The 55,956-nt window shown below is 44.9% G+C and carries 60 protein-coding genes and 1 riboswitch; of the genes, 24 read left to right on the forward strand and 36 right to left on the reverse strand.

All coding sequences use genetic code 11. The features are described from left to right. Window positions 1-109: 109 nt before the first annotated feature. Together BCT49_RS21680 and BCT49_RS21685 are read right to left on the reverse strand one after the other, a co-directional pair. Window positions 110-604, reverse strand: coding sequence for a DUF2780 domain-containing protein (locus BCT49_RS21680; protein ID WP_102438099.1), 495 nt, complete (start codon window positions 602-604; stop codon window positions 110-112). A gap of 134 nt (window positions 605-738) precedes the next feature. Further along, a complete protein-coding gene (locus BCT49_RS21685; RefSeq protein WP_017107729.1) occupies window positions 739-1,359 on the reverse strand; it encodes an FKBP-type peptidyl-prolyl cis-trans isomerase in 621 nt (206 codons plus the stop codon). 213 nt (window positions 1,360-1,572) lie between these two features. Between BCT49_RS21685 and BCT49_RS21690 the strand changes: the two genes are divergently transcribed. Then, window positions 1,573-2,157 (forward strand): LysM-like peptidoglycan-binding domain-containing protein, encoded by a 585-nt coding sequence (locus BCT49_RS21690; protein ID WP_102438102.1) that lies wholly within the window; start codon window positions 1,573-1,575, stop codon window positions 2,155-2,157. A gap of 60 nt (window positions 2,158-2,217) precedes the next feature. Here the strand turns inward: BCT49_RS21690 and BCT49_RS21695 are convergent, their stop codons facing one another. From BCT49_RS21695 to BCT49_RS21745, 11 genes are all read right to left on the reverse strand, one after another. After that, the gene (locus tag BCT49_RS21695) at window positions 2,218-3,066 is read right to left on the reverse strand and encodes a DMT family transporter (protein WP_102438104.1); all 849 of its coding nucleotides are present in this window, start codon (window positions 3,064-3,066) and stop codon (window positions 2,218-2,220) included. Next, on the reverse strand, window positions 3,066-3,518 hold the full coding sequence (locus tag BCT49_RS21700) for a GNAT family N-acetyltransferase (RefSeq protein ID WP_102438106.1): 453 nt from the start codon (window positions 3,516-3,518) through the stop codon (window positions 3,066-3,068). Before BCT49_RS21700 ends, BCT49_RS21695 begins: the two co-directional genes overlap by 1 nt. A 57-nt stretch (window positions 3,519-3,575) precedes the next feature. After that, window positions 3,576-4,142, reverse strand: a complete 567-nt coding sequence (locus BCT49_RS21705) for a Crp/Fnr family transcriptional regulator (protein WP_009847775.1) — start codon at window positions 4,140-4,142, stop codon at window positions 3,576-3,578. 71 nt (window positions 4,143-4,213) lie between these two features. Continuing rightward, window positions 4,214-5,968 (reverse strand): lysophospholipid acyltransferase family protein, encoded by a 1,755-nt coding sequence (locus BCT49_RS21710; RefSeq protein WP_102438109.1) that lies wholly within the window; start codon window positions 5,966-5,968, stop codon window positions 4,214-4,216. 12 nt (window positions 5,969-5,980) lie between these two features. Then, on the reverse strand, window positions 5,981-6,424 hold the full coding sequence (locus tag BCT49_RS21715; protein WP_102438111.1) for a hypothetical protein: 444 nt from the start codon (window positions 6,422-6,424) through the stop codon (window positions 5,981-5,983). Window positions 6,425-6,434: 10 nt separating this feature from the next. Then, on the reverse strand, window positions 6,435-6,872 hold the full coding sequence (locus BCT49_RS21720) for a YHS domain-containing (seleno)protein (RefSeq protein WP_102438113.1): 438 nt from the start codon (window positions 6,870-6,872) through the stop codon (window positions 6,435-6,437). Between the two features lie 12 nt (window positions 6,873-6,884). After that, entirely contained in the window at window positions 6,885-7,634 is a 750-nt protein-coding gene (locus BCT49_RS21725) for an NRDE family protein (protein WP_102340810.1), read from the reverse strand. 2 nt (window positions 7,635-7,636) lie between these two features. Further along, complete coding sequence (locus tag BCT49_RS21730; RefSeq protein WP_017078811.1) at window positions 7,637-8,179, reverse strand: DinB family protein; 543 nt, start codon at window positions 8,177-8,179, stop codon at window positions 7,637-7,639. Between the two features lie 19 nt (window positions 8,180-8,198). Further along, window positions 8,199-9,332, reverse strand: coding sequence for an ATP-grasp domain-containing protein (locus BCT49_RS21735; protein ID WP_102438115.1), 1,134 nt, complete (start codon window positions 9,330-9,332; stop codon window positions 8,199-8,201). Continuing rightward, window positions 9,329-9,916 (reverse strand): DedA family protein, encoded by a 588-nt coding sequence (locus tag BCT49_RS21740; protein ID WP_102438117.1) that lies wholly within the window; start codon window positions 9,914-9,916, stop codon window positions 9,329-9,331. Before BCT49_RS21740 ends, BCT49_RS21735 begins: the two co-directional genes overlap by 4 nt. A 284-nt stretch (window positions 9,917-10,200) precedes the next feature. Next, window positions 10,201-12,177 carry a bifunctional 2',3'-cyclic-nucleotide 2'-phosphodiesterase/3'-nucleotidase gene (locus BCT49_RS21745; RefSeq protein WP_102280927.1) on the reverse strand — a complete coding sequence of 659 codons (1,977 nt, stop codon included), beginning with the start codon at window positions 12,175-12,177 and terminating at the stop codon, window positions 10,201-10,203. Window positions 12,178-12,591: 414 nt separating this feature from the next. Here BCT49_RS21745 and cysD point away from each other — a divergent pair, with 414 nt between their 5' ends. From cysD to cysC, 4 genes are all read left to right on the forward strand, one after another. Then, window positions 12,592-13,536 carry a sulfate adenylyltransferase subunit CysD gene (gene cysD / locus BCT49_RS21750; protein ID WP_226974827.1) on the forward strand — a complete coding sequence of 315 codons (945 nt, stop codon included), beginning with the start codon at window positions 12,592-12,594 and terminating at the stop codon, window positions 13,534-13,536. Window positions 13,537-13,554: 18 nt separating this feature from the next. Further along, a complete protein-coding gene (gene cysN, locus BCT49_RS21755) occupies window positions 13,555-14,985 on the forward strand; it encodes a sulfate adenylyltransferase subunit CysN (RefSeq protein ID WP_004735272.1) in 1,431 nt (476 codons plus the stop codon). Between the two features lie 65 nt (window positions 14,986-15,050). Further along, window positions 15,051-16,775, forward strand: coding sequence for an SLC13 family permease (locus BCT49_RS21760; protein WP_009847766.1), 1,725 nt, complete (start codon window positions 15,051-15,053; stop codon window positions 16,773-16,775). 24 nt (window positions 16,776-16,799) lie between these two features. Next, window positions 16,800-17,420 carry an adenylyl-sulfate kinase gene (gene cysC / locus BCT49_RS21765; protein ID WP_017107743.1) on the forward strand — a complete coding sequence of 207 codons (621 nt, stop codon included), beginning with the start codon at window positions 16,800-16,802 and terminating at the stop codon, window positions 17,418-17,420. Between the two features lie 148 nt (window positions 17,421-17,568). On the opposite strand, the gene BCT49_RS21770 is transcribed toward cysC, so the two are convergent. The 7 genes from BCT49_RS21770 to BCT49_RS21800 all read right to left on the reverse strand — a co-directional run bounded on the left by BCT49_RS21770 (window position 17,569) and on the right by BCT49_RS21800 (window position 23,384). Further along, a complete protein-coding gene (locus BCT49_RS21770; RefSeq protein WP_102361401.1) occupies window positions 17,569-18,477 on the reverse strand; it encodes a TIGR03899 family protein in 909 nt (302 codons plus the stop codon). A gap of 514 nt (window positions 18,478-18,991) precedes the next feature. Beyond that, complete coding sequence (locus BCT49_RS21775; protein ID WP_065207465.1) at window positions 18,992-19,507, reverse strand: DUF3299 domain-containing protein; 516 nt, start codon at window positions 19,505-19,507, stop codon at window positions 18,992-18,994. A 14-nt stretch (window positions 19,508-19,521) separates the two neighbouring features. Next, window positions 19,522-20,781 carry an ABC transporter permease gene (locus BCT49_RS21780; RefSeq protein WP_102438119.1) on the reverse strand — a complete coding sequence of 420 codons (1,260 nt, stop codon included), beginning with the start codon at window positions 20,779-20,781 and terminating at the stop codon, window positions 19,522-19,524. Continuing rightward, a complete protein-coding gene (locus BCT49_RS21785) occupies window positions 20,778-21,494 on the reverse strand; it encodes an ABC transporter ATP-binding protein (protein WP_102438121.1) in 717 nt (238 codons plus the stop codon). The genes BCT49_RS21780 and BCT49_RS21785 overlap by 4 nt, the downstream gene beginning before the upstream one ends. Window positions 21,495-21,633: 139 nt before the next feature. Next, the gene (gene zrgA, locus BCT49_RS21790) at window positions 21,634-22,410 is read right to left on the reverse strand and encodes a zinc uptake protein ZrgA (protein WP_102438123.1); all 777 of its coding nucleotides are present in this window, start codon (window positions 22,408-22,410) and stop codon (window positions 21,634-21,636) included. A gap of 41 nt (window positions 22,411-22,451) precedes the next feature. Further along, the gene (locus BCT49_RS21795) at window positions 22,452-22,742 is read right to left on the reverse strand and encodes a DUF2607 family protein (protein ID WP_017078801.1); all 291 of its coding nucleotides are present in this window, start codon (window positions 22,740-22,742) and stop codon (window positions 22,452-22,454) included. 90 nt (window positions 22,743-22,832) lie between these two features. Next, window positions 22,833-23,384, reverse strand: coding sequence for a YtfJ family protein (locus BCT49_RS21800; protein ID WP_102438125.1), 552 nt, complete (start codon window positions 23,382-23,384; stop codon window positions 22,833-22,835). A 252-nt stretch (window positions 23,385-23,636) separates the two neighbouring features. Between BCT49_RS21800 and BCT49_RS21805 the strand changes: the two genes are divergently transcribed. Continuing rightward, window positions 23,637-23,837 (forward strand): DUF1107 family protein, encoded by a 201-nt coding sequence (locus BCT49_RS21805; RefSeq protein WP_004735283.1) that lies wholly within the window; start codon window positions 23,637-23,639, stop codon window positions 23,835-23,837. A gap of 108 nt (window positions 23,838-23,945) precedes the next feature. Here the strand turns inward: BCT49_RS21805 and msrA are convergent, their stop codons facing one another. Beyond that, window positions 23,946-24,575, reverse strand: coding sequence for a peptide-methionine (S)-S-oxide reductase MsrA (gene msrA, locus BCT49_RS21810; protein WP_102438127.1), 630 nt, complete (start codon window positions 24,573-24,575; stop codon window positions 23,946-23,948). Between the two features lie 196 nt (window positions 24,576-24,771). On the opposite strand from msrA, the gene tamA reads away from it, so the two are divergent. From tamA to BCT49_RS21830, 4 genes are all read left to right on the forward strand, one after another. After that, window positions 24,772-26,484 carry an autotransporter assembly complex protein TamA gene (gene tamA / locus BCT49_RS21815; RefSeq protein ID WP_102438129.1) on the forward strand — a complete coding sequence of 571 codons (1,713 nt, stop codon included), beginning with the start codon at window positions 24,772-24,774 and terminating at the stop codon, window positions 26,482-26,484. Next, window positions 26,481-30,239, forward strand: a complete 3,759-nt coding sequence (tamB, locus tag BCT49_RS21820; protein ID WP_102438131.1) for an autotransporter assembly complex protein TamB — start codon at window positions 26,481-26,483, stop codon at window positions 30,237-30,239. Before tamA ends, tamB begins: the two co-directional genes overlap by 4 nt. A gap of 54 nt (window positions 30,240-30,293) precedes the next feature. Beyond that, a complete protein-coding gene (locus BCT49_RS21825; protein WP_102438133.1) occupies window positions 30,294-30,650 on the forward strand; it encodes a gamma-glutamylcyclotransferase family protein in 357 nt (118 codons plus the stop codon). An 81-nt stretch (window positions 30,651-30,731) separates the two neighbouring features. Continuing rightward, window positions 30,732-31,088 carry a DUF2799 domain-containing protein gene (locus BCT49_RS21830; RefSeq protein ID WP_102438135.1) on the forward strand — a complete coding sequence of 119 codons (357 nt, stop codon included), beginning with the start codon at window positions 30,732-30,734 and terminating at the stop codon, window positions 31,086-31,088. A 90-nt stretch (window positions 31,089-31,178) separates the two neighbouring features. Here the strand turns inward: BCT49_RS21830 and fbp are convergent, their stop codons facing one another. After that, window positions 31,179-32,189: a class 1 fructose-bisphosphatase gene (gene fbp / locus BCT49_RS21835; protein WP_017107754.1), complete on the reverse strand. Its 1,011-nt coding sequence runs from the start codon at window positions 32,187-32,189 to the stop codon at window positions 31,179-31,181. A gap of 270 nt (window positions 32,190-32,459) precedes the next feature. On the opposite strand from fbp, the gene mpl reads away from it, so the two are divergent. From mpl to thiQ, 5 genes are all read left to right on the forward strand, one after another. Then, entirely contained in the window at window positions 32,460-33,818 is a 1,359-nt protein-coding gene (gene mpl, locus BCT49_RS21840) for a UDP-N-acetylmuramate:L-alanyl-gamma-D-glutamyl-meso-diaminopimelate ligase (protein WP_102438137.1), read from the forward strand. Between the two features lie 37 nt (window positions 33,819-33,855). Further along, window positions 33,856-34,479 (forward strand): flavin prenyltransferase UbiX, encoded by a 624-nt coding sequence (locus BCT49_RS21845; protein ID WP_016787846.1) that lies wholly within the window; start codon window positions 33,856-33,858, stop codon window positions 34,477-34,479. A 43-nt stretch (window positions 34,480-34,522) separates the two neighbouring features. Continuing rightward, window positions 34,523-34,642, forward strand: a riboswitch (TPP riboswitch). Window positions 34,643-34,695: 53 nt separating this feature from the next. Beyond that, window positions 34,696-35,688 (forward strand): thiamine ABC transporter substrate binding subunit, encoded by a 993-nt coding sequence (thiB, locus tag BCT49_RS21850; protein ID WP_102438139.1) that lies wholly within the window; start codon window positions 34,696-34,698, stop codon window positions 35,686-35,688. 112 nt (window positions 35,689-35,800) lie between these two features. Continuing rightward, window positions 35,801-37,414, forward strand: coding sequence for a thiamine/thiamine pyrophosphate ABC transporter permease ThiP (gene thiP / locus BCT49_RS21855; protein ID WP_198595891.1), 1,614 nt, complete (start codon window positions 35,801-35,803; stop codon window positions 37,412-37,414). After that, entirely contained in the window at window positions 37,414-38,118 is a 705-nt protein-coding gene (gene thiQ / locus BCT49_RS21860; RefSeq protein WP_102438141.1) for a thiamine ABC transporter ATP-binding protein, read from the forward strand. Before thiP ends, thiQ begins: the two co-directional genes overlap by 1 nt. A gap of 109 nt (window positions 38,119-38,227) precedes the next feature. Here the strand turns inward: thiQ and yjgA are convergent, their stop codons facing one another. Next, a complete protein-coding gene (gene yjgA, locus BCT49_RS21865) occupies window positions 38,228-38,752 on the reverse strand; it encodes a ribosome biogenesis factor YjgA (RefSeq protein WP_017107760.1) in 525 nt (174 codons plus the stop codon). A gap of 118 nt (window positions 38,753-38,870) precedes the next feature. Here yjgA and pmbA point away from each other — a divergent pair, with 118 nt between their 5' ends. Then, the gene (gene pmbA, locus BCT49_RS21870) at window positions 38,871-40,214 is read left to right on the forward strand and encodes a metalloprotease PmbA (protein ID WP_102438143.1); all 1,344 of its coding nucleotides are present in this window, start codon (window positions 38,871-38,873) and stop codon (window positions 40,212-40,214) included. Between the two features lie 149 nt (window positions 40,215-40,363). On the opposite strand, the gene mgtE is transcribed toward pmbA, so the two are convergent. From mgtE to BCT49_RS21930, 12 genes are all read right to left on the reverse strand, one after another. Next, entirely contained in the window at window positions 40,364-41,719 is a 1,356-nt protein-coding gene (gene mgtE / locus BCT49_RS21875; protein ID WP_102438145.1) for a magnesium transporter, read from the reverse strand. A 149-nt stretch (window positions 41,720-41,868) separates the two neighbouring features. Beyond that, a complete protein-coding gene (locus BCT49_RS21880) occupies window positions 41,869-42,144 on the reverse strand; it encodes an HPr family phosphocarrier protein (RefSeq protein WP_017110571.1) in 276 nt (91 codons plus the stop codon). Window positions 42,145-42,146: 2 nt separating this feature from the next. Then, on the reverse strand, window positions 42,147-43,016 hold the full coding sequence (gene rapZ / locus BCT49_RS21885; RefSeq protein ID WP_017110570.1) for an RNase adapter RapZ: 870 nt from the start codon (window positions 43,014-43,016) through the stop codon (window positions 42,147-42,149). A gap of 1 nt (window position 43,017) precedes the next feature. Continuing rightward, window positions 43,018-43,479 (reverse strand): PTS IIA-like nitrogen regulatory protein PtsN, encoded by a 462-nt coding sequence (gene ptsN, locus BCT49_RS21890; protein ID WP_017107765.1) that lies wholly within the window; start codon window positions 43,477-43,479, stop codon window positions 43,018-43,020. Between the two features lies 1 nt (window position 43,480). Further along, on the reverse strand, window positions 43,481-43,768 hold the full coding sequence (gene hpf / locus BCT49_RS21895) for a ribosome hibernation promoting factor (RefSeq protein WP_017107766.1): 288 nt from the start codon (window positions 43,766-43,768) through the stop codon (window positions 43,481-43,483). Window positions 43,769-43,829: 61 nt separating this feature from the next. Further along, window positions 43,830-45,290: an RNA polymerase factor sigma-54 gene (locus tag BCT49_RS21900; RefSeq protein WP_102438148.1), complete on the reverse strand. Its 1,461-nt coding sequence runs from the start codon at window positions 45,288-45,290 to the stop codon at window positions 43,830-43,832. Window positions 45,291-45,344: 54 nt separating this feature from the next. Next, the gene (gene lptB, locus BCT49_RS21905; RefSeq protein ID WP_017107768.1) at window positions 45,345-46,070 is read right to left on the reverse strand and encodes an LPS export ABC transporter ATP-binding protein; all 726 of its coding nucleotides are present in this window, start codon (window positions 46,068-46,070) and stop codon (window positions 45,345-45,347) included. Between the two features lie 2 nt (window positions 46,071-46,072). Then, complete coding sequence (gene lptA, locus BCT49_RS21910) at window positions 46,073-46,567, reverse strand: lipopolysaccharide transport periplasmic protein LptA (RefSeq protein WP_017107769.1); 495 nt, start codon at window positions 46,565-46,567, stop codon at window positions 46,073-46,075. Further along, complete coding sequence (lptC, locus tag BCT49_RS21915) at window positions 46,548-47,111, reverse strand: LPS export ABC transporter periplasmic protein LptC (protein WP_017107770.1); 564 nt, start codon at window positions 47,109-47,111, stop codon at window positions 46,548-46,550. Before lptC ends, lptA begins: the two co-directional genes overlap by 20 nt. After that, entirely contained in the window at window positions 47,108-47,665 is a 558-nt protein-coding gene (gene kdsC / locus BCT49_RS21920) for a 3-deoxy-manno-octulosonate-8-phosphatase KdsC (RefSeq protein ID WP_017107771.1), read from the reverse strand. The genes lptC and kdsC overlap by 4 nt, the downstream gene beginning before the upstream one ends. Next, complete coding sequence (locus BCT49_RS21925) at window positions 47,665-48,636, reverse strand: KpsF/GutQ family sugar-phosphate isomerase (RefSeq protein ID WP_102438150.1); 972 nt, start codon at window positions 48,634-48,636, stop codon at window positions 47,665-47,667. Before BCT49_RS21925 ends, kdsC begins: the two co-directional genes overlap by 1 nt. A gap of 34 nt (window positions 48,637-48,670) precedes the next feature. After that, window positions 48,671-49,636, reverse strand: a complete 966-nt coding sequence (locus BCT49_RS21930; protein WP_102438152.1) for a calcium/sodium antiporter — start codon at window positions 49,634-49,636, stop codon at window positions 48,671-48,673. Between the two features lie 262 nt (window positions 49,637-49,898). Between BCT49_RS21930 and mlaF the strand changes: the two genes are divergently transcribed. From mlaF to BCT49_RS21970, 8 genes are all read left to right on the forward strand, one after another. Continuing rightward, window positions 49,899-50,693: a phospholipid ABC transporter ATP-binding protein MlaF gene (gene mlaF / locus BCT49_RS21935; RefSeq protein WP_102438154.1), complete on the forward strand. Its 795-nt coding sequence runs from the start codon at window positions 49,899-49,901 to the stop codon at window positions 50,691-50,693. A gap of 1 nt (window position 50,694) precedes the next feature. Then, window positions 50,695-51,474: a lipid asymmetry maintenance ABC transporter permease subunit MlaE gene (gene mlaE, locus BCT49_RS21940; protein WP_102438156.1), complete on the forward strand. Its 780-nt coding sequence runs from the start codon at window positions 50,695-50,697 to the stop codon at window positions 51,472-51,474. Window positions 51,475-51,476: 2 nt separating this feature from the next. Next, window positions 51,477-51,968, forward strand: a complete 492-nt coding sequence (gene mlaD / locus BCT49_RS21945) for an outer membrane lipid asymmetry maintenance protein MlaD (RefSeq protein ID WP_102438158.1) — start codon at window positions 51,477-51,479, stop codon at window positions 51,966-51,968. Between the two features lie 61 nt (window positions 51,969-52,029). After that, on the forward strand, window positions 52,030-52,632 hold the full coding sequence (locus BCT49_RS21950; RefSeq protein ID WP_372165985.1) for an ABC transporter substrate-binding protein: 603 nt from the start codon (window positions 52,030-52,032) through the stop codon (window positions 52,630-52,632). Then, window positions 52,632-52,940, forward strand: coding sequence for an STAS domain-containing protein (locus BCT49_RS21955; RefSeq protein WP_102438160.1), 309 nt, complete (start codon window positions 52,632-52,634; stop codon window positions 52,938-52,940). Before BCT49_RS21950 ends, BCT49_RS21955 begins: the two co-directional genes overlap by 1 nt. A 13-nt stretch (window positions 52,941-52,953) precedes the next feature. After that, entirely contained in the window at window positions 52,954-53,208 is a 255-nt protein-coding gene (gene ibaG / locus BCT49_RS21960) for a BolA family iron metabolism protein IbaG (RefSeq protein WP_010435028.1), read from the forward strand. An 8-nt stretch (window positions 53,209-53,216) separates the two neighbouring features. Then, window positions 53,217-54,482: a UDP-N-acetylglucosamine 1-carboxyvinyltransferase gene (gene murA / locus BCT49_RS21965; protein WP_102438162.1), complete on the forward strand. Its 1,266-nt coding sequence runs from the start codon at window positions 53,217-53,219 to the stop codon at window positions 54,480-54,482. Between the two features lie 152 nt (window positions 54,483-54,634). Then, on the forward strand, window positions 54,635-55,360 hold the full coding sequence (locus tag BCT49_RS21970) for a 1-acylglycerol-3-phosphate O-acyltransferase (protein WP_102438164.1): 726 nt from the start codon (window positions 54,635-54,637) through the stop codon (window positions 55,358-55,360). Window positions 55,361-55,484: 124 nt separating this feature from the next. On the opposite strand, the gene BCT49_RS21975 is transcribed toward BCT49_RS21970, so the two are convergent. Beyond that, window positions 55,485-55,874: a RidA family protein gene (locus BCT49_RS21975; protein ID WP_102438166.1), complete on the reverse strand. Its 390-nt coding sequence runs from the start codon at window positions 55,872-55,874 to the stop codon at window positions 55,485-55,487. Between the last annotated feature and the right edge of the window lie 82 nt (window positions 55,875-55,956).

Below are 55,956 nucleotides of genomic sequence, written 5' to 3' on the forward strand. Positions count from 1 at the left end.
GTATCTCGTATCTCGTATCTCAAATCCCTTTTCTTCCGCGCACAAAAAAGAGCACCGAAGTGCCCTTACAATATTCTTTTACTAATCGCTAATCGCTAATCGCTAAGGCCTACTGCCAAATAGCTGCAAGTGAATCCATCAATCCGCTGGTTGCACCTTGAGATTGAAGTGTTTGAAGAATGATTGGTGCGAATGTTGTAATCATTGACGAATCCATTCCTAAACCTGAAAAAGCGCTTTCTACCGCACCTTGTGAGCTTAGAACAGATGATAAGCCAGTAGATTCAAGTGAAGACATTCCAGGGATAAGCGACGCAAGTTCTTTATTGTCGGCAGAGCCAAGTGAGTTTTGCGCAAGCGCCAACATTGAACCAATTCCGCCGATAGCTTGATCGCTTGTTACAGACGCTTGGTCGGCAACAGTATCAGCAAGAGGTGTTGTTTCATTTTGTTGAGACCACATATTCACCGCTGCCATTAGTGCAGTTTGTGATAATTGGGAATAGTTGGTATCTGATGATGAACTGGTTTGTTCAGAATCGCTCGTGCTAGCGCAAGAGACTACAGCAAGGCTGCTGAGCATAGTGATGAGTATTTTCTTCATTATTCTTCCTTAAGTAATAAAGTAATCGACCTATTCACTATAAACGAAAAACGGCGATGTAGTCACATCGCCGTTGGATTATTTCAATTTTATTTGCCTATAGTATTTTGTTTTACTAAAGGTTTTTATAAAAATTAAAGAATAGCTAGAAGTTCTACTTCAAATACTAGAGCAGCAAATGGTGGGATTGCAGCACCTGCGCCACGCTCACCGTATGCTAGATCTTGAGGGATGTATAGCTTCCACTTAGAGCCAACAGGCATCATTTGTAGAGCTTGTACCCAACCTTGAATTACGCCAGTTACTGGGAATTCAGCAGGTTGACCACGAGATACAGAGCTGTCGAAAACAGTACCGTCAGTTAGTTCGCCGTGGTAGTGAACACGTACTTGCTTGTCTGCAGTAGGGATTTCGCCAGTACCTTCAGTTAGTACTTCGTACTGAAGACCAGACTCAAGAACTGTTACTTCTGAACGAAGAGCGTTGTCAGATAGGAAAGCTTCGCCGTCAGCAGCTGCTGCTTTAGCTAGTTCTTGACGTGCAGCTTCACCACGAGTGTGTAGCTCTTGTAGTGCGTTGTTGATTTCGTCAACTTCGATAGCTGGCATGTCACCAACTAGAGCTGTTGCGATACCAGCAGCGATTGCGTCAACGTTTAGGCCTTCAAGACCAGAACCAGCAAGTTGTTGGCCCATTTGTAGACCGATACCGTAGCTAGCTTTTTGCTCTACAGTTTCAAATTTTACTTCAGACATGAAAAGTCACTCTTTTTGTCAGTACGAAAAGGGTAAGAATACCAGTATTAGCAGCCTGAATAAACGGCTAGCCCCTGATCACTTACGCTTTACCGTGTCCAAATCACAGCTATGTCAATTTTCTTGCTTTGGTCTCTGTTGTAGCGGAAAGATCTATACTGTTGGTACTTTGGTTTTTATACTGTAGTTATTCAATGTATAGGACGCAGTGGCATGAATCGTCGTCAAAAGAAAAAACAGAAAGTAGACCACTTAGCAGAGTTCAAGGATCGACTGAATCAGGTCAAAGAGAAATTAGGTTCGATCGATATAAAGAAAATGAAAACCTCAACAACACAAACTTGGGGTTCGTTACCGAAATTACACCAACGACTATTGATGGTGATTTCGCCGATCGTATTAATCTTACTTTTTGTGCCGCTACCAGAACCTAAAGTAGACGCTGCTCCAACCACATCGCGCGTTGAGCTTGAGATAAACACCGTTGGCTTAAGCGAACAGCAAAATACTAAGAGCAGTTCATCAGAACCGAGTAACAACAACTGGCAGGAGTACCTGGTTAAGCAGGGCGATACGTTGGCACAGGTATTTCGAAACAACGATTTGCCGTTGTCTGATCTGAATGCGCTAGTACGGATTGAAGGTTCAGACAAGCCACTGAGTCAGATCAGAAAAGGTCAGCTAGTTAGATTCAAGCTCGCCGAAACTGGACAACTGGATATTCTGCAGTTAGAGAAAGGCGACACGTCAGTGATGTTTTTCCGTTTGTCTGACGGTGGTTTTGGCCGCAGCAAATAGGTCTAACGAAGAGCCTTGAGCTATACGCTTTAGTCGACAAAGAGATACGAGAGAAAAGAGCTAACTGTTAGCTCTTTTTTTTGGTCGCTTGAAAGGGGCGAGTGGAAAGATTATGAGCATAATGCCGATAAAGGTTAACGTATCTGGAATCTCATCAAACCATATCGCGCCGATTAGTGCGACGAACACTAAGCCTGAATATTCAGCCAAGGCGATTTGACTAGAATGCGCTTTCTGGTACGCGGAAACAGCAAGGCCGTTATAGCTCAATATGAGCGTTGCGCTGAGTGCGATGTATCCCAAGTGCTCCACAGATACCGGTTGCCAGTATAGGAAGCACAGTATCAATGATGCTGGTATAGAGAATAACGTTGTCCACCACAGCGTAGTGACCACCGTTTGCTCACTCGGAAGCTTTCTTACCAACACATTGAACAGTGCGAGCGTCAGTGCTGTGCCTAATGCAAACAGTGCTGCCCAATGAAATTGCGATGGCCTTAAGACAATCAGTGCACCAATGAAGCCGATAGTGGTTGCTATCACCTTACCCAGTGCGGGTTGCTCTTTGAGTATAAACATCGATAAAGGCAGCATCAACAAGGGTGCGACATAAAATACAGCGTTAGCAGTGGCCAAAGATAAATGGGTAATTGCGACGACCATGCATCCACTGCCAATTAATATCAGCTGTCCGCGTATGATGGTCACTTTGGCTTGCTGTAAGCGTCGTTGTTCCTTTTTCTGCTGTAGCCACAAAGGGGTGATGATGAGCAGAGATATCAACTGTCGGAAGAAAATATACTGAAGAGGTGGCACTTCGCCATTCAATAGTTTTACCGCTACGTCCGAAAGTGAGGCAAACAAGTTACCTGCAATCAGTAATAGAATACCGACAGTGATATTCGACATTACTTCTCTAATCTCATATCGACGTGCGGAATATCGTCTTCCAAGTACATTTCAGAGATCGTCTTGAAGCCGTGGCTCGCATAGAAGTTTTCTAAGTGTTGTTGCGCACCAATATCGATAGTCGTGCTCGGCCAAAGAGCCTCACAGCGTGTTAACGCTTCTTTTATCAATTGATGTCCTAAACCATCACCTCTTGCCGATTGCGTAGTCGCCACTCGGCCGATGCTCGTGTTGTCGTAAGACGTCCCCGGTGGTAACAAGCGTGCACACGCCACTAGCTCTGCATCAGCATAGCCAAGCAAGTGTTCAACACCTGCGATTGTATCTTTACCATCGAGCTCTGGATAAGGGCAATTTTGCTCAACGACGAACACATCTACTCGTAATTTAAGTAGTTGATAAAGCTGTTGTGTTGAAAGTTCAGAGAAGGGAATTGAGTGCCAAGTGATCATGTTTACATCCAGAGGTTATCGATGCTCTGAATGTACTATGTGCGATGATTGTTGGCATTAACTATTGTTAATTCGACCTTTAATTCTGCTCAGACTGATCGCGGTTATTCCTAGGTAAGCGGCAATCTGGTTGTCGTTCAAGCGTTGCTCAAGGTCGGGATAATGTTCGCAGAAAAGTTGATAGCGTTGCTCTGGAGTATAGAGCAGCATAAAGCGTTCTTTGTTTTCCTTATGCATCAGCTGAGTTTCTAACAGCTTTAAATATAGAGGATTGTTTGATGCACGCCACTCGATAACCGCGTTCATTGGCAGTTCTAACATAGTAATTGGTGTGAGTGTTTCTAATAGGTAAGGTGACGCTTGGTTCTTTATCAAACTCTCAAAGCCGATGATCCAATCTTGTTCCCAGTAGAACTCTTTGCTGTATTGCTTACCGTCATTAGTGAGGTAGCAAGCGTGGCACAATCCCTCAAGTACAAAGTAGATTGAGTTCGCCATTTCACCTTGATTGATCAGGATGTGTCTGGTTGGTAGCTCAAGCGGTTTCGCGACGGCTAATAGAGATTCAATCTGACTTTCAGAAAAGTCGAAGCTTTGTAGTTGTTCGATAAAAGAGGTGTGCATGGAAATAACCTAACCCAAATAAGTGTCGAAATCATCGCACTTATTTGAGTATAGGTACAGAGCGGGCTAAATCAGCGTCGAGCATGTTGTTCTAGATAGTCTTGAGCGAGTTCTCTGCCCATGTATTTACCAAGAGTTTTCAATGGTACTTTCTTTAGATTAACCACAATCAAGCCATCCAAGGCATCATTAAATGATGGGTCGACGTTAAAGCACACCAATTTACCATTCATCCCTAGATACTGGCGCAGTAGTACTGGTAGGCCTTTTCCTTGCTCCATACGTGCTAACACTTTAGAGAGCAGAGGAACACTCGCCAATGACGATAACAGGTGATTCTGCCAGAACACATGATTACTGGTATTGAGTGGTGACGAAGGAGAAACTAAATTCGCCTTTTCCTCATCGTAGTGGTGAATCGATAAGGTTGTCGCGATCAACAGGCGAGCATTGTGGCTGTAATCATTACTGATACTGACTGGACCGAATAGATGGGTGTATTGAGGATGACGATACACGAAAGCCGCGATTCCTTTCCATAATAGTAACAGTGAGTTAAGGCTCTTTTGATAAGGCTTGCTCACTACAGAACGCCCAAGTTCAATGCTGTTATCTAGGGTGTCGATGAATTCTTGATTGTAGTTAAACAGGCTACGAGAGTAGAGCTGATCAAGTCCATGTTCTGCGATTAACTTGTCGACTATACCGAGTCGATATGCACCGACTAATTCAGCCTTGGCTTTGTTCCACACAAACAGTTGGTGGTAGTAAAGGTCATACTCATCCAAATCACAGGCAAGCCCGCTGCCTTCACCGACTTCACGGAAGCTCTCTTCTCTGACTCGACCAATCTCGCGCATTAAGTTTGGAATAGATTGGCTTGGTGTACAGTAGACCTCGAAGTCACCTTGCTCGAGCAGTTTCATCTCTTCAGGGAGCGAGCTAATCTCGATGGACAATACTTCTGGTGAGATTGGTGCTATCACTTGAGTGTCAAAAGAGGGGGCATGGACTGCTGCGCTAGGGCTATCTTGTTGACTCATTAGATAGGTATTGAGTCGTAGATAGTTGACGATATCCATCTCTTGTTCGAACGATTTTATTTCCGAATACGGAATCGATGAGCCAATAGAGATAGAGATGGTAGTCGCTTGTTTATTGAGGAGTTCGCGCCCAAGTAAAGCAGTTCGTAGCAGTGGATGGACACGGCCAGCTTGATAGAAAAGCTCACTGTTTTTACCATTGATAAAGATAGGCACTGTAGTGGCTTGATGACGTTTGACGAACTTGGCAACCGATTTGCTCCATTCGATGTCTGTCAGTGTTTTTGCTCCTTTACGGTAACTCGATACTTCGCCCGCAGGGAACACAATCAACAGCCCACCGTCGGCTAAATGACGATTGGCATCTCGAATCGCTTTAGCGTTGGTGCGTTTCGATTCTTTACTATTAAAGACATCGACTCCGATGAAAAGATCATCCAGTTCAGGCAGTCGCTTGAGCAACTCATTCGCTAACACCTTCACATCTTTCCTTACCGATCCTACGAGATCGGCAAGGATCACACCTTCAATCGCGCCGAGCGGGTGGTTAGCCACAATGACTACAGGTCCTTCTTCAGGGATATTATCAGTGGCACCAGCTGAAACAGAATAGTCGATATTCAAAGCCGACAGGGTGTGATGCATGAATTCAAAGCTAGATAACTCATCAGGCCTATCTTGATAGAGCTTATCTAGCTTAGATAGCCCAGTTGCCCACTCGACAACAGACTCACCTAAACCAAAAGGCGTGTAACGTGGTAAACGAAAAGGACTATCAATCATAATGAAGCTACCTTATTGACTAAAGTTGTTTAGGAAACCGTCTTGATTCTTGTAATCTTTCACACTTAAAAATGCACCGCACAGCCACACTAGGCATGCCATACCAAACAGTAATCCACCGTCATAATCGACAATTTCACCCGCTGCATTAAACTCAGGCATTTGAATACCGAGTGGCGTAAACAGATGGAAGAAAATCGCGCCACTCATAATTCCCACACTCATGATGGCACCCAGACCATGCCAACGGGTAAACAACAAAATGGCCGCAATCAATTCAGCGAATCCAATCAAGTAGCCACCGAATGAGCCAAACCAGCTTAAGCCTGACCATGTCGCCAAGGTGCCAAAGATATGCTCAGTCTCGTATGAGCCGGTGAACTTAAAGAACAGCGACTGAATAAACACAAAAGCGATAAATGCTGCCGGAAGATGTTTAGCAGGAGTGAATGTCATGGTTATTCCCTTACTTAATCAGCTGCGGCCAAGCTTTATCGGCTTGTTGAATATGCTCTGCTCGGTCTTGCTCCCAAGTGGTTTGAATTTCTTGGTCGTAGTTCAGATAAAGTTTGTCATCAACTATGGTCCAATACTGTGGATCACCTGGTGCGAAGTCGTTTTTGGCAGAAACGGCCCATGCGCAATAGCCACCATATTGAGGTGCATATTTTTCAGGATTATTAACAAATAAAGTCAGATTCTTTTCAGAAGAGAAATACCAGTCCGCACCTTTGTACTCTGTGCTGAATTTTTTACTGCCTTCAATAGGCTTACCTGAAGTGAAATAAGCCACAGTGTCGTAGCCATCGAGCGCCTTGCTGCTAAAAAATCCGGTGTAGATTTCATCGGCGGCAAATACGTAAGGGCTAACAAGTAGCATGACCATGGTGATTAGTTTTCTCATGATGGACTCCATCTATAGATTAATTGCTGGTGATAAATCGAAGGTAAAACGCTGTTGATTTATCTGGCATGGTTTAATGGGTTCACAAGGCGAGCCGGGTGCGTAAAACATAGAGGCTTGGCCGTGTAGATTGCGTAAGTGTGTAAAGCTCACGGTGTGCGCGTCTTCACGATGCATACAGGTCGCTAAATGAGGCTGTTCGCTGTGATGGTGAGAGTGAAATTGAAGTAAGTTCTGTTGATTCTTCCCCGTTGCCATAAGCTGATCGTATTTTGCTTGTCGGTAGGCTTGCACTCGCTCTAAATCAACACCGGATGAGAAGAGTGGCGAATCGGTTTCGACTATTTTTTGTTGAATGCCATCCCACATATAGGCAATAACCAAACCATGGTGTTGAGTTAAGTTCGGCGCGAAAGCCAGTAAGGTAAACGGGGCAAAAGAGTGCAGGTCGAGCTTATGAAAAGCTTCAGAGAGCTGACTGATATTACGACTCGATGATAGGTTCTTGAGTAACAAACCACGGCTGACCAAAAGTCCATCAGGTACGATGCCTTGATAGTTATTGAGTAGGCATAACGAAAGCCCGAACTCATTGATACTGATCCAGCTACCACCACCGGTTGGGTCGAGTGGCATGATGATATCGACGCCGTTAACTCGATATTGTTTAGGTGGCATCGCCAATGCCCGTGTCTTTTGTTCATCACGATTAAAAAAGACCTGATAGCCATTGTCTTCAAGCAGCCAAGATACTGAACACATGATTATTGCTCCCTCAAATAGCTGCTGGTGGTTGGGGCATAACCAAAGGTGTTGCATGTTTCGACATCAAGAAAGGTCGTGATCACTTTGATCATCGCGTAATGATGATTGGCATGCAGCGCGGCAAAGGTGACTTCTCTTTCTAGCGTAGAAGGCAGGCTGGCGAATACTTGTGTATCCATCGAAACTTCGGTTTGGATCATGATAGGCGCTTCGAGATCTCGACGGTCTAATCGTTCAAGCCAGTTGATCACGTAATGGATCTCTTTCAATGCAATCGACCTGTCGAATTCGACGGGGTGACCACGACGACGAGTGTTGTAATCAACGGTCGCATTCTCTTTTAAAATCAGAGCATGAAAAAGATCGAGCGTGTGACGAGTATGCTCACCAATAGAACTTGTGACGTGCGGCTTTGCTCGTGTCAGATAGTCGCTGTCAGATATCGCTAACAAAAACTCTAAACCCTGATTCAATATCTCTACCGCTCCCTTGATACTAGGAGAGAAAGAAGTGAGGGCGCTCGGTTGGGCTATGGGGTTCATTCATGATCCTCGTACAAAGTTAATCGGTGGTCGGATATTGTTGAACAAGACGTCGCTCTTCTTGCCACGCGTTAAACAGGCTCTTAAAGGAAGGAGGCTGGTGGCCTCGCTGTTTTTGCTGAGCGCCAATATCAAAAAGAATGCGGTATTGCAGAAGTAGCGTAGAAAATATCTCTCGCAATGGTGTGTTGCGATCCCAGATATGCCCAGCCTCACTGCTTGCGCCATTGACCTCAAGGATAGTGAAATCCTCGCCGTTCATTAGGCTGTGCATGTCCTTGAATTTGACGTCGAGTCGACCAAAGTGGAAACCATCGAAGTCGTCGAATATCTCATCTAAGCGTTCAGTTAAAGCCTGAGTGATGTATTGGTTGCCGTCTCGGAAGATACAGCCACGGCTATGGCTACCTGCGAACGCAAGTTGGAACTCTTCGCCCTCTGCGAGCACTTGACCCAATTTATCTTGATGTCTTGGCAAATACAGGTGACTAAGCTGCCCAGCACGCGGGCTATTTTCAATTAACTGTTTGAGTGTCGAGCTGCCATCACCCACTACCATTGGCGCATACTTGAGTGTGATCGAGATGATCTCGCCTTGCTTTTTGTTTGGGTAACGAACATAGAAAACCCCCGCTTCAGCTTGATAAGGCGCCTTTTCTTGCAATAGAAAGCGAGCACCATTTGGGAAAGATTCAACATACTGTTCAAGTTGATCTTGTGTGTTGATCAGCTTAACGCCAACACCTCGACAGCCAAGATCCGGTTTAGCCACAATCGGGAAATCGAGATCCGATTGTATGAGTGCACTGCGTGCATCTTCAGCTTGTTTCTTACTGCTGAGATCCGTTTTGGTTAGGGTGATAAACGGAGAGATCCAGCGCTGACTCGATGATCCGGCAAGGCTCAGTATTTCGTGTTTTGATTCGCCTACCATGCCGCTTAGCTTGATGCTCGGGTTGGCGATGAGCGGCAGCGCCCAGTCAAAGTGCCGTAACCCTTGCATCAGGCTTTGAATCACCACTGGCGTGTAGAAGAACCACGTTGGAAGAAACTCATAAGGAGAGACACTGCGCACGGTATCTTTTTCAAGCAAGGGCATGCCTGCATTGATTTGATGTGCTGGAATGATGCGAATATCTTGCGGTGAACTCATGATAATCCTCTAGAGTAGGTTTTATTCATTAATCGATTGCCGATAAACAACAAAGCGATGGCACACGGGATGATGATCCATTGATATTCAGAGGCTTGCAGCCACGCTGATGTCCCTAAATAGTAGATGGCAGAGAAGACAATGCCAGTCCAGATCGCGGTGGCACTAATAACGGCAAACAAGAAAGTAGGCAGTGGGATGGCGAAAAAGCCACTTAAGGTAAAACCAACGGTACGAAGCCCAGGAATAAAGCGGATGACAAAAAGACTGCTGAAAGCGTTTTGACGTAATTTAGTGCGAAGCGCACGAAAGTATCGGTTGGTGAGGGCTTTGTAACGAACGCCTCGGAAATAACGTCCTGATTTACCTAGGTAATAGAGGCCGAGATCACCTGTGGCAATGCCGATAAAAATAGCAAGCAGCGCATATTGAGGAAGTATGAGACCTTGAGTCGCTAAACCTGCCGCTGTAACAATCGCCAGATCTTCAAGCAGATAAGAAAGCGCAATAATGCCAAGCATCAGCCATAGCAGCGATTCTTCTCCTGTATTTAACCATGCTTGAATGCTCTCGACGGTGCTCATTAAATGTCCTTATCTATCCTATAAATGAATGGCTTATTGGCCATTCATTGAGTGTAGTAAATTAAATAGACAGGAGGAGCAGAGAAAAACTTACAGCGGATTAGCGTTTTTTTGTAGGGGCTTAAATCGATTGACGGTTTGAGTCGTGCTGTTTGGATGCTGAATCAGCGGGCGTTTACGGTGACAAAAGTAGGTCGGTGGAGGCGATTTCTAAATAACAAAAGAAAAAGGCTGAGTCGTTAAACTCAGCCTTTCAGAACGTTAACTATGGATTACTGGGTAATCTATTTAGTTAGGTCAATCTGGTAAACAGCAAAACCAACATCGTCAGTCGCAACACGTTTCATCGGGTATTGACCCTTTTCTTTGATGAACTCTGCCGCTTTGTCGCTTGGAGATGTTTCAAAGCGGATATCTAGTTTGTTATCCGTTTTGATTGGCGCAAATGACCAGTTGTTATCAGCTGTTGGGCTAACTTGACCTTGCTCTTTGCTTACGCGAGAGATGTAGTTTGCAAGAACAGTACGGTTCTCATCTGGAGCATCAAATGCGATGAAGTCTTCACCCGTGCCTGGGAACTTAGCACTGTACGCACGGTAGTTGTTGGTTGCGATCAGGAAGTCTTGCTTCATGTCGATTGGCTTACCTTGGTAAGTTAGGCCAACAATACGTTGTGAGTCAGGGTTAACGACTTTACAGTTTGCATCGTATTTCGCAGGTTGAGTTACGTCGATTTGGTAATCAACACCGTCGATAACATCGAAGTTGTAAGTACGGAAATTATCCCACTCGATCAACTGTTGTGGTGCTGTTGAGTTAACATCAACTTGGTTGAACTGACCAGCAGAACACTCAAGCCACTCTTTTACTTCGTGGCCTGTTACCTTCATCGCGACTAGCGTGTTCGGGTAAAGGTACAAGTCAGCTGCGTTACGGAATGTCAGTTGACCAGATTCAACTTCAGTGAAGTTCGCTGGGTCATTCTTACGACCACCGGCTTTAAATGGTGCAGCTGCAGAAAGTACTGGCGTACCATCTAGGTCTGGGTCGCCTTGGATGAACTGTTCAACGTAATCTTTCTGTGCAAGGTTAACGATTTGTACTGTTGGATCGTCTTGCACTAGAGATAGGAAGCTGTACATCACGTCGTCTGCTTTACCAATCGGTTGGTTAACAAATTCACGAGTACCTGCGTGGTCTTTTTCTAGTGCTGTTACGATGCCTTCATCAGCTGCAGCAAGCGACTTCTTCTCGATCTTGTCGTAGATAGGGCGAGCTTCTGATTGGCCTTTAACGACTTCCCACTTACCGTCTTTTTGCGCAAGTGTTAGATCCATAACACCAACGTGGCTACCCCAACGACCTGGCATTACTGCCGCAACGCCGTTCATTGTGCCAGTTTCGTTATCGATGCCTTGGATGTCATCAAAACCTTTACCTGGGAACACTGCGTGAGAGTGGCCGAATGCGATTGCATCAATGCCATCTACTTCAGATAGGTAGAACGTTGAGTTCTCTTCGCCATTTTTGTATGGGTCAGTTGATACGCCTGAGTGAGGGATAGCAACGATAACTTCAGCGCCTTCCGCTTTCATTTGAGGTACTAACTCGTTAGCTGTCTCAATGATGTCACGAGCGATCACTTTGCCTTCTAGGTTCTTCTTATCCCACGTCATGATTTGTGGTGGAACAAAACCGATGTAACCCACTTTTACTTCATGCTCTACGCCTGCTGTATCTTCAAACGTGTGCGTCTTGATGATGTAAGGCGTGAAGTAGTGTTCTTTGGTTTCTGCGTCGTAAACGTTAGCACTGATGTATGGGAAATCAGCGTCATTGATCGACTCTTCTAGGAACTCAAGACCGTAGTTGAATTCGTGGTTACCTAGGTTTGCAGCGTCGTAGCTTAGTTGATTCATTGCTTTATATGCAGGGTGAACTTCGCCCGCTTCGATGCCTTTATCTGCCATGTAGTCACCCATTGGGCTACCTTGCAGCAAGTCACCGTTATCAACTAATACGCTGTTGGTTACTTCGCTTTGAGCTTCTTTTACTAGAGTTGCAGTACGTGCTAAGCCAATTTTTTTCGATGGCTTGTCTTTGTAGTAGTCGTAATCCATTAGGTTGGTATGGATATCCGTCGTTTCTACGACACGTAATTTAATCACTTCATCGGTATCTGGTGTTGTTGTGCAGCCTGCTAGAGTCAAACCAAGACCCGCAAGTACAGCCAATGATAAAGGTTTCATTGCAACTTTCATTTTGTAGCTCCAAAGTGGATAGTAGAAAATTCGTTGCGTAATGTAACAAAACCGAATGAAACAATGATTACAACGAATGTTAATTCGTGACTTAGATCGATTACTTTATGGTGTTCTGCAAGACGCCTCCCAAACCTGCTCAATCAATGTACAAATCACATCGATAGTATTAGTCCATTCATTTCACCTATTTATCGATGAATCTCATCCCTTATCAGCTTTTCGAATAAAAAATGAAATTTTAGAATTTCCAGTAATATGAGAGGCTCGTCATAATGCCTATATCAAGGACGTATCAGGCAGATGAATAGCAAGGATAGCTCAAAACGAAGCTTCTGTTTTCTTCTAGTGCCAATACTCCCATTCACTCAAGTGGATGAGTTAAATCCCTTGCTTGGCAAGACCAAGTAATGAATTGCTCGTACTGCGAGCCTTAAAGGAAGCACTGAAATGGACCAAGAACGTTTAACCCACCTAAAACAGCTTGAAGCGGAAAGTATTCATATTATCCGTGAAGTTGCTGCTGAGTTTGATAACCCAGTGATGATGTACTCCATCGGTAAAGATTCTTCTGTGATGCTTCATTTAGCTCGCAAAGCGTTTTATCCAGGCAAGATTCCATTCCCACTATTACACGTTGATACGGATTGGAAATTCCGCGAGATGATTGAGTTTCGTGATCGTACGGCTAAAAAGTACGGCTTCGACCTTTTAGTACATAAGAACCCAGAAGGTATTGAGATGGGATGTAGCCCATTCGTACATGGTTCTTCCAAGCACACTGACATCATGAAAACTCAAGGCCTTAAGCAGGCGTTAAACAAGTACGGGTTCGATGCCGCTTTTGGTGGTGCGCGTCGTGATGAAGAAAAATCTCGAGCGAAAGAGCGTGTTTATTCTTTCCGCGACAAGAACCACACATGGGATCCAAAAAACCAGCGCCCTGAACTTTGGCATACCTATAACGGCCAGGTTAATAAAGGCGAAAGCATTCGTGTATTCCCGCTATCTAACTGGACTGAGCTCGATATCTGGCAATACATCTACCTAGAGAGCATCGATATTGTTCCACTTTACCTTTCAGACAAACGTCCTGTGGTTGAGCGTGATGGCATGTTGATCATGGTTGATGATGACCGTATGGAGCTGCAAGAAGGTGAAGTGATTGAAGAGAAAAGCGTTCGCTTCCGTACTTTGGGTTGTTACCCACTGACCGGAGCCGTTGAATCTGAGGCGAACACGCTAACAGGCATTATTGAAGAGATGCTGGTGGCAACATCCAGTGAGCGTCAAGGTCGAGCGATTGACCATGATCAGTCGGGCTCAATGGAGCTGAAAAAGCGCCAAGGTTATTTCTAAGAATCTAAGGAAAGAAAAATGAATAGTGCAGTAGAAGCCGAATTGGCTGAACTAGGGATTGAAGGTTATCTAAGTCAGCATCAGCATAAATCTATGCTTAGATTTTTAACTTGTGGCTCGGTAGACGATGGTAAAAGTACGTTAATCGGTCGCTTGCTCCATGATACAAAACAGATTTATGAAGATCAGCTAGCAGCGGTTCACTCAGATAGCCAACGAGTGGGTACTACGGGTGAGAAACCTGATTTGGCACTGCTTGTTGATGGCTTGCAGGCTGAGCGTGAGCAAGGCATCACGATCGACGTGGCTTACCGCTACTTCTCGACGCAAAAGCGTAAATTCATTATTGCTGATACCCCAGGGCATGAGCAGTACACACGTAACATGGCAACAGGCGCTTCAACGTGTGATCTGGCTGTGATCCTGATTGATGCTCGCAAGGGTGTACTGGATCAAACACGTCGTCACTCGTTTATTTCTAACCTACTTGGTTTGAAGCATTTCATCGTCGCAGTCAACAAAATGGATCTCGTCGAGTACTCGCAAGATCGTTTTGAGGAGATTCGCGATCAGTATCTAGAGTTTGCAGAAAACTTAGAGGGTGAGACCAACATTCAGATCTTGCCCGTTTCGGCACTTGAAGGCATTAACGTTGCTGCACCAAGTAAAGAGCTTGCATGGTTCGAAGGCCCATCTCTATTGGAGGTACTAGAGAACGTCGACATTGACCAAAAACGCTCTGCGGGTGAATTCCGATTCCCAGTGCAGTACGTCAATCGTCCTAACCTAGATTTCCGAGGCTTTGCCGGCACAGTGGCTTCAGGTCGTGTCAGCGTGGGTGATGAAATCAAGGCGTTGCCTTCAGGTAAAACCTCTAAGGTGGCAAGCATTGTGACCTTTGATGGTGAACTTGAATCAGCACAAGCGGGCTTGGCGGTAACGCTGACTCTTGAAGATGAGATCGATATCAGTCGTGGCGATTTGATTGTGTTGGAAAATGCGCAAATTGAATCCACCAACCATGTATTGGCAGATATCGTGTGGATGACAGAACAACCACTGCAACCGGGTAAAGCTTACGACATCAAAATCGCAGGCAAGAAAACCGTCGGTCAGGTTGAAACGGTTCGTCACCAATATGACATCAACAACCTGTCGACCCACGCTGTCGATGAGTTACCACTGAATGGTATTGGCTTGTGTGAGTGGTCTTTGAACGAGACTGTCGCATTGGATAAATACCGTGAGAGTGCGGATACCGGTGGTTTCATCGTTATCGACCGTCTAACCAACGTGACGGTTGGTGCGGGTTTGATTCGAGACCGTTTGGACTCTGTTGAACAGCAAGTCGGTAACTTCTCTGCATTTGAACTTGAGTTCAATGCTCTGGTTCGTAAGCATTTTCCTCATTGGGATGCCAAAGATTTAAGCCAACTACTGAAGTCATAAACGACCAAGCAACAGCTTATTGAATCAGGCGGAAACTCATTGTTTCCGCCATAAAGGACGGGTATATGTGGCAACAAGGATTTGTATTAGCGATTTTGCTCGGCATCATTACTTGCCTGCTCGTTACCCGTATTAAGCCAAGCTTTATCTTTGCTGGCGCGGCGTTTATTGCTTTTATGGCTGGTATGATCGACTTGTCGAGCTTAGCCAATAACTTCACTAACTCCTCGTTACTGACTTTAATTCTTTTGATCCTCGCCTCAAGTGCGTTGGAGAAAACTCGCTTAATCAGCTGGGTTAGCCGCAATATCTCTGAAGGTAGGCTAGGTACCGTGGTTGCGAAGTTGGGTATTTCCACAGCGTTACTTTCTTCTTTTACCAATAATACGGCGGTGGTTGTCTCTTTGATCGGAGCGATCAAACGTAATCAGCAACATGCGCCATCTAAACTGCTTATCCCTCTGTCATACGCTGCCATCTTAGGTGGAACGCTGACATTGATCGGCACTTCAACTAATTTGATCATCAATAGCTTTGTTGAAGATGCAGGATTGCCGAGTTTAAACTTTTTCACACCAACCTTGATCGGTTTAGCGGTCTTGGTCGGTGGTGTGTTGATCCTTATCCCTCTGAGTTACTTCTTACCAAGCTACGATGATGGTTCCCAAGATGATCTGCCTTACTTTCTAGAAGCTAGAGTTGAGCCCGGCTCACCGTTAGTTGGCCGCAGTGTAAGCGAAAATAATCTTAGAGCTCTGAGAAAATTGTTCTTAGCGGAAGTGATTCGAGACGGTAAAACAACAGCGTCTATAGACCCTGACTTCATACTGCAAGCTCGTGACCGACTGTTGTTTTGTGGCGACGTTGAAAGCGTAGCGACACTGCAAGAAATTCAAGGATTAACTCTGTTTGGTCAGCATCACCTTAACGGCCAGAGTTTTGTTGAGGTCGTGGTGAGTTCGTCGGCAAGCTTCTGTAATAAAACCCTGAAAACCAGCCAGTTCAGAGATCGTTTTGATGCGGTTGTGGTTGCTATTCGTCGCGGTCATGAACGCCTAGAAGGTGGCCTTGGAAACATCACACTAACCGCTGGGGATACCTTGATTTTGGTTCCCGGTAAGCGTTTTGAAGAGCAGCGTCAACAACACAACAAAGAGTTTGTGTTGATGAATGACTTGGACTCGAGTGCCAAGCTTGATGCGGATAAATCGACGTTTGTATTGCTCGGTTTTGCCAGTGTGATTGGTTTAGCCCTTGCTGAAGTCGTACCGATTATCAAAGGGCTGGCTGGTTTCTTACTGTTGCTGGTGGCCTTTGGCGTGGTGCAACTTGGTGAGCTTCGTCGCCGTTTTCCGGTTGATATTGTGGTGATCGTTGGCTCTGCACTTTCTATTGCTCAACTGATGATTTCATCGGGTTTGTCTGAGCGTATGGGGCTGATGTTTATGGAAGCCTTTAATGGCTGGGGCGTGTTCGGTGCGTTAGTTGCGACCTATTTCATGACCTTGGTTCTGACTGAGTTAGTGACCAATAATGCGGCTGCAGCACTCTCGTTCCCAATTGGCTACAGCATGGCTATCGGCTATGGCGTTGACCCTATGCCATTCATTATGGCGGTTCTGTTTGGTGCCAGCGCCAGCTTTATTTCGCCATACGGCTACCAAACCAATTTACTTGTTTATAGCGTAGGTAATTATCATCTCACCGATTATCTACGTATCGGCATCCCAATCTCGATTGTCTATTCGGGCTTGGTGCTGACCCTAATTCCTTACTTTTTCCCATTTTAATGCTGTTTATTTAAAGGACTAATTATGACCGCAGTACTCAAACCAAAAGATGAGAATGTTGTGTGGCATCAACACTCGATTGATAAAGCATTCCGCTCTAATCTGAAATCACAAAAGCCAGCCGTGCTCTGGTTCACGGGATTATCTGGTTCTGGGAAGTCAACAGTCGCTGGAGCATTAGAAAACCGCTTGGCACAGCTTGGTTACCATACTTACTTATTGGATGGCGATAATGTTCGTCACGGATTATGTAGCGATCTTGGTTTCTCTGAGCAAGACCGTCGAGAGAATATTCGTCGTATTGGTGAACTTGCTAAATTGATGGCGGATGCGGGTTTGATCGTATTGTCTGCGTTTATTTCTCCACATCAAGCGGAGAGACAGTTGGTGCGTGATTTATTGCCTGAAGGTGAGTTTCTAGAGGTGTTTGTTAATACGCCTCTTGAGGTTTGCGAACAGCGCGATCCTAAAGGTTTGTATAAGAAAGCGCGCGCTGGAGAAATCCCGAATTTTACTGGCATTAGCTCAGTGTACGAAGCGCCTCAGAACCCTGAGATAGATCTACCTGCGGGTGAGAAGACACTCGATGAACTGGTCGAATTGTGTATTGATGCTTTAGAGAAGCGTAATATTTTAGCCAATTGAGATCGTTGGTATGACTAAGGCTACTCGCCTGCTTATCTGCTTATTCATGATGGATAAATAGAGCAGCCTTGGTTTACCGAGACAAGAAACCTATCCTCTAGATTCTCTTTACTCTTCTCAATATTCTTTACTGTGTACACCGTCATTACTAGACGGTGTAATTCACACTGCTTTTCACTTCTGTTTGTACCGTAAATTTCTGACTCAATAGAGCAATCAGTTGGTCGTAATACTGCATGTTGGGTTTGTTGCCAAGTAAGGTACACAGCTCATTGCCTGTTGGACTGAATCGGTAGTAAACCAGCTTGACCCCTTTTGATATAGGCGCCAGTGACATGCTCTTACCTTGATAAGTCAGGTGCAACGCTGGGTCGAAATCAATCTCACCAGACTCTAATTCAGTGCCTAGAATGATACCGAGCTCAATCAAATGGAGCAGGCTAGAGTAGGGCAGGTTGTGCCCACCAAGGTTGATGGTGTTGGTGGTGTCTCTTTTGCCGAAGCTGAATATTCCAGCATGAGATTTAAAACCAAGTAATAGCTTTCTGCTGCTATCACTACCAAAACTACAGCCAAGTGAAGCCGCTCTTTGTAGGGTGAGTGCTTCTTTTGGTGTCATGTCCTGCAAGATCTGCAGCGCCTTCATCGACGTTGAACCTGGGTTGGTGACCTCTCTTTTTAATACCTGAGCCCATAGTCTCTGCATCGATGTATTGTGGATCTCTTGTGCCATATCGAAAAAGCGATATAACCAGTCCTGATCAGGATCTCCAGCCGCTTCATCCTTACATGAAGAGTGCGCCAATTTCAGAATCTGTTCTAGATTCTTTTGACGCAGTTCTTTGCGTTTCTTCTCTCGTAATAGCGCCCGCTCGATAAGCGTACTCTCAGCTTTATCGCTTGGTTTTGCACTATGACTGATTAAAGAATCTAAGCCGAAGCTTTGTGCGATGTGCAGCATTCTACTTGTGCTGTCGGCAATATGAGGCTTTTTCTCATGCTTGTGCTGTGTATCGCTAGCATGTTCAATGATCACTGGCTGTTTGGTTTCTGACATAAGAGTACCGTTAGGAGACGACTCAATACCAATCGTAGTAATTAATTGCTCGCCCTAGCTTGTTAAAACGCTCGATAATTGCGTTAGCAATTTTGATTGTAGAATAACTACTTATCGAAAAGAGTCGCCTTGTTCTCACGCTTTTTTCCTACGCTACTTCTGAACACTTACTTACTGTGATTGGTATAACTGTCTAAAATGTAACTCTTTATCGTATTGGTGGCTAGATTTTGCGTGCAGAGTTGAAGACTTCAACAAAATTTTACTTTTTATAATGATAATAAAATGTTAAATTTGTTGTAATTCTCAAGGAGGAGTTATGAATCAAGTCAATGATAACAAGCTGAAGAAACAGCTTAGTATAGGGTTATTACTCGCTACTTATGTAGCCGTGCTAGCTTATTTGTCTAATTATATCGCGTAATCTAGTCAAACAATATCGTTATAAAACTGTTATTGAATAATATCTTTTGTTCAGTGACGGCAGCTCATCCTTGAGCCACCCTTCTAATGACTACATGTCGTCATATTCTTCTATTGCAGTACCTTCAATCAGGTAACCTGTCTGAGCTAAGTCGTGGCTTATTGATTCCGTTTTCAGCGTACCGACTAAATAGATCACATCCCATAACTGCTGGATCGGCGCACCTTTAGGGAACTTCACATAGATGATTTGGTTCGGTGGCGGCGGTGGCACATGGATACATGCGCCAAAGTAAGGCACCAACAGAAACTCCGTGATCATGTTCTCATCGCCTTCCAATGGAATCACAAAGCCTGGAATCTTCACAGTGCTGCCATTCAACTCCGGACGAACAGCGCCAAGTGTCGATTGTTGAGGTTTGTCCATACTGTCGTGGTTAACCATCGGCATGCCAAATGAATCTAGTTGTGCTCGTTCCGATTCAGGAATTAAGTCAATCCAATCGAGTGTTAATACCGATTCGTCAGTCTGAGTGGTGTCAGCGTGAGCTGTGCTGATAAATGGGAACATAAGTAACCCAAGTATCAGTAGGAATTTGCGTTGCATCGTAGGTTCCTATTTTAGATTCGAATAGTCATGCCATCAGACAATGACTGACGGTAAGCCCTGAAAGCGGGAATAAAGCCGATAATGATTCCGGCAACTTGCACCAACATAAGCAGTTTCCACTCATGAGGTGTGATTGCGGATATCGATATGTTGATACCATAACTTTGTTGCACAATAGGAGCAACTACTGCGATTAGAGCAAACAACACGGCAACACCCAATGTGATACCGAGGAAGGTCAGTGCACTGGCTTCACTAATTAGCAAACCAAATACATGGCGAGGCCTTGCGCCCATCGCCCGCAGAATGGCCATCTCTCGACGTCTTTCTTGCAAACTAGTGAGTAGACTACTCAGCATCCCTAACAGTCCCGCGATTACAACAAACCCTGACACAATTAATAGTGCTTGTTCTGCGACGGCCATCATTCCCCACAATTCATGCAGAGCAATGCCCGGCATAATGGCGCTCAACGGCTCTTGGCGGTAGTTATTGATTTCTCGTTGCAGTGCGAAGGTTTGAATCTTCGATTTAAGCCCCACCATCATTGCGGTAATCTGTTTAGGTTGGAAATCGTAGGTCTTGAGCGTTTCAGCATCTGGCGTGTGACCTAAGTTGGCACCTGATTCCCAGCCAACGTGAATCGCTTCAATGGCCTCTAACGAAACATGCACGGTTTTATCTACCGGTGTTCCGGTTGGCGCGAGTATGCCCACAATTGTGAAGGGTAGGTTGTCGTGGCGACTGAAGGCAACATCACTGATACCGTGCGCCAGAATGATGTGATCACCAATCTTGTAATCTAACTTCTTCGCGACATCGGCACCAATCACCACATCAAATAGCTGATTGAATTCTTTTCCTTCTTGAAAAGTAAGTGATTGCTTACTTCCATAGCGATAGTTTTCAAAGTAGCTATGGTTTGTGCCCATGACACGGAAGCCTTTATGTGAATCCCCCAGTGAGATGGGGATCGCCCACTTTACCGCGTTGTGCTGGCTAAATTCTTCATAGCTTTTCCAGTCGATGTTGTTGGTCGCATTACCGATTCGAAATACGGAATAAAGCAGCAGATTTACCTGACCAGAGCGGCCACCGACGATAAGGTCAGTACCTGAAATCGTATTGGCAAAGCTGCTCTTTGCTTCGGTTCTAACGCGTTCAACACCGAGCAAGAGAATGACGGACACTGCTACTGTGAGAATGGTCAGAATAGCGGTGGCTTTACGGTTGAGTACGCTTTTTAAGGCTAAGTGAGTAATTACTTTCATACGACAACCTTAGCTTGGTTAACGGTTTTTAAATCTATGGTTCGAGTGAACAGCTTTTCTAGTGTGGGATCATGACTAACAAAGATCAGAGTAGAACCCGCTTGGTTGGCTTGCTCTAGCAACAGTTCGATAAAAGCTTCTCGGTTGTCATGATCCAAAGCGGATGTCGGTTCATCGGCAATGATGATCTTTGGTTGGCCGATTAAGGCACGAGCTGCCGCGACACGCTGTTGTTGGCCAATACTCAACTCAGTAACGGGCTTATCCATTAGAGCTTGAGGCAGTTTTAGGCGTAACAATAAATCTTGGGCGGTGGCTTGCAGGCTGCTCTTACTTTCAGTGACTTGCTGCTTGCGAATTGTTGAGAACTGACAAGGAAGCGTCACGTTGTCGATCACAGACAGGTAAGGAAGCAGGTTAAATTGTTGGAATATATAACCAATATGATCGGCTCTGAATTTGTCTCTTTGACGAGGTGTCAGCTGAGTGAGGTCTTGGCCTAAGATAGAGACTTCACCTTGATCTGCTTGGTTAATTCCGGTCAGCAGCCCTAATAATGTCGATTTCCCGCAACCACTGGGACCTTTAATGAAAAGGTGCTCTTGGGGTTGGATGTGCAGTGAAGGGATCTCTAGAGTTGGGGATAGCTCAGGCTTCCAACGAAAGCTGATATTTTCGAGTTTGACGACAAGTGATGAACTGTCAGAAGACATATTAGCTCCAATAATTAAAGCGGTGTATCTACTGGACAGTTATTCGAATAATAAATTCCCAGAGCACACCGATTTGTACAGCCAAGTAAGTGAATACTTACTTGGCTGCTTATCTACGTTTAATTCAATCTAATACTGATTAGAATCGAAAACTAATACGATCTGCGTTAAGCACTTCTTGAATTTGAGCGCTGTCAGTTAGCAGGTTCACCGTCATTGATTTTGTGTTGCTGAACTTAGAGAACCATTGAGTGCTCACCGTATCGAGTTTCGCAATGTCTGAACATTGGTAGTGATACTCAACCGTGAATTCACCGTGGCCACCTTCTGAATGGTCATGGCCTTCGTGGTCATCATGACCGTGTTCCGAGTGGTCATGGTCTTTATGGTCATCATGATCGTGTTCAGCATGGTCATGGCCTTCGTGGTCGTCATGATCGTGTTCAGCATGGTCATGGTCTTTGTGTTCGTCATGATCGTGCTCAGCGTGGTCATGGCCTTCGTGTTCGTCATGTTCGCCTTCAGCGTGGTCATGGCCTTCGTGGTCGTCATGTTCGCCTTCAGCGTGGTCATGGCCTTCATGGTCATCATGATCGTCTTCTAGGGTGTTCGTCACTGACTTGAACTTCAGAGTACAGCTTGCATTGTTGAAACCAAATAGTTCTTCTGGCTTGTTCAGTTGCGCGATAGCTTGTTCAAACGCTTTCTTTTGCTCGGCAGTTTCTGGAGCATGCTCAAAGCCAACCACATCAGCGCCGGGAGCTGTTACTTCAACAAGCAGCTCTTGCCCATCTTGAGCGATGTTCACTTCAACTTTACCGTGCACGTGTGCTTCGTGAGAGCGGAATTCTTCGTTAGCTAGAACATTCGTTGAGACAGTCATGCCGATAACAACGGCTAAAATAGTAGGTTTCATGTTTTTTTCCTGAATAAAGGTTAATTAAAAAGTAGTGGTAATTAAGCGATATTTACAGGAGGTGAACGTGCTAAATAAGCGAAATACAGGCGCTGTAACGAAATTACTGACTCTGTAATCGTGGCTGTAAATTCGGAATGGAACTCTGGAACTTGTGGCAGTGAGTGCGCAGTAATGAACTGATTTATCGAAAACAGCTCACAGTGATGCGAAGTGTGGTGATCGGGGTCAATATCCACCATATGTGTTGCCGCTAACACGCTTAACATGAGCATCAGCCCAAGCAAGAAGCCTGTTTTGCGTTTCACATTGTTAGGTGTGTTTTGCCACATGAGGATGATTAACCACAGAATTAAAAAAGGATACTGTTATAATATAACAATATCCTTTGGTCAGGTCTCGAAAAAGACGCGATTATCTGATTAAAGGCTCGCTTTAATCAATTCAATAACTTGCGTGACTTCTGATTCGTTGAGAGCGCCTTCTTTGACAAACAATATTTTACCTTGTTTGTCTTGAACGATAATCGCTGAGCTTTCTTCTGCTAAAGCCCATGATGACGCGACGGATCCGTCTTCATCTAACACCATAGAAGACCATGGAAATTCTTCTTTACTGCTTTCGGCAGACGATTTCACAAAAGAACCGGTGCCCCAGATAGCATCATCTTGGTTGATGATGGTGGTGGTTTGGTAGATGTCTTCTGAGAATTTAGATGCTGTAATGGCTGCCATCAGTGGTGCGTTGAGCTCTTTAGAGCTGCTACGGCCAGCGATAGCTTGAACGACACGAACTTTACCTAGGAGATTGTTGGTCGCCCAAGCTTGATATCCGGTATTTCCGTCGTTTAGTACGATTTCACCATAATTGCTAACATCGACAGCAGGCAGAGTTTCACCTACAGATAGGTTGTGAGCATTGGCGAAGAGTGGAGAGGCTGCGGCTAAAAAAGCCAGTAGAGTTTTGTTTTTCATTATATTTTTGTTCCGCTTATTGGTTTGCACTGGAAGTATAATATGAAATTTGAAAAATGCCTCTTTAACTTTTTTATCGTACGATGTAGAAATAAGTTGCAGGCTTGTTATCAAAAGGTATAATGCATCAATATCGAGATGAACAATAGATTATCTTGCTGTTTGCTAAAGGATTTAGCGATTATATGTGCTTTGAACAAGGCGATGTTCAGGCAGGTAACTGTAGTACTCAAATGGAATTGAGGTTGTATTATGTTAAGAAAATTTTCTACTTACCGTCCACACCAAGTGGCGCGTTTCGTTAAAGTCCTGTTCAAAGGCCAGTTTGCTATTGAAGGTATCGGAGAGTTTCGCTTCGACCAAGGCAAAGTGCTTCTTCCTGAAGTTTCAGACAAACAAAAGCTCACCATTTTTAAAGAAGTTAACGGTACGATTGCTGCGCTGCCGGTGTAACTGACACTTATCGATTTGTCTCATGCGAAATAGATAACAATGAAAAAGGGCTTCTTAATGGAAGCCCTTTTTTAATGGATGTCGTTTTAGTTTACGGCCTAGCACCGTTTATTGTGGTGGGAAGCACACACCGGTTCCACCTAAACCACAGTAGCCATTAGGATTTTTTGCTAGATACTGCTGGTGGTACGTTTCCGCAAAAAAATACTTTCCGGCTGGCAGAACTTCCGTCGTGATCTCGTTGCCTAATGATTCAGTGACCGCTCGTTGGTATTCCTGCTTAGATTGTTCAGCAACCAATTGTTGTTGCTCACTGAAGGTGTAGATAGCGGAGCGATATTGAGTGCCTAAATCATTACCTTGGCGCATACCTTGAGTGGGATCGTGACTTTCCCAGAAGGTTTCAAGCAACGTTGCTAATGAGGTTTGCTCGCTATCAAAAACAACACGAACTACTTCAGTATGGCCTGTTTGTCCTGAGCATACTTGTTCATAGGTTGGGTTTACTGTGTATCCACCTGCGTAACCAACTGAGGTAGAGACAACGCCCTTTAATTGCCAGAACAGACGTTCAGCTCCCCAGAAACACCCCATACCGAGCAGAACTTCTTGTTGAGAACCCGTAGGCGGATCAAGTAGATCCGTTTGATTAACGAAATGGCGCTCAGTGATTTGGATTGGGTTCGCATTTCCCGGTAAAGCGGTTGTTGCGGAAACCAGTTGTTGTTTGTTTAGCATGTTATATTCCTTTTCGCATACGTTTACCGCGTTGGTCTAATTTCACTCTAGGTTCATATTAACGGTTGGTTAATATTGACTAAGTCTTTAAATTAGACCGTGTTATTACCAGATTTGTTACAGACTCAATGGCTTTTTAGCGGTATTATTTCTTTTCACTTATTAACGTATTGATAACTTCTTCAACCAATTAAACATGATAAGAAAAACTTTACCAGTTCTGATTGGCACTCTACTGTCATCGACGCTTGCTTATGCCGACGTATCCCTTGAGATTAAAGGGCTTGATGGAGCGCTTGAGGACAATGTTGATGCTTATCTAAGTGCCATTCCTGAAGAAGAGTATGCGATTTCACTAAGGTTCCAATCTCGTCTGGAATCTATGATCAAAGAAGCCCTCAATGCGTTGGGTTACTACCAACCTACAATCAAATTTTCTCACTCTGAAGATGATTCTGAGCTCATTGTTTCTGTTGAGCCGGGCGAACCGGTTCTCATTTATACATCTGATATCGTGCTTAGCGGCGAAGCAAAAGATGATCCTGACTTTTTGGCTTTGATCGCCAAGAGCAAGCTTTCTAAAGGCTCGGTTCTCAATCATGGTAGTTACGATTCTTTGAAATCGTCGATGCGTAACCTTGGATTAGCGAAAGGCTATTTTGATGGTGCGTATGAGGTCAGCAAGTTAGAGGTTGCCCCGGAATTAAAGCGTGCTTACGTTCGTCTTCATTACAACAGTGGTATTCGTTATCACTTTGGCACGACTCAGGTTACTGGCAGTCAGATCAGAGATGACAAGGTGCAATCACTCAAACCATTTGAAGATGGCGAACCTTATTCGATTACCAAAGTCGGCGAGTATAACCAAAACCTGTCTAATACGGATTGGTTCTCTTCTGTATTTGTTGAACCGGATTTAAGCGAACTGGGTGAAGGCAGAGAAATTCCGATGAAGGTTAGCCTTGCACCGCAAGCGCGCAATCAAATTGAAACCGGTATCGGTGTTTCAACCGATCTTGGTGTAAAAGGTACCCTTAAATGGAAGAAGCCTTGGGTTAACGACCGAGGGCATAGCTTCAATAGCAGCCTATCGATTTCTAAGCCCGAACAGACGATTACTGCGACTTATAAGATTCCGTTAGATGATGTGCTTAATGACTATTATCAAATTAAGTACGGCATGAAGAACTTAGATAACCGTGATACTAAGAGTTTGGAATCGAACCTAGCCTTAGAAAGGTATTGGCGTCTGGATAACGGCTGGCAACGCACAGTGTTCATTCGATACTTGATCGAAAACTATGAACAAGGCTTGCAAGATGACTTAGCGCAATTCGTGTTGCCGGGTATCTCTTTCTCGCGAACTCGAACTCGTGGTGGCTCGATGCCAATGTGGGGCGACAAGCAAACCATCATGGTTGAAGCGGGCGATGACACCTTGTTGTCTGAAACTAAGGTGGTGCGTTTTCAAGGACAAACGGCATGGATTCGCAGCATCGGTAACAATCACCGAGGCTTAACTCGACTTCAGTTCGGCGGAAACTTTGCCGATGAATTTGAGAAACTGTCTCCCTCGCTGAGGTTCTTTGCCGGTGGTGACAACAGTATCCGTGGTTATGGTTATGAATCTATATCTCCTCGTGATGAAAGTGGTGCACTAACGGGTGCAAAATTCATTGCAACCAGCTCGTTTGAATACCAATACCGCTTGGTTGGTAATTGGTGGGGTGCGGCTTTCTACGATATTGGTGATGCATTCAATGACAAGCCTGAATGGAAACATGGTACCGGTGTCGGGGTTCGTTGGGCGTCGCCTGTCGGTCCTGTGAGTTTAGATTTTGCTTGGGGTCTAGATGCGAAGAAAGGCGATGAGTTCCAACTGCACTTTAGTTTAGGGCCAGAATTATGATCAAAGTGATGGGCAAATGCATTAAATGGACGTCAATTTCGTTGACGTCTATTTTGCTGTTGTTGATAGCCCTGCTCGGTTTTGTTTTGTTCACCAATCCAGGGTTGAACACAGTGCTATGGGGCGCTGAAAAAGCATTGCCACAACTCAAAGTGGAAAGCACCAAAGGGGCTCTGTTCCCAAGTTTTACGCTTAATAATGTTCAGTTTAAAGATGACAGCCTGCATATCGACACCAAGGTTCAAAAGCTGAACTTGGCGATTAATCCTCGATGTTTACTCGACCCTAAGTTGTGTGTCGACCGCTTAGCGATTCAAGGTTTGGACTTCGCATTTACTGAATTGCCTCCTGCCTCTACAGAAGAAACAGAACCGACTCCGCCAGTGACATCGGTGAAAACACCACTACCAATCGTGATCAACCGTATTGCTTTGTCTGATATCAAACTGAATATCTTGGGTCATGAGATCGAATGGAGCTTGTTCTCAACGGCTCTGAGCATGCAGGGTGAAAAGCTGACGGTGTCGCCAACTTTGTTCAATGACCTAAAGGTTAAGCTTGCTGAGTCGACAGAAGAACCGCAAACAAAAACAGTAGAGCCAGAATCAACCGCTAAAACAGCGATCGAGCTACCTGAAGTCTGGATTCCTTTACAGGTTGTACTGGAGCGTTTTGACCTAAACCGTTTCACCTTAGAACAAGAAACCCCAATTGTAGTGAACCACCTTGGGTTAGAAGCTCGAGCAGGTAAACATACGGTAGATGTTTCCGCTCTAGAGCTCGATATGCCACAAGCAAGCGCTAACCTTGCGGCTAAGGTTGAGCTTAAAGAGGGCTACCCGTTAGATCTTTCTTTAGATGCTTTGGTGAAAGAAACCGACCTCGCTGGTCAGAAGTTATCGCTGAAAGCACAAGGCAGCGTGGCTAAGTTAAGCCTAGAGTCTCAGTTTTCTGAATTGATAGAGGCAAAACTGTCTGGGGAGATTCAACCCTTAGAGCCAACTCTGCCATTTGACCTTCTTTTGGAGGGAGGTAAAGCGCAATGGCCTCTGACAGGGAAAAGTGACTACCAAGCGGCTATCGAGAAGTTCAAAGCCGATGGTTCATTAGATGGTTTTAATGTGCAGCTTAAAGGCGAAGCGGATGGTAAGGAAATTCCGGCCTTAACAATAGATCTGCAAGGCAAAGGCACCACGGAACAGATTGAACTTGAACGCTTGAAACTGAATACCTTGGGTGGCGAACTAAATGGTGTAGTCAAAGCGAACTGGAAGAAGCTCGTTAATTGGCAAGCCGATGTGACGCTTAAAGACATTCAACCGGGTCTGCAGTGGCCAGAAGCCGAAGGTAACATTAGCGGAAGCATCGTCACTTCGGGTGAGCTGACCGAAGCGGGCGGTTGGGCGATTGAACTGCCTAAGCTGGATATCGAAGGGATCTTGCGAGAATACCCTCTGGATATCGAAGGGCAGTTGTCAGCGTCGGATCGCAGCGCGAGCGGCGAACCTAAACTGAAAACCAGTGGTTTGAGTTTAGCTCACGGTGTTAACTCGATTAAGGCTTTGGGTGAGCTTGATAAGCAATGGGACATGGGCGTTGATATCTTCTTCCCTGAGCTCGCAAAAAGTATTCCTGAGTTGAAAGGCAGAGTGATTGGTAGCATCCAACTGAGCGGTCCAACGAAAGAGCCTGAAGTCGATCTTGCTTTAAATGTTGATAAGGTCGATTGGAATAACGAGGCAACGCTTGAATCGTTATCGCTTAATGGCTCTGTAGTGCCACTGCCATTACCGGAAGCTCAAGCTGACCTTGTATTAAAAGCCAAGAACTTAACCTATCAAGAGCAAAGCGTTGAAAGCATCGACTTAACGGTAAGCGGTGGTGAGAAGAAGCATACCGTGACACTTGATGTGATATCCGACATCGTGTCTACAAGCTTAGTTATTTCCGGTGAGTTGATTCAAAAGCCTTCTCTTATTTGGGATGGGTCGTTAGACAGAGTCAAAATTACCACGCAACAGGGACCGTGGGTATTAGATCAACCTGTCGCGATTAAGGCGGATGTCGACAAGCAGTTTGCTGATGTACAAGCACACTGTTGGAATCAATCGGGTTCGAGTGTATGTCTGGATGAAGACGTTCGTGTCGGGAAGTCGGGTGAGGCGAAATTGGCGATCAACCAATTCGATTTCGAACAGATTAAAGCCTTTGTGCCTAAAGAGACGCAACTACAGGGCTTAGTGAATGCGACCGCTCATGCCAAGTGGTCGGAACAAGGTGAACCGGAGGTGACGGTTAGCGTCGATATGCCGAAAGGTCAGGTTGTTCAGCAAGTTGGAGAGCCGATTACACTCGGTTGGGAAAGCGTTGCATTGAATGCACAGCTGAAAGACAACCAACTGAACGCCGACTTTAAACTGGATGTGTCTGATAATGGTGACTTGTCTGGTACGGTATCGCTACCGGATATTCTCGCTGAAGACAAAATAGTCGATGCGGCCATTAAGCTGACAACGTTCCATCTGGATTTCTTACAGCCGATTCTTGGTGAATACAGCCTATTGAAGGCCGATCTTGAGAGTGATTTAAAAGTAAAAGGCTCTTTGATGCATCCTCAAGTCTTTGGTCAATTCTCTGTTGATGGTATTCAAGTTAAAGGCGATGTCACGCCAGTGGATATTAAAGATGGTCGTATTGACCTCGATTTTGACGGCTACAGCGCCAAGCTGGATGCCAATGTTGAAACACCGGATGGCCATCTTGATATAGAGGGTTCAGGGGACTGGCAGGATCTTCAAGCATGGCACTCTAATGTCAGAGTATTTGCCGATGAGTTGATGGTTGATATCCCACCGATGGTCAAGGTTAAGGTTGTTCCTGACATGACCATTGATGTCACGCCTGAGCTTGCAAAAATTACGGGTGATATCGCGTTGCCATGGGGACGTATTGTTGTTGAAGACTTACCACCGTCAGCGGTCGGCGTCTCTTCTGATCAAGTTATCTTGAATAAAGATCTTGAGCCAGAAAACGAAGACACGATTCCATTCAATGTGATGACTAATATTAATATCTCCATTGGCGATGACTTTAAACTTTCCGCTTTCGGCCTTGAAGGTGAGTTGGTCGGTAAGCTCAATGTGGCTCAAAAAGACCAAGGCCCATTCATTACCGGTGAAGTGAACATCGTCGATGGTACTTACCAATCATTCGGACAAGACCTTTTGATCGAAGAGGGTAAGATTCTTATGAATGGTCCTCCGGATCAGCCATACGTAGCAATCAATGCGATACGTAACCCTGACAACACTCAGGATGATGTGACCGCCGGTATTCGAGTGACTGGGCCTGCGACAGAGCCGACCATCGAGATTTATTCTGACCCTGCGATGCCTCAAGCAAATGCGCTGTCTTATATTTTGCGTGGCCAAGATATTGATGGTGAGTCGAGCGGTTCGATGACTACCACCTTAATTGGCTTGAGCTTGGCGAAGAGCGGTAAGGTTGTCGGCGAAATCGGTGAAGCGTTTGGTGTGCAAGATTTACAACTGGATACCGCAGGTTCTGGTGATGACTCGCAAGTAACGGTAAGTGGCTACATTCTGCCTGGTTTACAGGTGAAGTATGGCGTGGGTATCTTCAACTCGTTAGGTGAGTTTACCGTTCGTTATCGATTGATGCAGGATCTCTATGTTGAAGCCGTATCAGGTCTAGACAGTGCTGTGGATCTTCTCTATCAATTTGAGTTCGAGTAGATAATGTTTCAGCCATTCATCGAAGTAAAAGTATGAATGGTTTGTGGAGGGGTTATGCAGCATCTTGTGTTCGTCTACGGCACCTTGAGACAAGGCCAATCCAATCATCACTATTTGCAGCATTGTGAGTTGTTAGGGCGCTTTGATACACCAGAGACATTTGCCCTTTTTGATTTAGGTGCCTATCCGGCGATGATTTTTGGAAAGAAAAGTGTCGCTGGCGAGGTCTATATCATTAACGACGAAATTTTGGAGTCGCTCGATCGGCTAGAAGATGTTCCTGTTGAGTATCGTCGCGAGCAAATAGAGACTATATTTGGATTAGCATGGGTATATTTGTATCAGCTTGATCTAACAGCTAATAAAGAAATACTTTCGGGTGACTGGTGTAAGCGGAACAACCCGCTATAGTGAATGAACTACTGGAAGCATTCTGACGTAATAGCTAAAAGTCTCAATGTACGAGCTAGTCTTTTCCATCAGGAGGAAATTATGAAATATATATTATTGGTGCTATCAGTAATGCTATTTGGTTGTGCGCAAACCCCGCCACCAACATCAATGAATACGACCGATTGGCAGAGCTTTGGCGAGGAAATGGCGCTGAAAGGAAAAACCAAGCAGACTGAAGCAAGTTTGGCTGAAGCTGCGTCTTCACCATCAATTGATGCAAACTTGTATGCCGCTTATGGCCAAGGTTATGAAGTGGGTAAAACTCAGTATTGTTCTCAAAATCCAAGAGCGCTAGGGCGCCGTGGTGAAACTTACCTTGGAATTTGTGATGACATCGATAAATGGTTCCGTTTCAACTATGAACGAGGCGCAGAATCGAAGTTTGATATTCGATAACCTAGTGAACACTTAACTCATTGAATAGTAAAAAGCCAGCATGTGAATGCTGGCTTTTTTAATGATGTTATTTTGAGATAAACGAGAGGTTTAGTCTTGGTTTAGTTCAAGAAACTCTTCTACTTTGCGAACCATGTCTGTTGAGCCAACAAAGAAAGGTACACGTTGGTGTAACTCTGTTGGTTTGATATCCATGATACGTTGAACACCGTCTGAAGCGATACCACCAGCCTGTTCCATAAGGAAAGCAATTGGGTTGCACTCGTAAAGCAAACGCAGCTTACCTTGAGGGTGGCTTTGTGTGCTTGGGTATAAGTAGATACCGCCTTTCAGCAGGTTACGGTGGAAATCTGATACTAGAGAACCAATGTAACGAGAGGTGTAAGGGCGGTTGTCACTCGGCTCATCTTCTTGGCAGTACTTAATGTACTTTTTAACACCCGTTGGGAAGCGGAAGTAGTTACCTTCGTTGATCGAGTAAATCTTGCCTTCATCAGGGATCATCATGTTTTCATGAGATAGACAGAAGGTACCCAGTGATGGATCGTAGGTGAAGCCATTTACGCCAGCGCCTGTTGTGTAAACAAGCATGGTTGAAGAACCGTAAATTACGTAACCTGCGGCAACTTGTTTGTGTCCAGGTTGTAGGAAATCTTCTTGTGTTGGCGGAGTACCAATCGGAGATACTCGACGGTAGATAGAGAAAATTGTACCAACCGATACATTCACATCGATGTTTGAAGAACCATCAAGTGGATCCATCAGCACGACGTATTTTGCGTTTTTGTTGAGCTCTTTATTGAAGGCAACGGCTTCGTCTTCTTCTTCACTCGCAACACCACAAACTTGGTCTCGGGCTTCAAGTGCAGCTTTAAACTTGTCGTTCGCGTATAGGTCTAGTTTTTGTTGCTCTTCACCTTGAACGTTGTCTGTACCAACAGCGCCAGTAATGTCGACAAGACCTGCTTTGTTAATTTCGCGGTTAACAATTTTCGCAGCAAGACGAATTGATGACAAAAGGGATGATAGATCACCGCTTGCATGGGGGAAGTCATTTTGTTTTGCAACAATGAATTCACCAAGGGTGCGCATCTCAGACATGTTATTTCCTTAAACTTCTCTGAATATTAGGGGGGATTTGAGCACTGTAGAATTAGCCTCTTATATGGGCTTTATTCATCTAGACGCTTACCTAAATTCTAAAGGTTAGATCTTTTTAATGGTAATGAACTAAGCGACACAGATCTCACTTACTATGTCGACTAAATTTGTTTTGCATTGTGACTCGCTTTTAATCGCCATTTAATGATAATGAGTGCAAGTAGTTTGATTTAGACATGGCTCATTTAGCCAAGCGTTTGGAAGCAATATATGCATATTCATATCTTAGGAATTTGTGGCACCTTCATGGGTGGTGCTGCGGTATTAGCTCGTCAATTAGGTCACAAGGTTACTGGTAGTGACGCGAATGTTTACCCTCCAATGAGCACCTTGTTGGAGTCTCAGGGGATTGAGATTATTGAAGGGTTCGACCCGAGCCAATTAGAACCAAGACCTGACTTGGTGGTCATTGGCAATGCGATGAGCCGTGGTAACCCGTGCGTTGAGTATGTATTGGATAACAACCTTAGATACACATCAGGACCGCAGTGGTTGCAAGAGTTCTTATTGCATGACCGTTGGGTTTTGGCGGTATCGGGAACGCATGGCAAGACAACAACATCGAGCATGTTGGCATGGATTCTTGAAGATTGCGGTTACGCGCCGGGCTTCCTTGTCGGTGGTGTGTTGGGTAATTTTGGTATCTCTGCTCGCCTTGGTGAAAGCATGTTCTTCGTGGTTGAAGCCGACGAATACGACAGTGCTTTCTTTGATAAACGATCTAAGTTTGTTCATTACCACCCAAGAACGTTAGTGATGAACAACCTCGAATTCGATCATGCAGATATCTTTGATGATCTTGAAGCGATCAAGCGACAGTTCCATCATTTGGTCCGCACAGTGCCAAGCAATGGCCGTATTTTCTCACCGAAGCAAGATACCGCGATCCAAGATGTGTTATCTCGTGGCTGCTGGAGTGAAACTGAGTCGAGTGGTGAACTCGGGGATTGGGATGCCAAGAAATTAGTTAAAGATGGCTCTCAATTTGAGGTGTACTTCCAAGGTGAATGTGTTGGAACCGTAGACTGGGATTTGGTTGGCGATCATAACGTCAACAATGCTTTGATGGCGATTGCGGCGGCAAGACATGTTGGTGTGACACCTGACTTAGGGTGCGAATCACTGGCGACGTTCATTAATACCAAGCGTCGCTTAGAGTTTAAAGGCGAAGTGGCCGGTGTTTCTGTCTATGACGATTTTGCACATCACCCAACTGCGATTGAACTTACGCTGGGCGGCTTACGTAATAAGGTCGATACAAAGAAAATCATTGCCGTTTTAGAGCCTCGTTCTGCCACCATGAAGCGCGGTGTGCACAAAGAAACCTTGGCTGATTCGCTCAAGCAGGCGGATTCTACCTACTTATTCCAACCGGATAACATTGATTGGTCTGTACAAGACGTTGCCGATGCGTGCCATCAACCCGCGCACGTAAGTGATGACATGGATGCATTCGTTGCTAGAATTGTTTCAGAGGCACAAGCGGGCGACCAAATCTTGGTAATGAGTAACGGTGGCTTTGGTGGTATTCATCAAAAACTATTGGATGCATTGGCACTCAAAGGCTAACTGATCCAAGACCTTATAATTTGAAGTAATTGAGAACATGACAAAACACGATAAAGCTATAACCCTCGCTTTCACTGGCGCATCTGGTGCGCCTTACGGACTGCGTTTACTTGAATGCTTATTAGCGGCAGATTATCAGGTCTATTTACTGATATCGTCGGCAGCGCGAGTGGTGTTGGCGACAGAGCATGAACTTAAGTTACCTGCTGGGCCAGATGCTGCGAAACAAGCTTTAGTTAAGCATTTAGGTTGTGACCCAGAAAAGCTGGTGGTGTGTGGCAAAGATGATTGGTTCTCACCGGTTGCCTCTGGTTCAGCAGCACCGAAGCAGATGGTGGTGTGTCCATGTTCTGCAGGAAGTTTGGCATCCATTGCCCATGGCTTATCAGATAACCTGATCGAGCGAGCAGCGGATGTGGTTATGAAAGAGCGAGGTCAGCTGTTGTTGGTGGTTCGTGAGACGCCATTTTCTACGTTGCACTTAGAGAACATGCATAAGCTATCGACCATGGGCGTCACTATCATGCCTGCGGCTCCGGGTTTTTATCACCAACCTAAGTCGATCGAAGACTTGGTCGATTTTATGGTGGCGCGCATTCTGGATCATCTTGGTATCGAGCAAGGTTTAGTGCCACGTTGGGGTTACGATCAACGTAATTGATCCAAACTTGATAGCTTATTGTTAAAATTCGAATTACAATTCTGAACACTCATCGGGGAGCGAACCATTCAAATAATGAATGCGAGCTGAGATCAAGCAAGTGCTTGGGACCCGTAAACCTGAACCAGATAATGCTGGCGTAGGAATTGAGTTAGGAACAACTTCTACCGTTCTCCTCCCTCAAACCTGTGCCGCTCAGACCATGGAGAGCGTCCAGTGAAATTCACATTAACAACTCTTGCTGTTACTACAGCCATCTCTTTTTCTGCCGTTGCTGCAGACAATACTCTAACTGTATATACCTATGATTCTTTTGCTGCGGATTGGGGCCCTCGTCCTGCTGTTGAAAAAGCATTCGAAGAAAAGTGTGGCTGTGATGTGAATTTTGTCGCGCTAGAAGATGGCGTGTCTATTCTTAACCGCTTGCGTCTTGAAGGTGGTAACAGCAAAGCTGATATCGTGTTAGGCCTAGATAACAATCTAATGGCTGAAGCGAAAGCGACGGGCTTATTGGCTGAGCATAGTGTTGATACGTCATCAGTGACACTTCCTAACGGCTGGAACGACAGCACTTTTGTTCCTTATGATTTTGGTTACTTTGCGTTTATCTATAACAAAGAGAAATTAGCAAACCCGCCTAAGAGTTTGAAAGAATTGGTTGAGCAGCGTGACGACCTCAAGGTTATCTACCAAGACCCACGTACTTCAACGCCAGGTCAAGGCATGATGCTATGGATGAAGTCTGTTTACGGTGATGAAGCGACAGACGCGTGGAAGAAGCTCGCTCAGAAAACGGTTACTGTGACTAAAGGTTGGTCTGAAGCTTACTCTATGTTCCTAGAAGGCGAGTCGGACTTAGTCCTGTCTTACACGACTTCTCCTGCTTACCACATCATTGCAGAAAGTGATTCTAAGTACGCAGCAGCAAGCTTTGAAGAAGGTCATTACACTCAAGTCGAAGTGGCAGCTAAGGTCAAAGGCAGCAAGAACGAAAAGCTGGCTGATGAATTTATGGCATTTATCCTGAGTGACGAGTTCCAATCAGCGATGCCAACGGGTAACTGGATGTACCCCGTGACTGACATCGAACTACCAAAAGGGTTCGAGCAGTTAACGGTACCGCAGAAAGCTCTGAGCTTTACGCCTGAAGAAATCGCCGCTAAGCGCAAGCCTTGGATTCGCGAATGGCAGAGTGCACTTACTTTTTAACTTACTATTTAAGAAAATGAGCTTTCTAACGTACTTTAAAAAACTAGCTTTCTGTATTTAAAGGTTCATTCATTATGTTTGGAGTGAACCATTTACGGTAAAAAATCAATTTATGATAAAGAAAACACCTAAGGTCGGGATCTGGGTTGCGATACTCATTACCGCCTTCGTGGTTTCAGCAGTTGGGGCATTGCTTAGCAATGCCCCTTCTCTTGATATCAGCCAAGTATGGTCCGATCCTTACTATTGGCATGTAACGAAATTCAGTTTTTATCAAGCGACACTCTCAACTTTACTGAGTGTTGGCTTTGCTATACCCATTGCTCACGCTCTGTGTCGCAGGCAATTTTTTGGGCGAGCTCTGTTGTTAAGACTGTTCGCGTCGACTTTGGTTCTGCCCGTGTTGGTCGGTGTGTTTGGCTTGCTCGCGATTTATGGCAACAGTGGCTGGTTAGCTAAATTTTTGGCTAACTTCGACATTGAATTGCCATTCTCGATTTATGGTTTGAATGGCATTTTGCTCGCACATGTCTTCTTTAACTTGCCTTATGCTAGCCGTCTACTTTTACAAGCTTTGGATACCGTGCCAGCCGAGCAGCATAAGTTGTGTGCCCATTTGGGTATGAGTCATTGGAATAAATTTAAATGGGTCGAATGGCCGCGTTTAAGACAACAACTGCCACATGTTTGTGGTTTGGTCTTCATGCTGTGCTTCACCAGCTTTGCAACCGTAATGGCTCTTGGTGGTGGCCCGAAATCGACCACTATCGAGCTAGCCATCTATCAAGCGATTAAATTCGACTTTGACCTACAGGCGGGTGCGTTACTCGCAATATGGCAAATGCTGTTGTGTGGCGTATTAGCGGTGAGTATTCAGCGCTTGTCTAAGCCTATCTCCGTGACAGCCAGCCAGCTGTCGGAAGAGAAATATTTGGTTAAGGACAGCTGGTGGTCAAAAGCTTGGGATAGCTTTTGGATCATCGTAGTCTCAATGCTGGTATTGCCGCCTTTAGGCATGGTTATCTTTAGTGGCATTAACTCTCAAGCTTTGACAGTACTCAGCAGTGAACCGTTTTGGGCGGCGTTAATGACTTCGGTTCGTGTCGCTTCCTTGGCCAGCGTTATCGCCGTTTTTATTGGTATTGCGATACTGCTGACCAGCCGAGCGTGGCGCTTGCAGAACAAGAATTTTCGAGCCGATAAAATCGAGTTGATTGGCACTATTATTTTAGTGACACCGGGGCTAGTGATCAGTACTGGTCTTTTCTTATTGTTGCGTTCATTTACCGATGTGTTCAGCTTGGCTTTCTTTATTGTGATCGCCGTGAACAGCTTGATGGCGCTGCCTTACGTGATTAAAACCTTGGCTCAACCTATGCTGCATCTGTCTCAGCAATATCAGTATGTGTGTGCGAGTTTAGGGATGACTGGCTTCACCCGATTCAGACTAGTGGAATGGCGAGCATTACGTAAACCTATGGCTCACGCATTCTCAATCAGTTTTATGCTAGCGATGGGCGACTTAAGTGCGATTGCCTTATTTGGTAGCCAAGACTTTAGAACTCTGCCTTTGTATCTATTCCAATTGTTAGGCAGCTATCAAATGGAAGCCGCAGCTGTTGTTTCGGTCAGTCTGCTGCTGTTGAGTGTGGGCAGTTTTAGTCTGATTGAATTTTTATTTACTCGAACCTCAAATCTCAATGCTAAAAAGTTAAGGAACCGATGATGTTAGTGATGAAAGATGTGGACTACCACTATCACCAAGAGTTGTTTCGTTTTGATTTTCAAGCAGCGCAGGGCGACATTGTTGCATTGATGGGGCCGAGTGGTGCGGGTAAATCAACACTGTTGGCACTGGTCGCTGGTTTTATTGAGCCTACCTCAGGTGAGATCTCGGTGTCAGGGCTGTCTCTTATCGGTAAAGAGGCGCATCAACGCCCATTGGCTATGTTATTTCAAGAACATAATCTGTTTGCCCATCTTACCGTGCGTGAAAATATTGGTTTAGGGCTGCATCCAGGGTTAAAGCTTACCGCAACCCAAAAGCTCGAAGTTGAGCAAGCCGCCGCACAAGTTGGGGTTGCGGAGTATTTGGATAGGTTGCCTGAGCATTTATCGGGTGGGCAACGTCAGCGTGTTGCGCTAGCTCGATGTTTTGTACAGCCACATGCTATCTGGCTGCTTGATGAGCCCTTTTCAGCACTTGATCCTTTGCTTCGTGAAGAGATGCTGAGCTTAGTGAAGCGATTAGCAGCAGAGCGAAACATTACTGTTTTGATGGTGACACACCACTTAGGTGATGCGCGCAGTATCGCGAACAAGTTTGTATTTGTGGCACTGGGTAAGGTTTTAGTCGAAGACTCGATAGATGCGCTAACTGTCGATCACCCACAAGGCGAATTGAGTTCCTTTGTTCGAGCAGGAGAATAACGACTGAGTCCTGATATTGAATACTTCTTGATATTGAGAGCGTCGAATACAAAAAGACCTAGCATGTGCTAGGTCTTTTATTATCTTTCTGAGTAAAGGGAGGCAAAAATTAGTCGCCTAGCTTTAGTTCTTTTAAGATTTGAAAGATTTCACGAGAAGACTTAGCAGGTTTATTTGCCGCTTTCTCTTTGTTAGCTTGACGAGCTAGCTGACGAAGACGTTGACGGTCTGCTTCAGGGTACATATCCATCACGTCTGAAATGGCAGCATCGCCTTCAGCAACAACGCGGTCACGCAGTTGCTCTAGTTTGTGCAGTTCAACTGTTGCTTGAGAGTGTTTGTTGCGAATCTTATCTAAAGCCGCTTGAATCGGCTCTGGATCTACATTGCGCATTACTTTACCAATGTATTGAAGCTGACGGCGCTTTGCTTCATTTTTAAAGCGCTGTGCATCTTTAATCGCTAAAGCCAGATCTTCAGACAAAGGAAACTTATCAAGAATAGAAGGCTTTAGTTCAACAAGCTCTTCTCCCAGCTTTTGCAGGGCGTCCATGTCCGTTTTCATTTCAGTCTTACTTACCCAGATGATTTCTTCTTCTGGTTCCCATGGGGCTTTTTGGTTTTTGCGAGCCATCTTTTCTGCCTATGTCACTATCTCAAACGAATATATTGCCTATTTTAGCAAGAATCTTGGGGAGAAAGCGAAATTCTTGTTATCCTACGTAATATTGACCTAAAAAATTAGAATAGATATGGATGTAAAACAGCAAGTCGCCCAGCAAAGAGTTGAGCTAGAAGCCGCAGTAGCTAAAGCGTTGGATATGGCATCAGTGAGTGCAGACGCAGCTGAGGTCGCTATTACTAAGTCAACGGGTTTAAGTGTTTCAACACGTATGTGTGAAGTGGAAAACGTTGAATTTAATAGTGATGGTGCTCTAGGCATTACTGTTTATCGCGGCCAGAAGAAAGGCAGCGCATCTACATCTGATCTGAGCGAGAAGGCGATTGCTCAAACCGTCGCAGCCGCGCTTGATATTGCTCAATACACTTCTGAAGACTCGTTTGCAGGTCCAGCACCTAAAGAATATATGGTGAAAGAAATTCCTGATTTGGATCTTTTTCACCCAGATGAGCCGAATCCAGACTATGCCGCTGAGATTGCGATTGCTGCTGAAAGACAAGCACTCGCGTACAGCGACAAGATCAAACAAAGTGATGGTGCAAGCTACGACAGCCATTATGGCGTTAAGGTTTATGGTAATAGCCATGGTCTGCTAGCCAGTTTCGCATCAAGCCGTCATAGCACAAGCTGCTGTGTGATCGGTGAAGGTGCCAATGGCGAAATGGAGCGTGACTACAGCTACACCGTTGCACGTCACCGTGATGAGCTTTGGACGCCTGAGCGTGTTGGTCAAGAAGCCGCAGAAAAGACCGTAAGCCGTTTGGATGCGAAGAAGCTTCCAACAGGTCAATACCCAATCATGTTCGCTAACGACGTCGCTACAGGTCTAATTGGCCACCTTGTGATGGCAATTAGTGGTGGTAACCTTTACCGTAAGTCTTCGTTCTTACTGGATCACCTAGGTCAGGAAATCCTGCCAGATTGGTTCAATATCTCTGAGCGTCCACATATCTTACGTGGTTTGGCTTCAAGCCCGTTCGACAGCGAAGGTGTTTACACTCAAGATCGTGAAATTATCACGGATGGTGTGTTAGCAACTTACCTTCTTACTAGCTATGCAGCACGTAAGATGGAAATGACACCGACAGGCCATGCTGGTGGTATCCATAACTGGTTCGTTAAATCTACCGGTCAAAACTTTGAGCAAATGCTAAAAGAATTAGGCACAGGTTTCCTTGTGACTGAAGTGATGGGTCAAGGTGTGAATACCGTAACTGGTGATTACTCTCGTGGCGCAGCAGGTTTCTGGGTTGAGAATGGAGAGATCCAATACCCGGTATCGGAAGTGACGATCGCGGGCAATCTAAAAGACATGTTCACTCAGATTGTAGCGGTAGGTAACGACGTTGAAACGCGTTCGCAAATTCAAACCGGTTCTATCTTACTTGAGTCGATGAAAGTCGCGGGTGAGTGATTTGTTTAATTTGCTTTAGTTTTAATCTGAAGCTCAAGCCTGAAGCTTAAATTTGACGCATTAAAAAAGGGAGCCTTGAGCTCCCTTTTTGTATTCAGTGTCTTAACTTTAAATAGGCTATCTGTTTATTCACACTAGATAAGCATGGTTTAGATGAGTATGGTCGCTAAGCCTAAGAACACCGATAGGCCAATTACATCGGTCACCGTGGTGAGAGCCATACCGCCAGCAAGGGCTGGGTCGATATTCATCTTCTTCAGCATCACTGGAATGGTTACACCTGCAATACCTGCGACAATCAAGTTCGTCATCATCGCTGCTGAGATAATGCCTCCCAAGATCCAATTGCCTTTCCAAGCTACGACTATACCGCCAATGATAACGGCCCATAAAATGCCGTTAAGGAAGCCGATAGAGGCTTCTTTGAGTAGTAGTTCGCGTTTGTTACTGTCACCGATGTGACCAAGTGCTAAACCACGAATGACCAGAGCGACGGTTTGGTTACCAGCGACACCGCCCATGGACGGTACGATGGTCATCAAAACAGCGATTGCTGCCATCTCATTCAGTGTCGCTTCAAACATGTTAGACACAGACGCTGCGGCGAGTGCTGCTAAAACATTTGCGCCTAACCACACACTACGGCGGCGAGCGGATTTGACGACTGGAGCGAAGGTATCTTCGTCATCGTCCATACCCGCCATACTCATCATCGAGTGTTCGGCATCTTCACGAATGACATCAACCACGTCATCGATCGTGATACGACCGACAAGGTGTTGGTTACTATCGACAACGGGAGCTGAAACCCAGTTACGACGTTCGAAGAGGCTGGCGATATCAGAGGCACTGGTTTCAACCGCGATAGCTTCGTCGGCATCTTCCATCACTTCGGAAACCGCAACATCGGGTTGCGTCGTAATTAGCGTGCTGAGCGAGAGGTTACCAATGAGGCGTTCATCATCGTCGATAACATACAATGCATCGGTAGCGTCAGGTAATTCACCACGCATACGCAAATAACGCAGGACAACCTCAACATCGACATCACCACGGATCGTGATTACGTCGGTGTTCATTAACGCACCCGCTGAATCTTCAGGGTACGATAGTGCCGTTTCAACTAACGCACGATCAACGGAGTCCATTTGAGAAAGGACTTCGCGGGAAACATCGTCGGGTAGGCTTCGAAGTACGTACGCGACGTCATCGGTTTCCATACCTTCGGTTGCTTCTGCCAAGGTTTCTGGTGCCATTTTTGACACAAGAGCATCTTTGACGTCTTCGTTTAGCTCATCAAGAATTTCACCGTAGTCTTCAGGATCGGTGAGTTGCCAGAGTACATCACGACTTTTGCGAGGGGAGGCTTCTAAAAGGTGTGCAATATCTTCAGGTTCCATGTCCTGAAGTAGTCGGCGTACGTGAACAAATCGGCCGTTTTCTAGGGCTTCGCTGACTTCTTGGAGGGTTTGGTGAGCTTGGTCGAATTCTAATTGCTCTGCCATATTTTCCTCCTATCTCATTATTCTAACAATGCTTGGAATAGTAACTTAATTCTGGGGCTTATTTAAATCATTAACTTAGGTAGAACTAAGATTTAATCGTGTCCGGAAGTTGCTCCGGACCATTGGGTATTTGGCGTCGTGATCTTGAGCTACTCGCCCTCATCAAACTTGTCTTCAATTAAATGGCAGACAGCATCCAAGGCTTGTTGCGAATCAGTCCCCGCGGCTTGAATGGTGATATGTTGCCCTTGTGCTGATTCCAGCATGAGCAGCCCCATAACACTGTCGGCTGTCGCGACTTTGTCTTCTTCACTATGGATAGTGATCGTGGCATCAAAGCTTTGTGCGAGTTCAACTAACTTTACCGCCGCTCTAGCATGAAGACCCAAACGGTTTTGGATCAGTACAGTTCGAGTTAATTCCATGGTTAAACCTGCTGTTGTTTCTCTAGGGAGGCGTGTCTAATTTGAACTTGGTGTCCAAGTTGGTCGAAGTACTCACCAATTTTCTGCGTTAAATACACTGAGCGATGTTTGCCACCGGTACAACCAATCGCGACCGTTAGGTAACTGCGATTGTTCTTCTCTAACATCGGTAACCATTGCTCAACAAAGCCTTGGATCTGCTGTTTGAGTTCAAGCACTTCAGAGTGTTTTTCCAGAAAAGAGTGAATAGGCGCATCAAGCCCAGTTAATGGTCGAAGAGCTGGTTCCCAGTGAGGGTTCGGTAAGAAACGAACATCAAACACATAGTCTGCGTCACTGGGTAGACCATATTTAAAACCGAAAGATTGAAAGACAATGATTAACTCTTGCTTCTCTTTTCCTTCAACTTTAAATCGAACCTTTTCACTTAACTCGTAAAGATTGCAGTCACTGCTATCAATGACGATGCAAGCTTGCTCTGCGAGAGGTGTCAGAAGGGTTTTCTCTAAGTCGATAGCTTGTTCAAGTGATAGCTTGTCTTGGCCAATCGAAAGAGGATGTATTCGGCGCGTTTCGCTGTAGCGTTTCAGTAGCGTCTGCTTGCTTGCATCTAGGAACAACACATTGACGTCGATGTCGGTTGCAGATTCTAGCTGTTCTAGCGTATCTGTTACCAATTTCGGTTCTTTCGGCAGGTTACGGATATCAATGCTGACGGCAACGTTCTGATTGATTTCGCGTACTGATTCGACAAAGTCGCTGAGTAGATTTACTGGTAGGTTATCAACACAGTAATACCCCAAGTCTTCAAGGACTCGTAGCGCAACACTTTTACCGGCCCCAGATTGGCCACTAACAACGATTAATCGCATGCTATTGCTCGCAAGTTGGCACTTGAATCATGATGTCGTAAAGCTCTTGATCACTCTGAGCATTACGCAACTGTTTAAGGGTCTGCTTATCGTTAAGTCGTTCTGCCATACAAGAAAGGGTTTTTAGATGTTCTTTACATTGTTCACTAGGAACAAGCAGAGCAAATAATAGGTCGACAGGACGGTTATCAATCGCATCAAATTCGATGGGTTCTTGGCATTGCAGTAATACAGCAATTGCTTTATCACTGACATTCATACGAGCATGCGGAATAGCGATGCCATTACCGATACCAGTACTGCCCATCTTTTCACGGCTCAACATGCACTCAAACAGTTCTGTTGAATCTTGACCGCAGCTTTCAGCGGCGATTTGACTGATGAGCTCAAGGGCTCTTTTTTTGCTTGTGCATTGGACTGCACTTTTGGTGCAGTCCAATGAAAGTACTTCGCTTAATTGCATGTTAGTGACTACTTAGCTTTTCTTTGTGTTTGTTGAGTTGGCGGACGAGTTTATCAACCAATGAATCAATCGCAGCATACATACTTTCATCTGTTGCTGCTGCATGAATTTCGCCTTGATTTATATGAAGGGTCGCTTCTGCAATTTGATTGATTTTCTCAACTTTTAAAACAACTTGAATACTATTGATATGGTCAAAAAAGCGTTCAAGTTTGTCGAATTTGGTGTGAACATAGTCTTGCATTGAATCGGTAAGATCAACGTGATGGCCTTGAATATTGATTTGCATAGACTTTCCTTTTCAGTTTGTTGCCTGATATATAACTTAATTAGATAGTTAACTAAATAAGCTATAGCAGACGTTTACGCTGACTCGATGGGGCAATGCCCAGAGACTCACGGTATTTCGCTATCGTACGTCTAGCTACCTGAATTCCTTGGTCAGCCAGTAAAGCAGCAATCTTACTATCACTGAGAGGTTTTGCGGTATTTTCAGCCGCGACAAGCTTCTTAATGAGTGCGCGAATTGCTGTCGATGAACATTCACCGCCATTGTCAGTACTGACATGGCTAGAGAAAAAGTATTTGAGTTCAAATATGCCACGAGGGGTGTGCATGAATTTCTGAGTCGTTACACGAGAAATTGTCGATTCGTGCATGTCGACGGCTAAAGCCACATCATTAAGTACCATCGGTTTCATGGCTTCTGCGCCATGTTCGAAGAAACCGCGTTGATGTTCAACAATACATCGTGCAACTTTGAGTAGCGTCTCATTTCGGCTTTCTAGGCTCTTAATTAACCATTTCGCTTCTTGCAAATTTGAGCGGATGTATTGGTTATCGGCACTATTACCTTTGCTACCTAAGTCAGCGTACTGCTGATTTACTTTTAGTTTAGGTACGCTGTCGGGGTTAATGGTCACTAACCATTTGCCCAGGTCTTTGAATACCGATACATCGGGAACGACATACTCAGTTTCGTCTGGGGTTATCTTACTGCCAGGACGAGGGTCCAGTTGTTGAATGAGCTGCAAAACTTCACGTAGTTCTGCTTCTTTCAACTTGGTCTCTTTGATGACCAGTTTGTAATCACGATTACCGAGTTGATCGATATGGCTAGTAAGTACTAACTTAGCTTCGTTGAGCCAAGGTGTGTCTTGAGGGAAGGTGGCCAGTTGTAGTAACAAGCAATCTTGAAGGTTCACAGAACCCACACCAAGCGGATCAAACTGTTGGATTCTTTTACGTACGGCTTCTACTTCATCAAGCTCGATCTCTTCGTTGTCGAAGTTTTCAAGGATGTCTTCGCACGTTACGGTGAGGTAACCATAGTCATCAATGGCATCAATCAGTGCAAATGCTATGGTTCTGTCAGTTTCAGAGAACGGTGTGAGGTCGAGTTGCCAAAGTAGGTAGTCGTGCAGGCTTTGAGTTGTTTCACCTTGGTAGACGGGCATATCGTCGTCAATGGCAATACCAGTATTTCCGGTATTCGCGCTATAAACGTCTTCCCAAGTGGTATCGATTTCTAGTTCGTTGCCAATCTCTGACTTTTCGATTAATTCGGAGCTATCAGGTAAGTCCGGCTCTGCGGTTTCAACTGTTTCTTTCTCGTCACTGCTAGGTTTCTCTTCTGATGTAGGCGTTTCTTCATTGCCTTCTTCGACATCGAGTAGTGGGTTGGATTCTAGTGCTTCTTGAATCTCTTGTTGCAAATCTAATGTAGACAATTGCAACAAACGGATCGCTTGCTGCAATTGAGGAGTCATTGCTAACTGTTGGCCTAGCTTAAGTTGTAATGAGGGTTTCATTCAGTGGTACTTACCTAGTTATTATTCTAAGAACTCTCGATACTCTCTATATAATCATAGACGGAATTGTTCGCCTAGATAAACTTGTTTAACTTGTTCGTTATTGAGAACATCTTCAGGAGTACCCTCTGCAATCAGGTGTCCTTGGCTCACAATGTAAGCTTTTTCACACACGTCTAATGTTTCGCGCACGTTGTGGTCGGTAATCAAAACGCCTAAGCCGCGATCGCGCAGGTGAACAATGATTTTTTTGATATCAATAACCGAGATTGGGTCAACACCAGCAAACGGTTCATCCAATAGAATAAACTGAGGATTGGCTGCAAGTGCGCGGGCAATCTCAACACGGCGGCGCTCACCACCCGACAGAGCCATACCATTACTGGTTCGGATATGTTGGATATGGAACTCTTCAAGCAGGTCTTCTAGCTTATCCTGACGCTGTTCGTGAGTCAGCTCATCACGGGTTTGTAAAACGGCCATGATGTTGTTCTCAACTGACAACTTACGGAAAATCGACGCTTCTTGAGGCAGGTAACCAATTCCAAGGCGTGAACGACTGTGCATTGGCAAGATACTGATATCGAGATCATCAATGCTGATAGTGCCTTCATCACGCGCAACTAAGCCAACAATCATATAGAAAGACGTGGTTTTACCTGCGCCGTTGGGCCCAAGTAATCCTACGATCTGGCCGGACTCTACCTGTAAGCTTACGTCGGTCACGACTTTACGCTTGCTGTATGTTTTCGCTAGGTTCTTTGCTGTAAGGACTGCCATGATTACTTGTTCACTTCAGTAGGTTGTAAAACCGTTGATACACGTTTGTTCTCACCACTGTCAGCGACTAATTTTTGAGAGCCGATCTGGTAAGTGATCTTAGAACCACGAATGATGCTGCCATCTTGAGATAGCATGGCATTCTTAGTCATGATCAATCTGTCAGCAACAAGCTGGTAATGTAAGTCGTCAGCTTCGCCGTAGAGTGTCTTCCCGTCGTCAGTAAGCTGAGAGAAGGTTGCAGGTTTGCCGAAGCCTTGAATTTCTTCAATTTCACCGTTGACCGCGTTTCGAGTAACAATCACTTTATCAGCATTGATATTGATGCTGCCCTGCTTAAGAACAACATCGCCGATGAATGTGACTTTGTTGCTTTTCATATCCAGCTGCTGACTGTCGGAATCAATGTAGACAGGCTGCTCGCTATCCGAAGATAGGGCGTATACGCTTGGCGCAGCAAAGGCAAAAGCAAGTAAACTAAGGGGTAAGAGTTTCATATCTACCTTGAACAGAATTAAAGAGGGTTGCATTGTTGGTACCGAAGTTACCCTTCATTGCTTGTCCCTCAGTTTCAAAAAATGTACCGATCATATGGACCGGAGTCTCTGAATAAAAATCTCGGCTAGTGAGCTCAACAACCATTTTATCGGTTGTCATGGTATCGAAGCTCGCCTCTGGCAATAGGTTCTTGGCTACCACGTTATCATAAAAAGTAACGACTTGATTTTCATCCATGATCGCGCGATCTGCGGTCACTTGCCATTCAATCGTATGTCCTTCGCGGAAAACAGAGAGAACGGGGTTTTGAAAATGTGTATCGCCAACAACGGAGTAGTGCTCCAAGTAGGTTGATTCAACCTGATAGCTACGAATACCGCTTTCGTCATAACTGATGTTATCTAAACTTTTGCCACTAAAAGCCGGCAGCTCTAAATTTGGAGCTACTTGTATCGTTGATTGTTGCTCTTTGTCGAACAAGTAATAGGTCGACCAAGAAGCAATAAATATGAGTATTAAATAGATAATACGAGTAAAACTCATATGCTTAAACCTTTATGCATGTCGAGTTCATTTCTTGCTTGTAGGATAAGGTCGCACACTTCGCGCACTGCACCATGACCACCTTTAATGGTTGTCACGTAATTCGCTCGTCTAGCAAGCAGTGGGTGACCATCTGCCACACATACCTTCAAGCCAACTTTTTCCATCACTGGCCAATCGATCAGATCGTCACCGATGTAACCCGTATTGATTGGGTCTACAGAAAGCTTATCGCAAATATCTTGGTAGGCTTTAACTTTATCATCTTGACCTTGGTAGATAAGTTTAATACCAAGAGCCGTCATACGGTTCTCAACAATTTGAGATTTACGGCCGGTGATGATCGCGATTTCAATGCCTGCGTTCATCAGTGATTTAATGCCGTAACCATCACGAGTGTGGAAGGTTTTCAGCTCTTCGCCGTTGTTACCCATGTAGATGCGACCATCTGAGAATACACCATCGACATCGCAAATCAGTAGCTTGATATCTTTTGCCAATTCAAATACGGCTGCGTCGGCTGTGCCGTATAAGGTTTCTACTGTGTTTGTCATTACATTACTCCTGCTTTGAGTAAGTCATGCATATTTAGGGCGCCAACTAGCTTACCTTCATGGCATAACATCAAACCATTAATGCTTTTTGCTTGCATCAGATTTAAGCCTTCAACCGCGAGCATGTTTGGTTCGGCAACGGTTGGGTTTTGTGTCATTACATCGCCGATCTGCGTGCTATGAATATCCACGCGCTTATCTAGAATACGACGTAAATCACCGTCGGTAAAAATACCCGCCATTTGACCGTCATCACCAACAACCGCGGTCATACCAAGACCTTTCTGCGATATCTCTAGTAGAGCATCTCTGACTAGGGCGTTAGGTGCAACGACAGGAAGTGCATCACCAGTGTGCATGATGTCTTCAAGCTTCAATAATAGTTGTCGACCCAAAGCGCCGCCAGGGTGAGACAAAGCAAAATCTTGCGCAGTAAAGCCTCTGGCTTGTAAAAGTGCGACGGCTAATGCATCACCCATCACCAAGGTAGCCGTAGTACTGGTTGTTGGCGCAAGACCAAGTGGACACGCTTCTTCTGGTACTGATATTTGTAAATGAATATTGGATAACGTCGCCATGTTTGAAGCTGGCTTACCGGTCATGCTGATGATCTTGATGTTCAAGCGCTTCAATACCGGAAATAGGCTCAGGATTTCACCTGATTCACCCGAATTAGATATCGCTATTACAACATCGCCAGCCCCGATCATACCTAAATCACCGTGCGCGGCTTCCCCTGGATGTACGAAGAAAGCCGATGTACCTGTACTTGCTAACGTTGCTGCTATTTTGTTGCCGATGTGGCCAGATTTCCCCATGCCCATCACAACTACTTTTCCTTTGTTGTTTAGGATAAGGTCACAAGCTTTGCAAAAATCATCATTAAAATATTGGTCCAATTGAGTAAGACCTGCAACTTCGGTTTCCAAAACTTGCTTTGCAACACTGCGATAATCGAATGACTGAGACATCAAATACTCCAAGTACGGGAAGTTAAATCAATAATTAAGCTGACATGTTCATTAGTAGGTAACTTTGATACGCCACAAACGTCACAATCAATACGCCACCTTCAATACGATTCACACTACGAGATTTACCGAGTGCCATTACAACAAGCAGTAGGGATACGCCTAGCATTACCCAGAAATCACGACCCATCGCAAATTCACTCAATATTGATGGATTTAAGATGCCCGGAATACCCATAACCGCAAGTATGTTGAATACGTTTGAACCGATGATATTACCCACGGCCATGTCATCTTCACCTTTCATTACACCTGCAAGAGAGGCTGCAAGTTCAGGTAGGCTGGTGCCAACGGCAATGATAGTTAAACCGATCACAAGGTCGCTCATGCCAAAGAACTTCGCGATAACAACCGCGTTATCAACCAGCATATTGGCAGCTAGAGGCAGAATAATTAGACCAACTACAACCCACATTGCGGCTTTAGGGTTGCTTACGCCTTCAGGAACTTCAGATTCTTGCTCTTCAAGAAAGGCATCGCCATTCTTTTTCTCGCTGCGGCTGATTTGTAGCATTGCGAATAAGAATGCGGCAAAAAGAACAAACAACAACACGCCTTCGTAGAACCCTAAATGGTTGTCCCACAGCAAAGCGCCTGCAAGTAGAGTGACACCAATCATCAATGGTAGTTCACGGCGAATCACACCAGAGCTGATAGATAGTGGCTTGATAAGCGCTGTAATACCTAGAATCAGAGCGATGTTAGCGATGTTAGAACCTAAAACGTTACCAACTGCAGTATCTGTTTTTCCGTCGAGAGCAGCTGTTGCTGAAACCATCATTTCTGGCGCAGAAGATCCCATTGCAAGAATCGTCATACCGATAACTAAAGGTGAAATACCGAAGTTGCGTGCAAGAGCAGCGGCTCCATAAACCAGTTTATCTGCACTCCACACCAAAAAACCTAGACCGATAATGAGAAACGCAATCGCTTCAAGCATGATGATTCCTAAAAATTAATAAAAAACGGAGAATTAACCGCTAATTTTGACTTGTTGATAGATAAAAGGGAAGTCACTCTACAAATTAATTCAGGGTTAGTGATAAAGAAATGCACTCGAAAGGTGAATTTTTCAATGCTTTCAAATCCCTGCCTGTCTTTTTGTTTTATGTAATTAATCGAACAGTGCTTTTAATTCTAAAGTAGACTCATTATTATTACAGCCATAATTGATGTTTTTTAGAGCAAGGAAACAACAGGTCATGTTGAATACTGAGCTTGTGAAGGTTAAAAACCTCAGCTTCTCTCGAGGCGAGCGAGTTATCTTTGATGACATTAGCTTAGAGGTACCTCAAGGCAAAATTACTGCGATCATGGGGCCGTCTGGGATTGGTAAAACCACCTTACTTCGTTTGATTGGTGGTCAACTGCCTCCAGATGCTGGGGAAGTGTGGTTTGATGGCGATAATATTCCAGCGTTGTCGCGTCGTAAGTTATACCAAGCCCGTAAAAAAATGAGCATGCTTTTCCAATCGGGTGCACTTTTTACGGATCTCAATGTCTTTGATAACGTGGCATTTCCCCTTCGTGAGCATACTGAGCTTAACGAGAAATTCATTCGCACCGTTGTTTTGCTTAAACTTGAAGCGGTAGGGTTGCGTGGTGCGGCTCAATTGATGCCGAGTGAGTTATCCGGCGGGATGGCAAGGCGAGCGGCTTTGGCTCGTGCGATTGCTTTGGATCCAGAGCTCATCATGTACGATGAACCGTTTGTTGGCCAAGACCCAATCACTATGGGTGTTTTGGTTGAGCTTATCCGTAACCTCAATCAAGCCTTGGGTTTGACCTCGATTGTTGTTTCTCACGATGTTCCAGAAGTGATGAGTATTGCGGATTGGGTTTACCTCATGGCTGATAGCAAAATCATTGCTGCGGGAACTCCTGAAGAGTTGTACAACAATGACGACCCGAGAGTGCAGCAATTCTTGCAGGGTGATGCGGATGGCCCAGTGCCGTTTAGGTTCCCGGCAAAGAGTCTAGAAAAGGATTTGTTTTAATATGATTGCGAAAACTATTGCGGGTGTCGGTAAACGAACACTTGCGATCTGTGAGTCATTTGGTCGAGCAAGCCTGATGTTATTTGGCGCTTTGTTTGGCATCCCGAAACTAAAAAACTTCCCTTTATTAGTTAAACAACTTTATAGCGTTGGCGTTCAGTCATTGGCTATTATTTTAGTTTCGGGTCTATTCATCGGCATGGTACTCAGCCTACAAGGTTATGTCGTATTAATTGATTACGGCGCTGAGGGTAATCTTGGTCAAATGGTCGCGTTGTCGTTGCTTCGTGAACTCGGTCCAGTGGTCACGGCACTTTTATTTGCCGGACGTGCTGGTTCAGCATTGACTGCGGAAATTGGCTTAATGAAGGCGACGGAACAGATCTCTAGCCTTGAAATGATGGCGGTCGATCCTCTTAAACGCATTATTGCACCACGACTTTGGGCTGGGCTTATCTCAATGCCTTTACTTGCTATGATCTTTATGGCGGTAGGTATCTGGGGCGGCCAACTAGTGGGTGTTGATTGGAAAGGTATTGACCACGGTAGTTTCTGGTCTGCGATGCAGTCTTCTGTTGAGCTGGGTCGAGATATTGGCAACAGCATGATCAAATGTATGGTCTTCGCTATCACCGTAACGTGGATCGCGCTTTTCAATGGTTATGATGCGGTACCGACCTCTGAAGGTATTAGTCAGGCAACCACACGCACAGTAGTGCACTCTTCTCTAGCGGTATTAGGGCTAGATTTTGTTCTTACCGCATTGATGTTTGGGAATTAATCATGCAACAAACTCGAAAATTAGAATTATGGGTCGGCACCTTTGTTATTGCCGGAATTTGCGCAATCTTAATCATGATCTTTCAAGTCGCTGACGTAAAAGGTCTAGGTTCAAACCATACTTACAACTTAAAAGCGACCTTTGACAACATTGGTAGCCTGAAAGTTCGCTCTCCGGTAAAGGTGGGTGGCGTGGTTGTTGGCCGAGTTCAGAGTATTCAGCTTGATACCGAAAGTTATCTCCCTGTGGTTGAACTGGCTATTGATGCGAAGTACTCACAATTTCCTGATACCTCTAGTGCTCAAATCTTAACGTCTGGTTTAATTGGTGAGCAATACATCAGCCTTGTTCCGGGCTTCATTTTTGAAGATGAAGAGATGTTGGTTGATGGTGACTCGATTGAAGACACCAAATCAGCATTAGTGCTCGAAGATTTGATTGGCCAAGTGCTGTATAGCGTTGGCGGTTCTGATGATAATGAAGCTAAGGAGTAGTCTCATGTTAAAGACGAATAGCCTATTGAAAAAATGGTTTATAACAGCGGTTGCTTTGCTGATGTCGGCTCAAGTTCTTGCTGAAGAATCGATTGATCGCACTCAGCCTTATCAGATGATGACTCAAGTTGCAGAAGTGTCTTTTGAACGCCTGAAGAACGAGCAAGAGAACATCCACAATGATCCTGAATTATTGAAGGTTATTGTAGAAGAAGAATTGATGCCTTATGTGAACGCTCAATATGCGGCACTTAAGTTGTTAGGGCCTAACCTGAAAGGCGCGGACAGAAAAGACGTACGCGTATTTATCGATGCATTCCGCAAGTACCTCGTTTCTTCTTATGCTCAAGTACTTACTCAGTACTCGGATCAGACAATTCAATTTGGACCTGAACCAAAAATCAAAGCGGATAGCCGTATTACCAGTATCAAGGTCGATATCATTGATTCGCCGCGACCTAACATCAAGCTTGAATTTAAGCTGCGCAAAGACAAGAAGTCGGGCGAGTGGAAAGCATTTGATATGGTTGCTGAAGGCATTAGCTTGCTTTCAAGTAAGCAGTCAGAATGGAATACTAAGATTCGTCAAGAAGGCATCTTACAAGTTGCCGACGAACTAGAAAAACTAGCTGCACAACCGATTCGTTTCGAGAGTAACAAATAATGAGCCATTCTCAATGGCAAGCACTAAGCTCTAAAGAGTATCAACTGCTCGGTGATATCGACCGAGACAGTGTCCCTGCAATCTGGCGTATATTGGAAAAGTGGCAAACGACGGAATCAGACGTTGAAATTGACCTTAGCCATATAAATCGAGTCGATTCAGCAGGAATGGTGATGCTAATTCACTTATTAGAGCATGCAAAAAATCAAAACTGTCATATAATGCTCAGTTTCGTGCCAGAACAATTACGAACGTTGTTCCAATTGAGCAATATCCAGCCAATGATGGCAGAACACATAAAAAATTAGGCAGGAGCTATTTGTGGACAGCACAAAAGTACAAGAATTATTAGCAGAAGCACTGAACCTTCAGGAGATTTTCGTGAAGGGTGAAGGCAGTCATTACGAAGTTGTTGCGGTTGATGCATGTTTTGATGGCATGAATCGAGTTAAGAAGCAGCAGCTAATCTACGGCCCACTAATGGAATACATTCAACGCAATGACATCCATGCTCTTTCTATTAAGGCTTTCACGCCAGAAGAGTGGGAACGTGATAAGAAACTGATGTCACTTTAAGGTTTATGATGGAAAAGTTTCGAGTTATTGGATCGGATAAGCCGTTAAGCGGTGAAGTGACGATCTCAGGCGCAAAAAATGCAGCGCTACCTATTTTATTCGCATCAATCCTTGCTGAAGAGCCGGTTGAAGTGAGTAATGTTCCTCACCTACGTGACATCGATACTACGATGGAATTGCTTAAGCGTTTAGGCGCAAAAGTATCACGCAACGGTAGTGTTCATGTTGATGGCAGCGAAATTAATGAATTTTGTGCGCCTTACGATTTAGTGAAAACAATGCGTGCTTCTATCTGGGCTTTAGGTCCTCTAGTTGCTCGTTTTGGTGAAGGCCAAGTGTCACTTCCTGGTGGTTGTGCTATTGGTGCTCGACCTGTTGATTTGCATATCCATGGCCTAGAGCAACTAGGTGCGACCATTAAATTGGAAGATGGTTATGTAAAAGCAAGTGTTGATGGCCGTCTGAAAGGCGCGCATATCGTGATGGATAAAGTAAGCGTTGGCGCTACGATTACTATCATGTGTGCAGCAACATTAGCTGAAGGTACAACAGTATTAGATAACTCAGCGCGCGAGCCTGAGATTGTTGATACGGCTGATTTCCTAAACAAGCTAGGTGCTAAGATCTCTGGTGCAGGTACAGACACGATTACTATCGAAGGCGTTGAGCGTCTTGGTGGTGGTCATCACTCTGTGGTTGCCGATCGCATTGAAACAGGTACGTTCCTTGTAGCGGCTGCGGTTTCTGGCGGTAAAGTTGTTTGTCGTAATACCAACGCTCATCTTCTTGAAGCAGCTTTAGCTAAGCTTGAAGAAGCGGGTGCGAAGATTGAAACGGGCGACGACTGGATCAGTCTTGATATGACAGAGCGTGAGCTAAAAGCGGTGAAAATCGTAACAGCACCTCATCCTGGCTTCCCAACAGACATGCAAGCTCAGTTTACTCTGCTTAACATGATGGCGAAGGGCAGTGGTGTTATCACTGAGACTATCTTTGAAAACCGCTTTATGCACATTCCTGAATTACAGCGAATGGGTGCAAAAGCTGAGATCGAAGGTAATACCGCTATCTGTGGTGAAACCGAAAAATTGAGCGGCGCTCAAGTAATGGCAACGGATCTTCGTGCATCTGCGAGCCTTGTTATTGCTGGTTGTATTGCTCAAGGTGAAACCATCGTTGACCGTATTTATCACATCGATCGTGGCTACGATAAGATTGAAGATAAGCTTTCAGCCTTAGGCGCAAACATTACGCGATTTCGTGAATCGAGCTAACTTAGGTTAGTGAGTTCATGAATCAGTAAGATAAAAACACAAAAGTCGGAACCTTGGTTTCGGCTTTTTTATAGTTGTATTTACCGCTAGTGACTCTGTTGTACACCTTAGTGTGAGTCGATAAATGAGCTTTGCGGTTGGTGAGGAACAAAATGATAGCAATATTACGTATTTTCGCATTGGCGATATTTGCGATTCTTATGTTTGTATTTGGGTGTGGTTACTGTCTACTTAGTCCGCGTAATCCGAAGCACGTATTTACCTTTGGCCGCTATTTCGGTCGTATGTCGAAGATCTTCGGCATGAAACTAGAACTTCGTATCCCGGAAGATGCTTACTCTCGTGGCCAACACGTTTATGTTGCGAACCACCAAAATAGCTGGGATCTATTCACGATTTCATCAGCGGTAACACCTAAGGTTGTTACTGTTGGTAAGAAGAGCCTAGCGTGGATGCCTCTTTTTGGTCAGTTGTACTGGCTGACGGGTAATATCCTAATCGACCGAGCTAACCGCAGCAAAGCGGTAGGTACGATCGATCAAGTGGTTACTAGCCTTAAAGAGAGTGATGTTTCAGTATGGATGTTCCCTGAAGGCACTCGTTCTCGTGGCCGTGGCTTGTTGCCATTTAAGACGGGTGCTTTCCATGCTGCTATTGGTGCTGGTTTACCTATTATTCCTATCGTGTGTAGCTCAACTGGTGGCGTGAAGCTGAACCGTTGGAACAATGGTCATGTGATTGTTGAAATGCTGCCACCAATCAGCACTGAAGACTACGATAAGTCTAATGTTCGCCAACTCGCTAACCTAGCCCGTGAGCAAATGGCCGCTAAACTTGAAGAGTTAGATAAAGAAGTGGTTGAGCTTAATAAGAAGTAATCATTTAAGCTAAACGACAGACAATAAAAAAGGTTGCCAATTGGGCAACCTTTTTTGTTTCTGATAAACACTCAGCATTACGCTAAGTCGTTTATTAGAAGGTGTTTAATCTAGAGATTAAAACCTATTTGCGAACCGCAATAGCTTCAATCTCGATACCTACATCTTTTGGCAGACGTGCTACTTCAACACATGAACGTGCAGGGTAGTTTGCAACGCCGTGCTCATCAAAGAATTTACCGTAAACTTCGTTTACTGTGCCGAAGTCGTTTAGGTCTTTAACGAATACCGTTAGTTTTACGATGTCTTTTACAGTCAGGCCAGAAGCTTCAACAACCGCTTGAACGTTGTCTAGAGATTGGCGAGCTTGCTCTGCGATATCAGCAGATACTTCACCAGTTACTGGGTTTACTGGGATTTGACCAGAAGTCAGAACCATGTTGCCAAGGTCAACACCTTGTACATATGGGCCGATTGCAGCTGGAGCAGATTCTGTGTGAAGTACTTTAGTCATTGGTTATTCCGTCAGTTATTAGATAAAAAGCGATTTTCAGTGTGCCTTCAAACTTAGGATAGGTAAAGAGCAAAATACCCCG

This window comes from Vibrio lentus, from assembly GCF_002875945.1.
GTDB lineage: Bacteria > Pseudomonadota > Gammaproteobacteria > Enterobacterales > Vibrionaceae > Vibrio > Vibrio apostichopi.

Excerpts from the sequence above, each read along its gene's own strand:
- BCT49_RS21680 (WP_102438099.1), bottom strand. The coding sequence starts at position 604 with ATGAAGAAAATACTCATCACTATGCTCAGCAGCCTTGCTGTAGTCTCT.
- BCT49_RS21685 (WP_017107729.1), bottom strand. The coding sequence starts at position 1,359 with ATGTCTGAAGTAAAATTTGAAACTGTAGAGCAAAAAGCTAGCTACGGT.
- BCT49_RS21690 (WP_102438102.1), top strand. The coding sequence starts at position 1,573 with ATGAATCGTCGTCAAAAGAAAAAACAGAAAGTAGACCACTTAGCAGAG.
- BCT49_RS21695 (WP_102438104.1), bottom strand. The coding sequence starts at position 3,066 with ATGTCGAATATCACTGTCGGTATTCTATTACTGATTGCAGGTAACTTG.
- BCT49_RS21700 (WP_102438106.1), bottom strand. The coding sequence starts at position 3,518 with ATGATCACTTGGCACTCAATTCCCTTCTCTGAACTTTCAACACAACAG.
- BCT49_RS21705 (WP_009847775.1), bottom strand. The coding sequence starts at position 4,142 with ATGCACACCTCTTTTATCGAACAACTACAAAGCTTCGACTTTTCTGAA.
- BCT49_RS21710 (WP_102438109.1), bottom strand. The coding sequence starts at position 5,968 with ATGATTGATAGTCCTTTTCGTTTACCACGTTACACGCCTTTTGGTTTA.
- BCT49_RS21715 (WP_102438111.1), bottom strand. The coding sequence starts at position 6,424 with ATGACATTCACTCCTGCTAAACATCTTCCGGCAGCATTTATCGCTTTT.
- BCT49_RS21720 (WP_102438113.1), bottom strand. The coding sequence starts at position 6,872 with ATGAGAAAACTAATCACCATGGTCATGCTACTTGTTAGCCCTTACGTA.
- BCT49_RS21725 (WP_102340810.1), bottom strand. The coding sequence starts at position 7,634 with ATGTGTTCAGTATCTTGGCTGCTTGAAGACAATGGCTATCAGGTCTTT.
- BCT49_RS21730 (WP_017078811.1), bottom strand. The coding sequence starts at position 8,179 with ATGAACCCCATAGCCCAACCGAGCGCCCTCACTTCTTTCTCTCCTAGT.
- BCT49_RS21735 (WP_102438115.1), bottom strand. The coding sequence starts at position 9,332 with ATGAGTTCACCGCAAGATATTCGCATCATTCCAGCACATCAAATCAAT.
- BCT49_RS21740 (WP_102438117.1), bottom strand. The coding sequence starts at position 9,916 with ATGAGCACCGTCGAGAGCATTCAAGCATGGTTAAATACAGGAGAAGAA.
- BCT49_RS21745 (WP_102280927.1), bottom strand. The coding sequence starts at position 12,177 with ATGAAAGTTGCAATGAAACCTTTATCATTGGCTGTACTTGCGGGTCTT.
- cysN (WP_004735272.1), top strand. The coding sequence starts at position 13,555 with ATGAATAGTGCAGTAGAAGCCGAATTGGCTGAACTAGGGATTGAAGGT.
- BCT49_RS21760 (WP_009847766.1), top strand. The coding sequence starts at position 15,051 with ATGTGGCAACAAGGATTTGTATTAGCGATTTTGCTCGGCATCATTACT.
- cysC (WP_017107743.1), top strand. The coding sequence starts at position 16,800 with ATGACCGCAGTACTCAAACCAAAAGATGAGAATGTTGTGTGGCATCAA.
- BCT49_RS21770 (WP_102361401.1), bottom strand. The coding sequence starts at position 18,477 with ATGTCAGAAACCAAACAGCCAGTGATCATTGAACATGCTAGCGATACA.
- BCT49_RS21775 (WP_065207465.1), bottom strand. The coding sequence starts at position 19,507 with ATGCAACGCAAATTCCTACTGATACTTGGGTTACTTATGTTCCCATTT.
- BCT49_RS21780 (WP_102438119.1), bottom strand. The coding sequence starts at position 20,781 with ATGAAAGTAATTACTCACTTAGCCTTAAAAAGCGTACTCAACCGTAAA.
- BCT49_RS21785 (WP_102438121.1), bottom strand. The coding sequence starts at position 21,494 with ATGTCTTCTGACAGTTCATCACTTGTCGTCAAACTCGAAAATATCAGC.
- zrgA (WP_102438123.1), bottom strand. The coding sequence starts at position 22,410 with ATGAAACCTACTATTTTAGCCGTTGTTATCGGCATGACTGTCTCAACG.
- BCT49_RS21795 (WP_017078801.1), bottom strand. The coding sequence starts at position 22,742 with ATGTGGCAAAACACACCTAACAATGTGAAACGCAAAACAGGCTTCTTG.
- BCT49_RS21800 (WP_102438125.1), bottom strand. The coding sequence starts at position 23,384 with ATGAAAAACAAAACTCTACTGGCTTTTTTAGCCGCAGCCTCTCCACTC.
- BCT49_RS21805 (WP_004735283.1), top strand. The coding sequence starts at position 23,637 with ATGTTAAGAAAATTTTCTACTTACCGTCCACACCAAGTGGCGCGTTTC.
- msrA (WP_102438127.1), bottom strand. The coding sequence starts at position 24,575 with ATGCTAAACAAACAACAACTGGTTTCCGCAACAACCGCTTTACCGGGA.
- tamA (WP_102438129.1), top strand. The coding sequence starts at position 24,772 with ATGATAAGAAAAACTTTACCAGTTCTGATTGGCACTCTACTGTCATCG.
- tamB (WP_102438131.1), top strand. The coding sequence starts at position 26,481 with ATGATCAAAGTGATGGGCAAATGCATTAAATGGACGTCAATTTCGTTG.
- BCT49_RS21825 (WP_102438133.1), top strand. The coding sequence starts at position 30,294 with ATGCAGCATCTTGTGTTCGTCTACGGCACCTTGAGACAAGGCCAATCC.
- BCT49_RS21830 (WP_102438135.1), top strand. The coding sequence starts at position 30,732 with ATGAAATATATATTATTGGTGCTATCAGTAATGCTATTTGGTTGTGCG.
- fbp (WP_017107754.1), bottom strand. The coding sequence starts at position 32,189 with ATGTCTGAGATGCGCACCCTTGGTGAATTCATTGTTGCAAAACAAAAT.
- mpl (WP_102438137.1), top strand. The coding sequence starts at position 32,460 with ATGCATATTCATATCTTAGGAATTTGTGGCACCTTCATGGGTGGTGCT.
- BCT49_RS21845 (WP_016787846.1), top strand. The coding sequence starts at position 33,856 with ATGACAAAACACGATAAAGCTATAACCCTCGCTTTCACTGGCGCATCT.
- thiP (WP_198595891.1), top strand. The coding sequence starts at position 35,801 with ATGATAAAGAAAACACCTAAGGTCGGGATCTGGGTTGCGATACTCATT.
- thiQ (WP_102438141.1), top strand. The coding sequence starts at position 37,414 with ATGTTAGTGATGAAAGATGTGGACTACCACTATCACCAAGAGTTGTTT.
- yjgA (WP_017107760.1), bottom strand. The coding sequence starts at position 38,752 with ATGGCTCGCAAAAACCAAAAAGCCCCATGGGAACCAGAAGAAGAAATC.
- pmbA (WP_102438143.1), top strand. The coding sequence starts at position 38,871 with ATGGATGTAAAACAGCAAGTCGCCCAGCAAAGAGTTGAGCTAGAAGCC.
- mgtE (WP_102438145.1), bottom strand. The coding sequence starts at position 41,719 with ATGGCAGAGCAATTAGAATTCGACCAAGCTCACCAAACCCTCCAAGAA.
- BCT49_RS21880 (WP_017110571.1), bottom strand. The coding sequence starts at position 42,144 with ATGGAATTAACTCGAACTGTACTGATCCAAAACCGTTTGGGTCTTCAT.
- rapZ (WP_017110570.1), bottom strand. The coding sequence starts at position 43,016 with ATGCGATTAATCGTTGTTAGTGGCCAATCTGGGGCCGGTAAAAGTGTT.
- ptsN (WP_017107765.1), bottom strand. The coding sequence starts at position 43,479 with ATGCAATTAAGCGAAGTACTTTCATTGGACTGCACCAAAAGTGCAGTC.
- hpf (WP_017107766.1), bottom strand. The coding sequence starts at position 43,768 with ATGCAAATCAATATTCAAGGCCATCACGTTGATCTTACCGATTCAATG.
- BCT49_RS21900 (WP_102438148.1), bottom strand. The coding sequence starts at position 45,290 with ATGAAACCCTCATTACAACTTAAGCTAGGCCAACAGTTAGCAATGACT.
- lptB (WP_017107768.1), bottom strand. The coding sequence starts at position 46,070 with ATGGCAGTCCTTACAGCAAAGAACCTAGCGAAAACATACAGCAAGCGT.
- lptA (WP_017107769.1), bottom strand. The coding sequence starts at position 46,567 with ATGAAACTCTTACCCCTTAGTTTACTTGCTTTTGCCTTTGCTGCGCCA.
- lptC (WP_017107770.1), bottom strand. The coding sequence starts at position 47,111 with ATGAGTTTTACTCGTATTATCTATTTAATACTCATATTTATTGCTTCT.
- kdsC (WP_017107771.1), bottom strand. The coding sequence starts at position 47,665 with ATGACAAACACAGTAGAAACCTTATACGGCACAGCCGACGCAGCCGTA.
- BCT49_RS21925 (WP_102438150.1), bottom strand. The coding sequence starts at position 48,636 with ATGTCTCAGTCATTCGATTATCGCAGTGTTGCAAAGCAAGTTTTGGAA.
- BCT49_RS21930 (WP_102438152.1), bottom strand. The coding sequence starts at position 49,636 with ATGCTTGAAGCGATTGCGTTTCTCATTATCGGTCTAGGTTTTTTGGTG.
- mlaF (WP_102438154.1), top strand. The coding sequence starts at position 49,899 with ATGTTGAATACTGAGCTTGTGAAGGTTAAAAACCTCAGCTTCTCTCGA.
- mlaE (WP_102438156.1), top strand. The coding sequence starts at position 50,695 with ATGATTGCGAAAACTATTGCGGGTGTCGGTAAACGAACACTTGCGATC.
- mlaD (WP_102438158.1), top strand. The coding sequence starts at position 51,477 with ATGCAACAAACTCGAAAATTAGAATTATGGGTCGGCACCTTTGTTATT.
- BCT49_RS21950 (WP_372165985.1), top strand. The coding sequence starts at position 52,030 with ATGTCGGCTCAAGTTCTTGCTGAAGAATCGATTGATCGCACTCAGCCT.
- BCT49_RS21955 (WP_102438160.1), top strand. The coding sequence starts at position 52,632 with ATGAGCCATTCTCAATGGCAAGCACTAAGCTCTAAAGAGTATCAACTG.
- murA (WP_102438162.1), top strand. The coding sequence starts at position 53,217 with ATGGAAAAGTTTCGAGTTATTGGATCGGATAAGCCGTTAAGCGGTGAA.
- BCT49_RS21970 (WP_102438164.1), top strand. The coding sequence starts at position 54,635 with ATGATAGCAATATTACGTATTTTCGCATTGGCGATATTTGCGATTCTT.
- BCT49_RS21975 (WP_102438166.1), bottom strand. The coding sequence starts at position 55,874 with ATGACTAAAGTACTTCACACAGAATCTGCTCCAGCTGCAATCGGCCCA.